This window comes from Fibrobacterota bacterium, assembly GCA_019509785.1.
Classification (GTDB): Bacteria; Fibrobacterota; Fibrobacteria; order UBA11236; family UBA11236; genus Chersky-265.
In genome coordinates this window covers 1-57,671 of record JAEKLQ010000043.1, presented here as the reverse complement: position 1 = coordinate 57,671, position 57,671 = coordinate 1, and the positions used below count along the sequence as shown (strand labels likewise).

At 61.7% G+C, this 57,671-nt stretch carries 47 protein-coding genes and 2 tRNA genes (1 of these 49 running past the window's edge); 25 read left to right on the top strand and 24 right to left on the bottom strand.

Annotated features, from left to right (window positions below; translation table 11 throughout):
- On the bottom strand, positions 1-473 hold the 5' portion of the coding sequence (queA, locus tag JF616_12825) for a tRNA preQ1(34) S-adenosylmethionine ribosyltransferase-isomerase QueA (GenBank protein MBW8888632.1). It extends 568 nt beyond the left edge of the window; the window shows 473 of its 1,041 coding nt (coding positions 1-473); its start codon is at positions 471-473; its stop codon lies off the left edge, out of view.
- A gap of 46 nt (positions 474-519) precedes the next feature.
- Here queA and JF616_12820 point away from each other — a divergent pair, with 46 nt between their 5' ends.
- Positions 520-1,197, top strand: a complete 678-nt coding sequence (locus JF616_12820; GenBank protein MBW8888631.1) for a methyltransferase domain-containing protein — start codon at positions 520-522, stop codon at positions 1,195-1,197.
- 24 nt (positions 1,198-1,221) lie between these two features.
- Here JF616_12820 and JF616_12815 read toward each other — a convergent pair whose 3' ends face one another.
- From JF616_12815 to JF616_12795, 5 genes are read right to left on the bottom strand one after another with little or no spacing between them, the layout of a single operon-like run.
- The gene (locus JF616_12815; protein MBW8888630.1) at positions 1,222-2,649 is read right to left on the bottom strand and encodes a HEAT repeat domain-containing protein; all 1,428 of its coding nucleotides are present in this window, start codon (positions 2,647-2,649) and stop codon (positions 1,222-1,224) included.
- A gap of 4 nt (positions 2,650-2,653) precedes the next feature.
- Positions 2,654-3,361 carry an rRNA pseudouridine synthase gene (locus JF616_12810; GenBank protein ID MBW8888629.1) on the bottom strand — a complete coding sequence of 236 codons (708 nt, stop codon included), beginning with the start codon at positions 3,359-3,361 and terminating at the stop codon, positions 2,654-2,656.
- A gap of 1 nt (position 3,362) precedes the next feature.
- The gene (locus JF616_12805; protein MBW8888628.1) at positions 3,363-4,250 is read right to left on the bottom strand and encodes a hypothetical protein; all 888 of its coding nucleotides are present in this window, start codon (positions 4,248-4,250) and stop codon (positions 3,363-3,365) included.
- The gene (locus JF616_12800; protein MBW8888627.1) at positions 4,247-4,627 is read right to left on the bottom strand and encodes a hypothetical protein; all 381 of its coding nucleotides are present in this window, start codon (positions 4,625-4,627) and stop codon (positions 4,247-4,249) included. The genes JF616_12805 and JF616_12800 overlap by 4 nt, the downstream gene beginning before the upstream one ends.
- Positions 4,624-7,308, bottom strand: a complete 2,685-nt coding sequence (locus JF616_12795) for a TIGR03960 family B12-binding radical SAM protein (protein ID MBW8888626.1) — start codon at positions 7,306-7,308, stop codon at positions 4,624-4,626. Before JF616_12795 ends, JF616_12800 begins: the two co-directional genes overlap by 4 nt.
- Before the next feature lie 135 nt (positions 7,309-7,443).
- Between JF616_12795 and JF616_12790 the strand changes: the two genes are divergently transcribed.
- Together JF616_12790 and JF616_12785 are read left to right on the top strand one after the other, a co-directional pair.
- A complete protein-coding gene (locus JF616_12790) occupies positions 7,444-7,680 on the top strand; it encodes a 4Fe-4S binding protein (protein ID MBW8888625.1) in 237 nt (78 codons plus the stop codon).
- Positions 7,681-7,690: 10 nt separating this feature from the next.
- Positions 7,691-8,896 (top strand): NAD(P)/FAD-dependent oxidoreductase, encoded by a 1,206-nt coding sequence (locus JF616_12785; GenBank protein MBW8888624.1) that lies wholly within the window; start codon positions 7,691-7,693, stop codon positions 8,894-8,896.
- A gap of 12 nt (positions 8,897-8,908) precedes the next feature.
- On the opposite strand, the gene JF616_12780 is transcribed toward JF616_12785, so the two are convergent.
- Together JF616_12780 and JF616_12775 are read right to left on the bottom strand one after the other, a co-directional pair.
- Entirely contained in the window at positions 8,909-9,979 is a 1,071-nt protein-coding gene (locus JF616_12780) for a glycosyltransferase family 4 protein (GenBank protein MBW8888623.1), read from the bottom strand.
- Entirely contained in the window at positions 9,976-11,163 is a 1,188-nt protein-coding gene (locus JF616_12775) for a response regulator (protein MBW8888622.1), read from the bottom strand. Before JF616_12775 ends, JF616_12780 begins: the two co-directional genes overlap by 4 nt.
- Before the next feature lie 233 nt (positions 11,164-11,396).
- Between JF616_12775 and JF616_12770 the strand changes: the two genes are divergently transcribed.
- Positions 11,397-11,660 (top strand): FHA domain-containing protein, encoded by a 264-nt coding sequence (locus tag JF616_12770; GenBank protein ID MBW8888621.1) that lies wholly within the window; start codon positions 11,397-11,399, stop codon positions 11,658-11,660.
- Positions 11,661-11,711: 51 nt separating this feature from the next.
- Here the strand turns inward: JF616_12770 and JF616_12765 are convergent, their stop codons facing one another.
- Positions 11,712-12,923, bottom strand: a complete 1,212-nt coding sequence (locus tag JF616_12765) for a hypothetical protein (GenBank protein MBW8888620.1) — start codon at positions 12,921-12,923, stop codon at positions 11,712-11,714.
- 127 nt (positions 12,924-13,050) lie between these two features.
- Here JF616_12765 and acpS point away from each other — a divergent pair, with 127 nt between their 5' ends.
- Positions 13,051-13,413, top strand: a complete 363-nt coding sequence (gene acpS, locus JF616_12760; GenBank protein ID MBW8888619.1) for a holo-ACP synthase — start codon at positions 13,051-13,053, stop codon at positions 13,411-13,413.
- Between the two features lie 177 nt (positions 13,414-13,590).
- Entirely contained in the window at positions 13,591-13,983 is a 393-nt protein-coding gene (locus tag JF616_12755; protein MBW8888618.1) for a hypothetical protein, read from the top strand.
- 101 nt (positions 13,984-14,084) lie between these two features.
- On the opposite strand, the gene JF616_12750 is transcribed toward JF616_12755, so the two are convergent.
- The 9 genes from JF616_12750 to JF616_12710 form a co-directional block, all read right to left on the bottom strand.
- On the bottom strand, positions 14,085-16,217 hold the full coding sequence (locus JF616_12750; GenBank protein MBW8888617.1) for an ABC transporter ATP-binding protein: 2,133 nt from the start codon (positions 16,215-16,217) through the stop codon (positions 14,085-14,087).
- 3 nt (positions 16,218-16,220) lie between these two features.
- A complete protein-coding gene (locus JF616_12745; GenBank protein MBW8888616.1) occupies positions 16,221-17,252 on the bottom strand; it encodes an ABC transporter permease in 1,032 nt (343 codons plus the stop codon).
- Positions 17,249-18,157: an ABC transporter permease gene (locus JF616_12740; GenBank protein MBW8888615.1), complete on the bottom strand. Its 909-nt coding sequence runs from the start codon at positions 18,155-18,157 to the stop codon at positions 17,249-17,251. The genes JF616_12745 and JF616_12740 overlap by 4 nt, the downstream gene beginning before the upstream one ends.
- 15 nt (positions 18,158-18,172) lie before the next feature.
- Complete coding sequence (locus tag JF616_12735; GenBank protein ID MBW8888614.1) at positions 18,173-18,511, bottom strand: hypothetical protein; 339 nt, start codon at positions 18,509-18,511, stop codon at positions 18,173-18,175.
- 141 nt (positions 18,512-18,652) lie between these two features.
- Entirely contained in the window at positions 18,653-20,269 is a 1,617-nt protein-coding gene (locus tag JF616_12730; GenBank protein ID MBW8888613.1) for a hypothetical protein, read from the bottom strand.
- 9 nt (positions 20,270-20,278) lie between these two features.
- Positions 20,279-21,502: a hypothetical protein gene (locus tag JF616_12725; protein MBW8888612.1), complete on the bottom strand. Its 1,224-nt coding sequence runs from the start codon at positions 21,500-21,502 to the stop codon at positions 20,279-20,281.
- A gap of 89 nt (positions 21,503-21,591) precedes the next feature.
- Positions 21,592-22,887: a PD40 domain-containing protein gene (locus JF616_12720; GenBank protein MBW8888611.1), complete on the bottom strand. Its 1,296-nt coding sequence runs from the start codon at positions 22,885-22,887 to the stop codon at positions 21,592-21,594.
- Between the two features lie 23 nt (positions 22,888-22,910).
- Positions 22,911-24,167 carry a tetratricopeptide repeat protein gene (locus JF616_12715; GenBank protein ID MBW8888610.1) on the bottom strand — a complete coding sequence of 419 codons (1,257 nt, stop codon included), beginning with the start codon at positions 24,165-24,167 and terminating at the stop codon, positions 22,911-22,913.
- Positions 24,168-24,215: 48 nt separating this feature from the next.
- Entirely contained in the window at positions 24,216-25,331 is a 1,116-nt protein-coding gene (locus JF616_12710; protein MBW8888609.1) for a hypothetical protein, read from the bottom strand.
- A 196-nt stretch (positions 25,332-25,527) separates the two neighbouring features.
- On the opposite strand from JF616_12710, the gene JF616_12705 reads away from it, so the two are divergent.
- Positions 25,528-25,602: transfer RNA gene (locus JF616_12705), tRNA-Cys, on the top strand.
- Positions 25,603-25,743: 141 nt separating this feature from the next.
- Here JF616_12705 and JF616_12700 read toward each other — a convergent pair.
- From JF616_12700 to JF616_12690, 3 genes are all read right to left on the bottom strand, one after another.
- Positions 25,744-26,301, bottom strand: coding sequence for a PEGA domain-containing protein (locus JF616_12700; GenBank protein ID MBW8888608.1), 558 nt, complete (start codon positions 26,299-26,301; stop codon positions 25,744-25,746).
- Positions 26,302-26,393: 92 nt separating this feature from the next.
- Positions 26,394-28,265, bottom strand: a complete 1,872-nt coding sequence (locus JF616_12695) for a BamA/TamA family outer membrane protein (GenBank protein ID MBW8888607.1) — start codon at positions 28,263-28,265, stop codon at positions 26,394-26,396.
- A gap of 5 nt (positions 28,266-28,270) precedes the next feature.
- Positions 28,271-32,266, bottom strand: a complete 3,996-nt coding sequence (locus JF616_12690) for a hypothetical protein (GenBank protein ID MBW8888606.1) — start codon at positions 32,264-32,266, stop codon at positions 28,271-28,273.
- 238 nt (positions 32,267-32,504) lie between these two features.
- Here JF616_12690 and JF616_12685 point away from each other — a divergent pair, with 238 nt between their 5' ends.
- From JF616_12685 to JF616_12660, 6 genes are all read left to right on the top strand, one after another.
- Positions 32,505-32,804, top strand: a complete 300-nt coding sequence (locus JF616_12685) for an EscU/YscU/HrcU family type III secretion system export apparatus switch protein (GenBank protein ID MBW8888605.1) — start codon at positions 32,505-32,507, stop codon at positions 32,802-32,804.
- A gap of 93 nt (positions 32,805-32,897) precedes the next feature.
- Positions 32,898-33,410, top strand: a complete 513-nt coding sequence (locus JF616_12680) for an ATP-binding protein (GenBank protein ID MBW8888604.1) — start codon at positions 32,898-32,900, stop codon at positions 33,408-33,410.
- The gene (locus JF616_12675) at positions 33,407-34,186 is read left to right on the top strand and encodes an ATP-binding protein (protein ID MBW8888603.1); all 780 of its coding nucleotides are present in this window, start codon (positions 33,407-33,409) and stop codon (positions 34,184-34,186) included. Before JF616_12680 ends, JF616_12675 begins: the two co-directional genes overlap by 4 nt.
- A gap of 2 nt (positions 34,187-34,188) precedes the next feature.
- Complete coding sequence (locus JF616_12670; GenBank protein MBW8888602.1) at positions 34,189-34,551, top strand: STAS domain-containing protein; 363 nt, start codon at positions 34,189-34,191, stop codon at positions 34,549-34,551.
- Between the two features lie 240 nt (positions 34,552-34,791).
- Entirely contained in the window at positions 34,792-37,365 is a 2,574-nt protein-coding gene (locus JF616_12665) for a peptidyl-prolyl cis-trans isomerase (protein MBW8888601.1), read from the top strand.
- Positions 37,366-37,527: 162 nt separating this feature from the next.
- On the top strand, positions 37,528-39,108 hold the full coding sequence (locus tag JF616_12660) for a DUF4301 family protein (GenBank protein MBW8888600.1): 1,581 nt from the start codon (positions 37,528-37,530) through the stop codon (positions 39,106-39,108).
- Positions 39,109-39,139: 31 nt separating this feature from the next.
- On the opposite strand, the gene galK is transcribed toward JF616_12660, so the two are convergent.
- Entirely contained in the window at positions 39,140-40,339 is a 1,200-nt protein-coding gene (gene galK / locus JF616_12655) for a galactokinase (protein MBW8888599.1), read from the bottom strand.
- A gap of 242 nt (positions 40,340-40,581) precedes the next feature.
- Here galK and JF616_12650 point away from each other — a divergent pair, with 242 nt between their 5' ends.
- The 10 genes from JF616_12650 to JF616_12605 all read left to right on the top strand — a co-directional run bounded on the left by JF616_12650 (position 40,582) and on the right by JF616_12605 (position 52,289).
- Positions 40,582-41,841: a family 1 glycosylhydrolase gene (locus JF616_12650; GenBank protein ID MBW8888598.1), complete on the top strand. Its 1,260-nt coding sequence runs from the start codon at positions 40,582-40,584 to the stop codon at positions 41,839-41,841.
- A gap of 16 nt (positions 41,842-41,857) precedes the next feature.
- Positions 41,858-42,088 (top strand): hypothetical protein, encoded by a 231-nt coding sequence (locus tag JF616_12645; protein ID MBW8888597.1) that lies wholly within the window; start codon positions 41,858-41,860, stop codon positions 42,086-42,088.
- 72 nt (positions 42,089-42,160) lie between these two features.
- On the top strand, positions 42,161-43,393 hold the full coding sequence (locus tag JF616_12640; protein MBW8888596.1) for a glycosyltransferase family 1 protein: 1,233 nt from the start codon (positions 42,161-42,163) through the stop codon (positions 43,391-43,393).
- A complete protein-coding gene (gene glf / locus JF616_12635) occupies positions 43,386-44,501 on the top strand; it encodes a UDP-galactopyranose mutase (GenBank protein ID MBW8888595.1) in 1,116 nt (371 codons plus the stop codon). Before JF616_12640 ends, glf begins: the two co-directional genes overlap by 8 nt.
- Positions 44,498-46,693: a sugar nucleotide-binding protein gene (locus JF616_12630; GenBank protein MBW8888594.1), complete on the top strand. Its 2,196-nt coding sequence runs from the start codon at positions 44,498-44,500 to the stop codon at positions 46,691-46,693. The genes glf and JF616_12630 overlap by 4 nt, the downstream gene beginning before the upstream one ends.
- A gap of 38 nt (positions 46,694-46,731) precedes the next feature.
- On the top strand, positions 46,732-47,526 hold the full coding sequence (locus tag JF616_12625) for a phytanoyl-CoA dioxygenase family protein (GenBank protein MBW8888593.1): 795 nt from the start codon (positions 46,732-46,734) through the stop codon (positions 47,524-47,526).
- Positions 47,507-48,535 carry a glycoside hydrolase family 43 protein gene (locus JF616_12620; protein MBW8888592.1) on the top strand — a complete coding sequence of 343 codons (1,029 nt, stop codon included), beginning with the start codon at positions 47,507-47,509 and terminating at the stop codon, positions 48,533-48,535. Before JF616_12625 ends, JF616_12620 begins: the two co-directional genes overlap by 20 nt.
- 67 nt (positions 48,536-48,602) lie before the next feature.
- Positions 48,603-49,016 carry a hypothetical protein gene (locus JF616_12615; protein MBW8888591.1) on the top strand — a complete coding sequence of 138 codons (414 nt, stop codon included), beginning with the start codon at positions 48,603-48,605 and terminating at the stop codon, positions 49,014-49,016.
- A gap of 17 nt (positions 49,017-49,033) precedes the next feature.
- Positions 49,034-50,170, top strand: a complete 1,137-nt coding sequence (locus tag JF616_12610) for a glycosyltransferase family 4 protein (protein ID MBW8888590.1) — start codon at positions 49,034-49,036, stop codon at positions 50,168-50,170.
- A complete protein-coding gene (locus JF616_12605) occupies positions 50,088-52,289 on the top strand; it encodes an amylo-alpha-1,6-glucosidase (GenBank protein ID MBW8888589.1) in 2,202 nt (733 codons plus the stop codon). The genes JF616_12610 and JF616_12605 overlap by 83 nt, the downstream gene beginning before the upstream one ends.
- A 138-nt stretch (positions 52,290-52,427) precedes the next feature.
- Here JF616_12605 and JF616_12600 read toward each other — a convergent pair whose 3' ends face one another.
- Entirely contained in the window at positions 52,428-53,771 is a 1,344-nt protein-coding gene (locus JF616_12600; GenBank protein MBW8888588.1) for an erythromycin esterase family protein, read from the bottom strand.
- Positions 53,772-53,931: 160 nt separating this feature from the next.
- Here JF616_12600 and JF616_12595 point away from each other — a divergent pair, with 160 nt between their 5' ends.
- Both JF616_12595 and JF616_12590 read left to right on the top strand, forming a co-directional pair.
- Positions 53,932-54,087 (top strand): hypothetical protein, encoded by a 156-nt coding sequence (locus JF616_12595; protein MBW8888587.1) that lies wholly within the window; start codon positions 53,932-53,934, stop codon positions 54,085-54,087.
- Positions 54,088-54,267: 180 nt separating this feature from the next.
- Positions 54,268-56,301, top strand: a complete 2,034-nt coding sequence (locus JF616_12590; GenBank protein MBW8888586.1) for an aconitate hydratase — start codon at positions 54,268-54,270, stop codon at positions 56,299-56,301.
- Positions 56,302-56,549: 248 nt separating this feature from the next.
- Here JF616_12590 and JF616_12585 read toward each other — a convergent pair.
- Positions 56,550-56,625, bottom strand: a tRNA-Gly gene (locus JF616_12585).
- Positions 56,626-57,671 lie beyond the last annotated feature (1,046 nt).

Below are 57,671 nucleotides of genomic sequence, written 5' to 3'. Positions count from 1 at the left end.
CTCCGCTTGATGTAAGGAGGCAAGGGAATGCGACCCACCGCTTCCAGCTCGCGATGGAATCCGGCCGGATCCAAGCCGAAGGCAAGCACGCGCGTCCCGTCTTCGCGCACCTCTTCCACGGTCGCCACGAGTCCGGGGGAAAACGCAATCCGTTCACCGGCCCGGAAACGCTTACCGGGTTTTACCATGGCCTCCCAACGCGTGGCAGGCCCCGCCAGCGGTTTCAAGAGCAAGGCCTCGACGCGGGCGCCCGATGGCAAGGTCGCTAGGAGACGCGCGCGGAGGACCCGGGTATCGTTGAGAACCAGGGCGTCGCCGGGGGACAGATAATCGATCAAGCAGCGGGTGAGCGTGGTAACGGGCCCGGCATCCCCGGTCTTTTCGACCACCAGCATGCGGGACTCCCCGCGCGGCAGAGGCTGGTAGGCGATCAATTCCTCGGGGAACGTAAAATCGAAGTCGGATGTTTTCATGGCATGATTGCCCGTCCGCGGCGGGAAGCGGATAATATAATCCGAAATGGAAAACAATCGGGCCCTATTCGCCCGCAGCTTCTGCATAGGCAATGGCATCGAAATCGGGGCTTTGCACCATCCTTTGCGCTTGCCGCCGGGATCGCGCGCCCGCTACGTGGACCGGATGACGCGCGCCCAGCTTTACGAGCAATACGCGGAACTCCGGAACGAAAACCTGGTCCAGGTGGACATCGTCGACGACGGGGAGACCCTGGCGACGCTCCCGGACGGGGGCGAGGATTTCCTGATCGCCTGCCAGTTCATCGAACATTGCCAGCATCCGGTGCGGGCCCTGGTGAACATGTTGCGGGTGGTAAAGGACGGCGGTTTCGTGTTGCTGACGGTGCCGGATAAATGGCAAACCTTCGATAAGGACCGGCAAATCACTTCCAACCAGCACCTGCTTGACGAATGCCTCCATGGCTGCGAGTCTACCGCGCGGGATCATTACCGCGAATACGCGCGAACGGTGGATGGGCGGACCGATCCCGGGGAGATCGAGGAAGTGGTGGATTATTACCAGCGTACGGGCATCAGCATCCATTGGCACATATGGGACCCTGAGGCGTTTCTCGGGTTCCTGATGTTCTTCAAGGATCGCTTCAAGCTGCCGTTCCGCATTTTCGCCACCTTGCTGAACGGGAACGAGTTGATGGTGGCCTTACAAAAGCGGCTCGGCTGAGCCGCTTACCTCGGAGCCTGCCGGCTATCTTGCGCGCTTGCGCGCCGGCGAGACCTTGGCCATGCCCTTCAATTGCTTATAGGCTTCCCCGGCCGCCAAGGCGACGGTCTCGTCGGGATCGGAGAGGAGGCGTTTGGCGTCCTGCAGGGCCGCGCGGCTGCCGAGTTTCACGAGAGCGGTCAGCGCCTCCCGGCGGATGCGGGGATCCGCGTCCGAGCAGAGGGCGCGCAGGGAGGCTTCGTAGGCGGTATCCTTGCTGAAGGCCATCACCAGCACGGCATGGACGCGCACGGGACCGGCGCCGGTATCGGCGGCGGCGCGCTTGACCACTTCCGCGCCTTCGGGCCCCAGGGCCACCACCTTGGCCATCAGATCGCGGATCTCCTTGGGATCGGTAAGGTCCGACTCACCCTTATCGGCCAGGGACTTGAGGTAGATGACGGCTTGCTGGGCCGGGGTCGGGGGCGCGACGGCGACGGGCGCGGGAGGGGCCGCCGGAACCACGGTATCGGGCGCGGACTCGGCCCGATCTTCGAGGTTGGCCACTCTGCGCTTGAGCAGTTCCATCTCCTCCACTTGCTTCGCCAACTCCGCGTTCTTCACTTCCAGGATGGCGACGCGTTCGGGCAAGGTGCGCTTGTCGCGATGCGGGATCCATCCCAGGAATTGCAAAGAGACCGAGACGCCCGGCGAATTGTATCCGTTGGGATTGTTCTGGGAGGGCGTGAGGAAAAAGCCCCACTCGCCGTCTTGGCGGATCCAGGATTGGAATTCGGTCATGGAAACGGAGAAGCCCACCAGGTTGCGCCAGCGCCATTGCAAGGTCAGGTCCTGGTGGAAATCCGAAAAGCGTTCGAAGACCTCGTAGCCCAGCCAGGCCCCGGCCCCGAGGTCCTGCTCCAGCCCCAGGTTGAGGCTGGCCAGGCCCTTGTTGGCATGCGTGAGCACGGAAAAGCCCGCATGCGTACGCGTGCGGCTGGCGAAGCTTTTGGCCAGGGTCATGAAGCTCTCGGATTGCAGGTTCTTCAGATCCTTGGAATCGGAAACCCCGTAGACGCCGGCTTCCTGGCTGGCGAAAAGGTTGCGGGCGCCGAACACGATGTCCGGCCAGAAGAGATCCTCGCGCCATACCAAAGCCTTGATGGATAAGGAAAGGGCGCTGCCGTACTGGATGCCCACCTCGGCGCGGTTTTCGATCCCGAAGGCCAGCTCCGAGGTGTAATTCATGTTCTGCGTTTGCTGGGCCGAGCCCGCGGCGGCGGTATCCCCGAAGGCGGTATCGACGGCCCCCGGCTGGGAACTGGTGAAATACTGGAAGCGCCCCTGCAATCGGTACTGGCCGTGCTGGAGCAGGTTGGCGTCGGGTATCGCGAGCAGGACGGACTGATGCGGTTGCGCGGGAAAAGGGATGGTGACGGCGGAGGCGACGGCCGGCACGGCCATCAGCAGCAATAGCTCAATCCTTGTCTTTCTTTTTCCCATGCAGGTCGGCGATCTCGTTGGCGGTCAGGCGCCGCCACTTGCCTTCGGGCAGGTCTCCCAGCCCCAAGGCACCGAAACGGGTCCTCTGCAAGTCTACCACGCGGTAGCCCACCACTTCCAGCATGCGCCTGATCTCGCGGTTCTTGCCTTCTTGCAGTACGATCTCGAGATGATCTTCAAGTTGGCGTACCGAGGCCGCGGTGGCGGGATGCTCGAAGCCGATGTCGACCCCTGCCAGCAGGGCCGCGGCGTCCTTTTCCGCCATCGGCTTGCGGGTCTTGATCGCGTAGGTGCGCGGCACTTCGCGGCTGGGATGCAAAAGCGAATGGGTCAATGCTCCATCGTTGGTGAGCAGGATCAGCCCGCGGCTATTGTAATCCAGGCGGCCGACATAATGGAGCGTCTTGAATTCGGCGGGCAGAAGCCGGTAGATGGTGGGCCGATCGAAGGGATCGCCCACGGAGCAGAGATAGCCTTTGGGTTTATTGAGGATAACGTAGTCATAGGACCGCGGGGGACGGGCGGGCTTGCCCTTCACGGCGACCTTCTCCGCCTCGCCGATCTGGCGGCCGAGATCATAGATCACTTCGCCGCCCACGGTGACCGCGCCGCCGCGGATCAAATCCTCCACGGCGCGCCGGCTCCCGAAGCCGCACAAGGCGAGATAACGATTGATGCGCATGCTAGGGTACGGCCGCGCGACGCTTGCGTAGCCAATCGACCAAAAGGCCGTAACGGATGCCGCGATCGGAAATGAGCACCTTCTCCTGGCCCGTCTGCAGCAGGAACGCTTCCAGAATGCACAGGCCCGGCATCACGATGTCCGCGCGGCCCTGTCCCAATCCGGGGATCGCCAACAGTTCCGCCGCCTTCATGGAAGCCAATTGATCGATCCGCTCGGTCACCCGCGCGCGCGACGCTTCCAGGCCCTCGATGGCTTCCGAATCGTATTTCTCAAGCCCAAGCTCCAGCATGGCGAAGGCGGTCGCGGTACCGCCCACGGCGGCCCAGCGTAGCGCGCCCCAATCGGGGAATCCCGCGAAGGCCTCCTTGGCCTTGGCCCGGCAAGCCGCCGCATCCGGACCGCAGGCTTCGAGCAACAGCACCGCCCCGATGGGCGTCGAGATGCCTTCCCGCTTGCGGGTGGCTTCGGTGCTGCCTCCGCCGATGTCCAGCACGGCCAGGTCGGCGGAAGGGTGGCGGTTGGCCACCGCCAACCAACCCAGGCGGGCCTCTTCGGGGCCGGCGATGGTACTGGCCTCGCAGCCCAGCACCGCCGCGACCTTCTCCAAGAGCTCCTCGCCGTTAGCCGCCATGCGGAAGGCCTGGGTGGCGATGGCGCCAACCAATACGGCCCCCTGGTCGCGCACGTCCTGGGCATACGATCGCAGCACCAGTTCCAGGGCCGCGAAGGCCTCGTCGGAAATGCGGCCCGTAACGGACACGTTACGGCCGATGCGGGTCGCCTCGGCCCGCTGGAATACGGGTTGCAGGATCCCGTCCCGCGCCTCCCCGATCAGGAGCTTGGCGGTATTGGTGCCGATGTCCACGCTGGCGTAACGGGCGTTCATGCCTGGCCTTCCAGGCCCAGGCGTTGCCCTAAGGACTTCCGCAGCTCTTCCGGCTTGATCAGGAATTCGCGGGCCACCCGGGTGGCGGCGTCCACCGTATCCTGGCCGTAGTCGTGCATCCAACCGGCGACCAGTTCGGTGGTCTCGGAGCCGATGGGTTTGCCTTCGCGCATTTCCTGGGCCAACCCCAAGGCCAGGCGGATGCCGAGCCCGGCGCGCAGGCGCTCCTCGTCCGTCTCGGCGGCGATCAAGGCGTCCAGGCGCTCCATCTGGACCTTGGGATCCGGAGGCCCCGGCTTCCCGGCCTTACGTTCGCCAGCCGGCTCCCGGGTTTCGCCCCCGTTCCCATCCGAAGCGCTTTCCGCATCCGCGTTCACGCGTCCTCCCCTTCGAGGTAGTCCGGCCTTTCGGCCCGCTCGGAGGCGACCAGCATGGCCTTGCGGCTATGGGTTACGGAAGCATTTTGCCCGGCCGAAACCGCGGCGGATTGGGGCGCTTCCAACACGAAATCGGACTTGGCGATGGATTCGCTGCGCAGGGAATTCGGTTCCACCGCCAGCAGGGCGGCATAGGCCAGGTAGGGGCTGATGACGGCTCCGCTGGGTTGGGCCTTCGCCCGGAGGCACAGCTCGCCGGTCTCCATCCATACGGCTTCGATCTCCGCGCCAAGGTCGATATCCTTGCCCCGGTTGGCAGCGATGCGGGCATAGCTGCCGTCCGCGAAGCGTCCGGCCGCGGCTTCGAGAGCGGCTTCTCCGCCGGAATAGTCGCGCAGGCGGAAGGTGACGGATTCCATGCGCGGCATGCGCGCGCGCGCGACGGGATTGAGCGCGAGCACTTCCATCCCCAACGGGAGCATATCCGAAAGCTTGCGGCACCACTCGTCCCTATCGCCCGGCACCCGTTCCCGGAATTCGATCACCAGCAATTCCTTGCGGGACTCGAGACCTAAGGGCAGTGCGCCGGTGTTCTTGATGATCGGGCGGGGGTTGAAACCCTCGGAGTAATTGAGGGGCAGCCGCAAACGGCGGAAGGCCCGTTCGAAAATATCCAAGGTGTTCTGATGCGCGATATAGCGCGACATCCCGGCCTTGCGGTAGATGAGATGGTAGGGGAAGGCGCCACCGCGCTTTTGCTTGCGCGCCTCCGCCAAGGCGCGGATCTCTTCAGGCGTCCGGCTGGGCGCTACGTGTTTTTCGGGCATGGGCGATAGGCGGGTATCCGCGCCGTTACCGGGGATGCCGCACTTCTGGCAATCGCCCCATTTGCAATCGGGCACCGGGGCGCTGTCCTCGATGAGCATCTTCTTGTACTCGTTCTTGAGGAAGCCCTTGTTGGCGCCCGCGTGGATGAAGTCCCACGGGAAGACCTCGTCCAAGGCCCGCTCGCGGAATATGCGATCCTGCGGGTATCCGTGCTCCGCCCACATGGCCTTCCAGCCGTCGTAGCTGAAGTGCTCGCCGAAGGATTCGAAAACCCGGCCCTGTTTATAGGCCTGGTAAATCATGGAGGAAATCTTGCGATCGCCGCGGGAATAGAAGCTCTCCACGTGGGCCAAACCGTATTCGCTCCAGCTGATGCGAACGCTTTTCACGTACTTGAAGGCTTCCCGCACGAAGCGGATATGTTCCTTGACCTTCTCCTCTTCCATGAAAGGCACCCATTGCATGGGCGTGAAGGGCTTGGGCACCAGGATGCCGATGCTGGCATGCACGGTATTGCGACGGTTATGCTTCTGCCCGATACGGTTCAGGTTCGCGATCAGATCGCAGAAGGCGCGCATGTCGTCGAGGTTCTCGGTCGGCAGGCCCACCATGGTGTACAGCTTGACATTGTGGAAGCCGTTGCCGAACACGCTTTCGGCGGCTTCGTACATATCCTTGTCGCTGATGGTCTTGTTGATCATCTTGCGCAAGCGCTCGGAACCGGTCTCCGGGGCGAAGGTGGCGCTCTTGCCTCCGTTGAGGGCCGCGGCCTTGCGGGCCAGGCCCTGCCCGAAGCTGTTGGCGCGCAGCGACGGCAGGGACAAGCTGATGTCCTCGAAATCGTCCTGATCGATAAGCGCGTCCATCACCTTTTCCACGGGGCCGTAATCGGCGGTGGAGAGGGACAACAAGCCCAGCTCGGTCTCCCCCGTCGCGGCCAAGCCGGCGCGGGCGATTTCCACCACCGCATCGGCGTTGAGTTCGCGGTTGGGGCGGTACCAATAACCCGCCTGGCAAAAGCGGCAGCCTTGGGTGCAACCGCGCATCACCTCCACCGAGAAACGATCATGCACGAGCTTCACGTGGGGAACCAGGTTCTTGACGGGATAATCGTCCTTGTTGAGCACTTCCACCCAAGCGCGCTGGATGGTCTTGGCCCGCAGGTAGGGGCCCTGGGATCCGTCCACGACCGGGACGGTTTCCCCGAGCGGGCTTTCGGCCACGTCCAGGAAGCGGGGCACGTAGATGCCCTTGAGCGAGGCCAAATCGCGCAGGATCTGCTCGCGGGTCCAGGCGGCCTTGCGCCCCTGGCCGATCCGCCGCAGGACTTCCGCGGCGAGGATTTCGCCATCGCCGATGACGAAGAGATCGAAGAAATCGGCTACGGGTTCGGGGTTCGCCATGCAAGGACCGCCGCCGATGACGAAGGGATCCTTTTCCGCGCGTTCCTTGGCCCAAGCCTTGATGCCGCCCAGCTCCAACACGTAAGGCACGTTGGTGTAATTGAGCTCCGTCTGCAGCGAGATGCCGACCGCTTCGAAAGCGGAAATGGGGCGGTACGATTCCAGGGCGTAGAGCGGAATCCCGCTCTCGCGCATTTTTTCGGCCATATCCGGCATGGGCGCGAAGGCGCGCTCGGCGGCCAAATCCGGTTCCCGATTGAGGAGGTGGTAGAGCACCTTGGTCCCGTTATGGGACATGCCCAGTTCGTAAGCGTCCGGGAACACCAGCGCCATGGAGGCCAAAAGCATGGCCGGATCTTTTACGATCTGGTTGTTCTCGCCGCCGATATAGCGGCCAGGATTCTTGACGAAAGGGAGTATGCGCTCCAATTCGCCCGCAAAGGGATTCATCGATTCCGTCCGTTCGGGAATGCCGCGCGTCCGGGCGCGACTGGGTAAGCGGGGTAAATATAGCTAAAAGCCATTATCCACCCTCGCGCGTCGTATCCGGCATCGGCCAATTTTGTACTATTTGCTGATCGCCCCATGTCCTCCGGACCGAAAAAACCCAATAAGACCTTAGTGCTCGATCGCGCCACGTGCATCTCCTGCGCGGGCTGCGTAGGCACCTGCCCGGATCTCGCCCTCGACATGTTCGGCCTCGATTTGCAGGTCTTCCAAGACAAGTGCACCTATTGCACCATCTGCGTGCGCTTTTGCCCGGTAGGGGCTCTCTCCATCATCAAGGGAATGCCTTCCCAAACCGCCTCCGCGGCCGCCTAGGTCCCCTACCTTGCCTAACGCATCCATATACGATGTCGTCGTGATCGGCGCCGGCCCTTCGGGTTCCCTGTGCGCCCGCAACCTGGCCGCGCGCGGTTACCAGGTCCTGTTGGCCGAGAAGCGCCCGGTGGTAGGCATCCCCGTCCGCTGCGGCGAGGCCACCGGCCGCCGCGCCCGCCTATCCCAGTTCATGAAGGTCAACGAAGAGTACATCGAGACCGATCTGAGCGGAGTCATCTTGAACGGCCCGGGCGGCATCTCGGTGCGCTACGATCACGACGATATCGGCCTGATGCTGGATCGCGGGCTCTTCGATCAGGACGTGGCGAGGCAAGCGCAAGCGGCCGGCGCCGAACTGCGCGTGGATACGCGCATCGAAGGCATCTCGCCGGTGAAGGACGGGATGCGCGAGTTGATCGTCGTGCACGAGCCTACGAAAGCGCGCTCGGTGATCAAGGCCAGGATGGTGGTGGGAGCCGACGGGGCCGAGGCCCTGAGCGGACGTTGGGTGGGCCTGAAGACGCGGCATTTGCCGCCCCAGGTTTGTTCGGCCATCGAGCTGCGCGTGGCGGCCATGGACCCGAATCCCCATCATCTTACCTTTTGGCAGGGGCACGACTCCATCAACAAAGGCTACGTATGGGTGTTCCCCAAGATGAAGTCCGGGGTGGTGAACCTGGGCTCGGGAGCGCTTACGCCCAAGCTGGGCGAGAAGAACATGTACGACCTGAGCATGGAGTATAAGAACCGCCTGTTCCCGGATGCCGACCTGGTCGAGGTGCACGGGGGCGCGGTGCCCGTGAGCGGGAACCTGGCGGAATACGTGGCCGATCGCTTCGCCCTTTGCGGCGACGCGGCGCATCATACCAATCCCCTCACCGGGGGCGGCATCATGAGCGGCATCCTGGGCGGCGAACTGTGTTCGCGCTGGATCGATGCGGGCTTCCGCGCGGGCGATTTATCCCGTTCCTTCCTGGCGCAATATCAGGTGGATTGCTGGGAGAAATTCGGGAAGAACCATCGCTACCAGATGCGCATTCGCGATTTCGTGGTGGAGCTGCCGCGCGAGGCCCAGATCGCGTTCTACGCCATCTTCAAGGGAATGGTGGATGGCGATCTTTCCCTGCCCGCAAAGATCGCGGGCTATGCGCGCATGCTCGGACTGGCCGGGAAGAATTGGACCGCGACCAAGAAGGTATTCTTCGCGCGCGGTTGATCCTCGATTCCGCTAGGGGCTCTTCAGCCGCAGGCTTACGAATTCTCCGCCCAGCACCGCGCGTAATCCCCGCGCCCACTCGGGGAACTCCGATTCAACGTCCGCCACTTCGCATACGCCGCTGCCGGTACGGCAAATGACCTCGCAGCCGCATAGCAAGGCTTCCATGGGCGCGCGCCCGAAGGGTTCCGGCTCCAGGGTGCAATGCAAGAGGAGATGCGTCTCTTCCAAGGCCGTCTGTACCTGCCCGGCATCGAGCTTGCCGAGGAAACGCACGCGGTCCCCAAGGCCCAACTGCACGGCCGAATCCCGCACCGCCTGTCGGTAGCGCTCATACTCCGGAGCCGGATAGAGGACGTCGCCGATTAGGCGGAACTCCGCGTCCACCCCCGCGTCAAGGAGGGCGCGGGCGCAGCGGAGGAAAAGTTCTTGTCCTTTGTATGGCGCGTAATACGCCAGATGGGTCAGGATCCGCCGGCCGCCGTGAGTTCGTCGATCGACAGCCGGACGCGCCAGGGTTACGCGCGGGTAGCGGACTTCCGCGCCGGGATATCCAGCGGCCACGGCATGGCTATTGGCCACTACCCGGCAACCGAAGCGCGCGGCCGCGAAGGCGATGGAGCGGCGCAGGATGCGGGCGCGCAGGAAATCCCGCACGTCGAACAGGAGCCGCCCGCGCAGCCAAGGCGAAAGCATAAGGCACGCGGCGTGGCTCTTGACCCCGCTGGACCAGACTAGTCCGGACCCGCGCACGGCGAACGCCAGGCGGAGCAGATACGGAATCAGCCCGGGCAGGCGGAACAACGATCGCCAACGGGTCTGGGTCAGGCCCGCATATCCTCGCGGCCAGGGAAGCAACCGCGCCTCCCAACCTCGGGCCGCGATGGCGCGGGACAAGGGTCCTTCCGCCGGGATCAGGAATATCGGAGCGCTGCCGGGAGCCGACGCGGCCAGCGCGGCGATCTCGGCTTGCAAGCTCGCCTCTGCCCCGCCGATGTCCGGATTGGAAACATGGACAACCAAACGCGAAGGCGAAGGGAGTCCCATCGCAGGCCGGCCCGGAGCCGGGTCCGGCGGATTCACGTGATATCCCGAGAGGGTCCCGATCCGCAGCCGTGCTTCCAGATGTAGTTGATGCGCATCAACCATTCCCGCTCTTCCTCGCTGATTTCTTCGTAGCGGGCGTCGGCGTACATCTCCTCGACCTTCTTCATGATGTCGCGCCCGACCACGGTGCGGTTCAATTGCATGTTCAGGACGATGCAGAAGAAATAAGTCCGCACCAGCACCCGGCGCGGCGTCTCCTTGTTCTTGAGCTGGTTCTCGAAACTCATCAGGGCTTCGCGGAAATATTTCTCGGAATTGGAATAATTGAGCGCGCCTTGCAGGGTGGTGTAGACCCCGCCCTGGCCGTAAGCGCCCACCTTTCCCGCCAGGATGAGACCGTTGCAGCACTTCTCCGCCAGGATCAAGGAAGCCACCACGGTGTCGCGATCGCGGTGCGGATGATCGAAGCGCGGGTCGATGTCCAAGGCTTCGGGAACCAGCCGTTTGCGGATGGAGATGGAGCGGGTCAGAATCTTCTTCGATTCCTCGCTGTAGGGATACGGGGAATCCTTGCTTTCGGCGAAATCGGCAGGATCGGAAGATGCGAAGAAACAGTAAGGGCAGACCATCACCATGGTCTTCAGATGGTCCCAATCCTCATAGCCGGGCTTGCTCGTGTAACGGGGGAACACCCCGCGGTTCCAATCCTCGCTGAAGCCTTCCTTGACGGGGAGGAACACCTGGACCCTATCGTAACCGCAGATGTAACAACAGCGTTTGGCGACGCGGAAAGGGTATTTCTTGCCCGTGGCCTTGTTGACCGTGGCTTCCTCGATGGTTCCGGCGGTTGAACGGGAAATGGCCTGCTGGAGCATGTCGGCCAATACCCCGTAATCGAGGGGCTTGGAAAGGATGGCTTCCACGCCGAACTCGCGGGCTTCGCCTTCAACGGCCGAACGGGGCTTGGCGGTGGCGATTACGACGGGAACCGCCCGTCCCTGCCTATGCATCTCCCGCAGCACTTCGAAACCGTCGACCTTGGGTAGGACCAGGTCCAGCACCATGGCCGCGTAGCGGGTCGACGCGAGGAGCCGGATGGCTTCTTCGCCGTCATGCGCCACGTCCACTCGGAAAAAAGGCGCCATGCGCTGCTCGATGACCTTGGACAGGACGCGCGAGTCCTCCACCACCAATAGCATGGGCTTTTCCGAATAATTCATAACTGAGCGAAACCCGTTCCGATCGATCGCCGGGAAGGCTGATCCGGTCGCCTGATTCTATGATACGGAGGGTAGCCGCGTCAAAGCGCCGGGCCCGGCTTTTACTAGTTTTCGCCTCGACCTGCCGCCGGCAGAAGGAATACGCGCGGCGGACCCCGCTTTCCGATCGGAGTTGTGGTAAATCGTCCCCCCGAAGACTAGAATGGACGCATAACCCAGCCACTATGCCCTTTTTGCTATCCAACAATGCACGGTATGCGCTGAAAATCGGGATGAACCTGGTGGGGCGCGATCAGGCTTGCGACGTATTCGTGCCGGATCCCCACATTTCCCGCAAGCACTTGTCCATCGACGTCGTCGGGGACGGCACCATCACCGTCATCGATCTGGGGTCCACCAACGGCATGGTCATCAATGGCGAGCGCGTTCCCAGCGCGATCCTGCATCCCGGCGAAAGCTTTACGGTCGGCCAGACCACGTTCACCCTCGAAGACTGACCGGGCCTCAACCTGGTCCCGGTCGCAGCCCGCCCCAAGGCGCCCGGCTCTTCAATCCCCTTCCGGCCCTTCGCCTACCGCTCCGCCTTCCATGCGATGGGCCCAGAACGCCGTCTTCCGATCCAGCACGCGGGTGAAGAAAAGCGTTCCCTGGTTGGGTCCGGCCAAGCGTAATCCGGCGCGGAACTCCTCCGGGATCACGTTCACCCCGCGCTTCTTGATCTCCAGCCGCCCCACCTCCGCTTGCCTGAGGAAAGCCTTGATGGCCTTGGGGTCGAACGGCAATTCGCGCTCGATGCGGTAGGCCTTTAGCAGCGGGTCGCGTATCGCATCGTTCCCCGTGAGGTAGGCGATGCGCGCATCAAGAGGCCATAATCGATGGCGCGCCGCGAGCACCCCGAAGAGATGCGCCCGCACGACCGACTTGACCGGTTCGTAAAGATAGGCGCCGGCGGGCCCCGGATCCCCGAAGGAGTCCGGCACGTCCGCCCTCAGCGCTTCCACCCAGGTCCCGCCGGGCAACTCCACGGCGCGCACCATTCCCGGCCGCCCCAACGATCCCGTCCAGACCACGGCTTCCAGGCATTCGTCGCGCAGACCGAGGTATTCCCATTCGTACGGTTCCAGGAAATCCGGGAAGGGGGTCCCGGGCCCCAATTTCACCGCCAGATTTCCGTAACGCGCGATCAGCCGCTCGAGCCCGTCCCAGCCGGGAGACATGTCCTCTCCTTGCCAACGACCGCTCTGGCCCGCGGCCCGCCGCGCGGGATCGATGCACCCCGCTTCGGCGCGCAGCGGCGATGCCATCACGTCCGCCTCCACGGCGCCGGCCGGGCGGAGCAAGGCGACGTTGTGCCGATACGCTAGCAAGGTTCCCCGGGAGCGATCCAGCCCGCATACGCGCATGCGGCCGGGCAGGGAAAAAGAATCGCCGCCTAGGCCGCAGCAAAGATCCGCGAAGGTGGAAAGCGATGGCGGCAGGCGCGAAGCCTTGTAGGCCGCGAGATCCGCATGCGTCATCTGCTCCAGGCCCAGCGCGGTGAAAATCATACCCAGGGCTTCCGGACGCTTGCGCACCGCTTTCAAACGCAACTTGCGTTGCTCCAGCAAGGCCGTGCGTTGCGCCGCCGGAAAGCCGCGCAAGGCGGGCGACGAGGCCAAAGCCAAGTCGTCCCGAGAGTCGGCGCAGAGCCCGCGCAGTAGCTCCAGCGATTCCGGCCGGAGCAAAAAAGCTATCTTCGCCTGAAGCTCAGCCTCGGACATGACCATCCTTCCAATGCCCATCCGGACGCGGCCGGGCCGGTCTCTGGGGTTCTTGGAGGGATTTTGGAATGGTCAAATCCGCGTCCGGGCAGGCGATATGCCATCCAGATCCGATCCGGGGGATATAATGGTTAAAGGAATCGGAACCGATATCTGCCATATCGAAAGGATAAAAAAACTAGCACCCGAGGCCGTCGCTCGCATCCTAACTCCTTCCGAAGCCGAGTATTGCGGACGTTACACCTCTCCTCATGAACGCATCGCCGGCCGCTTCGCGGCCAAAGAAGCGATCCTCAAGGCGTTGGGCACCGGCTGGAGCGGTGGATTAGGTTGGGGGCAGATGGAGATCCTTCCCGATACCTCCGGCGCGCCGTTGGTTACCTTAACGGGAGCAGCCCACGCGAAGCTCCGTGAGTTAGGCGCAACCCGTTGTCTCGTCTCGATATCGCATCAAGCGGAGTATGCCGTCGCCTTCGCGATCATCGAGTGATTTCTATGGTGATCTGGCTGCGGGCCCGGCTGTATGCGGTCGCCAGGGCATCCGGGCAACGCGAATTCGCCCCGGATCCCCGCCCAATTCCACTTGACACGCTACGGGCTAAGCAATAGACTTAATAACAAGAGGCCCTGGAACTTTGTATTTTCACAATAGGAGTCAGGAGCGAATATGAAACCCCTCTACGTGAAATGCCCCCATTGCAAAGAGGTTAGCGAGCTCTTCCTGGGCTCCGAGGCGTACATGATCGTCCTCAACTGTCCTTCTTGCAATTCCGCCCTGATGTACTATTACGGCAAGACCTTCGAGATCGACGAAAGCGAGATCGAGAAGATCCAGGGCAATCTCCAGATGACGACGGTCCAGGGAATCCTGAAGAACATCAATGCCCGCGAAAACAGCAAGGGCCACACTTCCTTGATCGTGAAGCCGGCCGAGGCGCGGGCCACCCATAAGGCGGGCTCCCCCGTCCGGGAAAGCCACTTCATGACCGATGATATCACGAACCTGAAGATCGACCTCAATCGCTTCAAGGACGTGAACGACTTCATCGAACATATGTGAGGACGGAGGGTCCATGGGGACCCGAGCCGGCAACGAATCTCATTCAAGGCGCCGCTCCCGCGGCGCCTTTTCTATTGTCCCGCGTTAGCCATCAGTCCGGGTTAGCCTTCCGATCCCACCGGGAAATGGCAGGCCACGCGGGAACCGGGCGCGACCTCGGCGAGCGGCGGCATGACGGTTTCGCATCGGGAAGAGCGCTTGGACAAATAAACGGGGCAGCGGTTGCGGAAGGGGCAGCCCGCTTCCAGGCGAGCCGGCTCGACGTCCGGATACTGCGCCAGAACTTCCCGGATGGCCGGATCGAGCGTGGGCGAAGATGCGAGCAGCAAGCGCGTGTAGGGATGCTTCGCGCCGGCCACGGTGAATCGTTCCACCGTCGCCTCTTCCACCAAATACCCCATGTACATGACCCCGATGCGGTAAGCCAGGATTTTCACCAGGGTCAGGTTGTGGGAGATGAAAAGGTAGGTGAGCCCTAAGTGCCGCTGGAACTCCTTGAGCAGGGACATGACCTGGCTTTGGATGGCGAGGTCCAGGCTGGCCACCGGCTCATCGCAGACCAGGAAGGCGGGCCGCGTGATGAGCGCGCGCGCGATGGTGGCGCGTTGCTTTTCCCCCGAACTCAGGTTGGCCGGATAGCGGTTGCCATGGGACGGATCGAGCCGCACCTGCTCCAGGGCCTCGGCTACGCGCCGATCGCGCTCCTGCTTACCCAAACCCTTTTCGCGCTCCAGCCCTTCGGCCAGTATGTCCGCGATGGTCATGCCTCCGTTGAGCACGCCTTCGGGATGCTGGAAGAGCATGCGGATTTCCTTGCGCAGTTCCCGCATGCGCGCGTGGCCCGCATTCCGCAAGTCTTCGCCTTTGTACTTCACGCTACCGGCATCGGCCTCCTGCAAGGCCATCAGGGACAAGCCGAGGGTGGACTTGCCCGAGCCGCTTTCCCCCACCAAGCCGTAGGTACGGCCCTTGGGGATGTCCAAGGAAATGTCGTTCAGGGCCAGGAAGGAGCGACGGCCTTGGGTGTAGCGTTTCCGCAGATCGCGAACCTCGACGAGGTTTTCTTCCTTCCCGTCCCTCCCCATCAGAAAGTCCAGATTGACATAGGAAGGCACGCTGGGCCCATGGGACTTGTCGAGATCCCGGTAATGGCATTTGGCCCAATCACCCACCGCGGCCCGCAGAGCCGGGCTTTCCACCTTGTCCGCCTCCGCCTTCGCCGCCGGCTTTTCGGCCTCGCAGAGGGCCCGTTGCTCCGCCGTCAAAAGGCCCCGATAGGCCGCGCACATATCCCGATAGGCGCAGCCTTTCCCGGCATCCGGGTCGACGGGCGGGGCCGGCAGCTTCTCGCCGAAACGGGAGAACGAGGCCAAAAGGCTCGCCGTGTAGGGATGCTTGGGCGCCATCAGCACGTGGGCGGAAGCGCCTTGCTCCACCACCGCGCCGCGATGCATGACGTAGATGCGCGCGCTGATTTCCTGGATGACCCCGATGTCATGGGAAATGATGAGGATGGATAGCCCGTGCTTGTCCCGCAAATGCAGGAACAGTTGCAACAACTTGGCTTGGGTGGTCACGTCCAATGAGGTGGAAGGCTCGTCGGCGATCAGCAGCTTGGGCTTGGCGCATAGGGCCATGGAGATCATGACGCGTTGGGCCATGCCCCCGCTGATCTCATGGGGATGCAGGCCCCACAGGTTCTCCGCGTCCACCAGTCCCACGTCCTTCAGCAGGCCTACGGCGATATCCTTGAGGCCGGCCCGGCCCGCCGCGCCATGGCGATCGAGATTGCGTTCCAAGGCCTCGATCATATGTTCGCCCACGGTATAGAACGGATCGAGGGAGGCCTTGGGTTCCTGGAAGATGGTGGCGATCTCCCGTCCCAGCACGCCCTGCAACTGCGCGCGATGCGCCCTCTGGCAGGCGACGTAGCGTTTGTCCACCTGATCGCCCTTGCGGATGATGAAGCGCGGCAGGTCCGGCAAAAGGCTTTTGCCATCCAACCGGGCTTCCCCTTCCCATACGCCCGGATACCCTTTGATCAAGCCCAGGAGCCCCATGGCCAAGGTCGTCTTCCCGCTGCCCGACTGCCCGATCAATCCGACGATCTCGCCGCGGCCCAATTCCAGGCTGGCGCGATTCACCGCCTTCAGGTAGCGGCCGCCGCCGCCGAACCAGATGGAAAGGTCGCGTACGGTGAGTAAAGGCCCCGGTCCCGTTGCCGTCACGGACATCGCTTAGCGTCCTTCCCGGAAGGCCAGGCGCGCGTTCAGGCCGTCGCCCAAATAGAAGAAGCCCAGGATGGCCAGGATGATGGCCATGGCCGGGAAAAAGGTGATCCAGTAGATGCCGCCGAAAAAGGACATCTGGCTGCCCTCGATGATATTGCCCCAGGAGACCTCGGGAGGCTTGGTGCCGAATTGCAGGTAGCTCAGGGTGGTTTCCGTCAGGATGGATTCAGCCATGATCAGGGAGAACTGGATGAAGAATACGGCCCGGTTCTGGTACCAAAAAAGATGGCGGTACAGGATCTTGAAGTCGGAGAGCGCCGCTTCCTTCGCCGCCAGGATGAATCCCATGTTGGAGAGGATGCGGACGCGCGTGGCGATCAGTCCCGATACGCGCGGGATGAGGGTCGCTCCGAGCACGCCCATGGTGTAATACACGTTGGGCTCCAAGGCGCAAATCACCACCAGGATCAGCACCAGGCGCGGCATGGAAAGGATGGTGCTGTTGAAGGTGCCGACGATCTTGCGCACGCGCCCGCCGTAATAGCCCGAGAGCAGGCCCAGGGGGACGCCCAGCCCCAACGCGATGGCGCAGGCGACCAAGCCGGGCAGAAAGCAATTGCGGGCCCCGGCCACCAGTAAGGCCAACATGTCCCGCCCATTGCGATCGGTCCCGAGCCAATGGCGCTTACCCAATGGCACTTGCGGCGCCGCCGCTTTCGGCGGGACCGCCTCCCCCCCGCCCTTCAAGTAACCCAGGTCTTCCTCATCGGTACCGGGAGAGGCTACCGGCGCGCGATTGCTGCCGCCCGACTCCCGTTCTTGCGCCTTCAAGGCCGCATCGGTGGCCATCAGGCGTTTCAGCCAATGTACGGAAGGCGGCGCCAATTGATGGTCAATATCCATTTCCCCGGCGGAATAGGGCGTCCAGGCCGATCCGGTCAGGGTCGCCAGCGCCAATAAGAATACCAGGATGCCGCCGGCGAGGATGCGCCAGCCCCCGGGCTGTTTCAGGAATATTCGGAAAGGCCCGCGCTTCATTCCCGCATCCTGGGATCGAGCCAAACCGCCAAGAGATCGTTGGCGAGCATGAAAAGCCGTATGAGAAAGGCCATGACCAGGGTAATCCCCATGATCACGGGGAAGTCCCGCTTCAAGGTGGCTTCCCAGCTCAGCCATCCCAGGCCGTGGAAATTGAAGATCCGTTCCACCACCACGATGCCGCCCAGCAGCACGGCCATATTGGCGACCACGATGTTGAAGATGGGCAAGACCATGGAGCGGAAGAAATGCCGCCAGAGCCGGCTGCCGCGGGCGCGCGCGGCCTTGATGTACATGGCCCCGTTGACGCTCTGCACCTCGAGGGAAATGAAGCGCACGAATTCCCCGATGGTGCCGTTGCCCACCGCCAGCACGGCGATGGGAAGCGAGTAATAGCCGAACCAGGGCCAGAACCGGAAGGGGCCGTCGGGAGGCGCCGTGACGTAAAAGCGGAAGAAGCCGAATACGATGGCGAGAACGATATACCCGAGCACGAATACCGGCACGGAGGACAGGGTATAGACCGCCAAGCTGATGAACTTGCCGAGAGGACTCACCGGACGCAGGCCGCGGTAAACCCCGAGCGGAATGGATATGAGGAGCGAAAGGAACAGCGATCCGAAAGTGAGCATCAGGGTGGGCACTGCGTATTCGGCGATCAGGGAGGAAACGGGGGTCCCGTTCACCATCGAGATCCCGAAGTCCAATCCCAGGCATCCGCGGGCCCAAAGGAGGTACTGCAATGCCAAGGGCCGATCCAGATACAGGGAGTGGGCCGTGGCGGCGGAAAGGTTATGGATTTCGGCTATATCGCCCGGGGTGAGATGGACGATGGCGAAGATGAGAAGGGAAACCAGCGCCAGCGAGCCGGCGAAGTACCCGACGATTTTGGCGATGGCGCGCATTTCCGGCAACGCCGGTCAAGGACTCGATTTCAGGATTTTCTCGCCCAGGCCCGTGGTGTTGCCCTCGTTCGGGCCGCCTTCCATCACGGCATCCTTGCCGTCGATCTCGCGCGAGAGGCGGACGACGATGTTCTTATTCGCGCCCTTCTTGGGCTTGAAGGAGCGCACGTATCCCATGTTGCCGTCCTTGTCCTCGGCGATCAAGGTGTACTCGCTCTCGTCGATCACGTTCTTGGAGATCTTGAATTCGCCGTCGTTGTCCGCGCGCACCGATTCCGTACGGGGGCTGGTGTATACCACCACGTCCGGTTGGGTGAGCTTGGATCCGTCGGGCTTCACAACCACCCCGCTCATGCTTGTCGCGCAACCGGCCGCCAGGAATGGCAGCAACGCGAGACCGAGTCCCCGGAGGCTAAAGGCCCGGGCGGAAAGTTTGAACGAGCCCTTGCTCCTAGGTGCGGGTTTCCGTGCCGTCATGCTTGCAACCATGGCCGATCAATCCCTTTCGTCTTCCGGAATGAACCAATCGTTGATGAAAGTGAAGAACCGATAGGGGTGGACCACCGCCTTCTTGACCTTATTCTCGATGGCCGCGTTTTTCTCCAGGGTCCAGAGGAAGGTGTAGGGGCATTCCTCGGCCAGGATCTCGTGCAGTTCGTAATTGATGCGGCGGCGCACTTCGTGGTTGATGGTGGTCGAGAATTTCTGGAGCAGGCTGTCCACCTTGGGATTCTTATAGGAGATGAAATTGTCGCCGGTGGGGGGCTGGTTCTTGGAGGAGTGGAACAGGGAGGAAATGTCGGAGGAGTTGTCGAACAGCCATTCGGCGAACACGATGTCGAAATCGTGCTTGGCCTTCACTTCTTCCTTCCACTTCTCGTATTCCCGATGTTGCAATTCGACCTGGACGCCCAGCGCCTTCATGTAGTTCTGGAAGCGGAGGCAGACCGAGAGGCCGCCTTCGTTGCCGCTATAGATGGGGATCTTCAGCTTGAACTTGAGGGGCATGCCCTTGTACTCGCGGATGCCGTCCCCATCGGTGTCCTTGATGCCGACCTTGTCGAGCAGGGCCTTGGCGCGGGCCGGATCATAGGGCCAAGGGGCCACGTCGGGATTATAGCCCCAGGAGGCCGGGGAGAAAGGGCCCGAGATGACTTCGCCCTTGCCGAAGTAGATATCCTCCAGCATCTTGTTGCGATCCATCCCGAGGGTGAACGCCTGGCGCACTTCCTTGATCCTCAAGATCGGGTTGTTGTTGTTGTACCCGAAGAACGCGAAAGCCAGCGAGTTGTACGGGATGATCATGAATTTGCCCGTGTTGGCGATCTCCGCGATCTTGCCCGGGGGCACTTCCACCACCAGATCGATGGCGTTCAAAAGCAGGCTCTGCACCAGCAGCGACATCTCCGGCTGGTACACCATCTTGATTTCGCCGATGTTGGGCGGGCCGCCGTAATGGTCGGTGAAGGCGGCCAGGATCACGTCATGATTCTTGGTCTCGCGATCGAACTTGTAATAGCCCGTTCCGATCGGGTTCTTCGAGAACTTGCTGAACTTGGACAATACCGGCTTCCCGCCGAACAAATGCTCGGGGACGATCTTGAAAAGGAAGCGACGCTCGGGTTCGGCTACGCTCGTATTGAAATCGAACTTCACCACGTAATCGCCCAGCACCGATACGCTTTTGATGACCTCCAACGCCTGGCGGCTCTCCGGGCGGACGTCGGAAAGGGGATTCATGATGGCGTCGTAGGTGAACTTCACGTCGTTGGCCGTGAAGGGCGTCCCGTCATGCCATTTCACGTCCTTGCGCAGATAGAAGGTGATCCGCTGATTGCCGTTGAAGACGTTCCACTTCTCGGCGAGGCGACCCTTTACCTCCCCGCGGTAATCGATATAGACCAGGGACTCGAACATCAATTCGGACAGGCGCAGCGAAGTCTCGTTATCCGAGGTGGTGATGGGATCGTAGGTATCGGGCAGGATGGGCTCGGCATAGATCAGCCGGCCGCCCTTCAGGTTTTCCCCTTTGCCCGCCGCGGAAGCCAAAGCGGTAGTTCCGACAACCAGGGCCGCCGCCAAGCAAATAAGACTCGTGATTTCAGACTTCATTCGCATCCCTTATCCGCCCTTCCGGAAAATCCGCTGGGATTCGTAGCTTCTGGCCAGCCCCGCCGAAATCCCCTGCATGCAGTAATGCATCTGCCGGCAAGCGGGGAATTCCTTTTGGAGATGGTACAGGGTCTCCACGATCTCCTCGTACCTGAGTTTATTGGTCTTGAAGATGCCGAAAGCGTAATCGGACATGTATTCCGGATCGATTTGGTCGATGCGATTCCGGTACTCGATCTTGTACCCCTTGGCGTATTGCTGCATGGCAGTTTCGGTTTGGCCGGTGGCAAATAGCAAATTCGCGTATGTCCGATAATAATTCGGACCGTTCTTATCCTTCACGGCGAGGCCGGCCAGCTTCAATCCCTTCTCGAGATCGAGACCCAAAAGATAGTAACAGTCCGCGATATCCCTGCGGTCCGAGGCGTTCTTCGTGCCGTTCGCGAGCGATTCCAAAAGCGACTTGGCCTGGTCCACCTTTCCCGTCTTGGCGAAGACCTCCGCCCGCAGCAGTTGGGTTTCGATGTCGGGGGAATCCTTCGGCAGATATCCGGCCGCTTCCCGGTATTGCCCTAGACGGATGCACGACTCGGCCAGGGACTGATCGGTATTGAACTTCGCCGCGAGGTCGGGGAACCGGGATTCATCCTGCTTGATTCGCAGATTGGTCAACTTGCTCAAAGTGTAGTACGAGTCCGACAACGTTTGCATCAGGAAGGGATCGTAGAAATTGATCTGGGTATTCTTCCCCTCATCCAGGTAGGTCTCCGGCTGCTGGGCGTCGTTGAGGACGGCCTTGAGGCTGGTCTCGATTTCACTGGCGTCCGGATTGGCCGAACGGATGAGCAGGCTGAGGCGGCTACGCCGACCCCGCTGCGATGTGCCGGCAGGACCTTTGGAGGCGTCCCCCCCATTGAGCTCGAGGGCCTGCCATTGGGCCCCGACGTCCTTGACGGCCGGGACTTCGCCCGGATTCTCCCCTAAACGCTTGCGGGTAGAATGAAGAAACACCTCGTTCAGATCCTGAATGGCCGCGGGCCCGCCGCCCAGCTTGCGCGCCTTTTCGAAGGAGGTTTTGGCCTCGGCGTACTTGCCCGCCTGGTATTGGATCTGACCCATGTAGGTGTAATGGATGGCATTGGCGCCGGTCTCGATAAGATCCGCGTAATACTCGGACATGATGGCGTTGGCGAATCCCGAATAGGTGCCATACAGGCTGCGCGATCGCCTCATCGTAGCGATGGCGGCGGAGCAACTCCACGGGATCCTCCTTCGCTTCGATCCGCGCCAGGGCGGAAACGATTACGAGGAGGGCGAGGAATCTAGTTCTTGAAAAGATCATACTTGGCCAAATCCACCTTCTCCGCGCCCAGCCTCAGATCGGAGCCGATCAGGACCGAGGCGAAAATCTGGAAATCCAGGCCCGATTGTCCGGCGAATACGATGATGGGGTGGTTGGGCAGGCAATCCACATCGCGGTGTATGCTGGATTGCGTGGTGATGGTCGCGCGGGTGTAATTCTGATCGTAAAGCCATTTCTCCAGGTTCACGACTTCCAAGGGGTTCAAGCGGTTGGATTCGCGCTTGGCATACACGATGGCCCGCGATCCCGGTAGCCAGGTTGGACCGGTGTACGAGCTCGGATAGACGTTCTCGGCGATTTTCGGGGTCTTGCCGTGCAGGTCGGCCACTTCCACCAAATGCCCTTGCGGATCGATCTTCAACTGCATCACGCCGATATCCACCACCCGATCGTTCAGATCGTTGGAGATCTGGTAGGCCACGAAGTGCCCGTCGAAGGACCAGGAAGGATGGCTCTTATTGTTGGTGATCTGGTTGTTGAAGATCTTGATCTTCCGATCATCCTTGAAGTCCATCAAGGCGATGGTATAGAGCCCGCGCTTCTTATTGCCGCTAGTGCGGGTGGTATAAGCCAGGAACCGGCCATCCGGGGAATACGACGGGAACATCTCTTCGCCGGGATTGGTGGTCAAGCGTTCGAAGGCGCCCTTGGACTCGCGCTTGATTTCCTTTCCCAGGTACTTGGTGACGTCCGGGACCAGGTATAAATCGCCGTCGCCGGTGCGGGCCGATACGAACACCATGCTCTTGCCGTCCGGCGACCAACGCGGGGTGCCGTCCACTTCCGGGTCGAAGGTAAGGCGGGTATGCACCTTGGATCCGATGGCGCTGATGTAAACATCGTGGTTGTTCACGCCGCCGGCGCTGACGTAGGCGAAGTATTGCACCCCGTCATGCAGGACCGGGCACCATTCGAGTTCGTCCTCATAGCCCTTGAAAATGCTCTGGTCGGTATCCTCGTCGATGTTGACGTCCTCGATCTTGCTCGTGGTCGCCTTCGGGGAAATCTGGGTCAGCTCCTTGGTCTTGGAATCGTACAGCCAGATCTGCCGGTTGTCCCGGATCTGCCTCACGAAGGCCACGTAGTTGACCAGGTTGGGGCAGATTTTCGGGTGGAACAATTGCCCGGAAATCTTGGGGTTGTCGCTGGAGACCACCACCACGGTCTTGCTGGCGTCCGTGGCCTCCGGGGCCGCCAAGGCGGACCCGGCCGATGCGGCCAGGAGCCAGGCGCAATTGAGGATCCTCATATTCATGGAAACCTTTTTCTCCCTCCGCCTCAGAGGCTGCTCAGGCTCTTGAGGTAGTTCTCCGCCTTCAAGTTCTCGCTCTTGTACTTGTCGTTGTTGGAAAACCAAACTTCGTAGTCCTTCCACTTCAACACGGCCTGCTGGCGGTAGAAGTTTTGCTTATCGGGATTGGTTGCGTTCTTATAAAGGCGGGTCCAGGCCAGGGCCCAGAAATACTTGGTCCGTTGCATGACATCGTCGAAGACGGCCGGTTCGATGAAGCTTTGATCCCGTACGACGGCCTCGAAAGCCTGATGGGCCTTGGCGTACTGCTTGAGTTCGACGTAGCAGATCCCCAGATTCATGTTGGCGAGGGGATAATATTTCTCGTACTCCAGGACGTTCTGGAATGCGGTGACGGCTTCGCTCAGATGCCCGACCTTCAAGAGGGAGAGGCCCTTCAGGAAATTGGCTTGCACGTATTCATCCCGGTCCTCGGCCCCGCGCTTCTTGGAGGCGGGCCTGGGAACGGCGGAAAAGGAGCGGATGGCGTTGACGAAATCCTGCTGCCGGTAGGCCGTCATCCCCAGCTTGAAATTGCTGGAGGCATTGGGGGATTCCGCCGGGGCAGCGGCCGGGGCCGCCGGGACCACGGCGGCGCTCTTCGCCTCCTCGGTGGCTTCCGCGTTCTCGGGGATGGGGAGATCTTCGGGAGCGAACGCCTTGGCGGGGGCCGTAGGGGCCGGGGCGGGCGCAGGCTTGGTCGTGGGCGGGGCGGGCTCGGGCTTGCGCATCGCGACAACCGTGGGCTCCGGGGCGGGAACCGCGGCCGGTTTCGGCTCGGGCTTCGGCTTGGGGAGCGCATGCGGCTTTTCCTTGGGAACGGCCGCGACCGGCGCGTCCGGTTCCCGGGGAAGCTCAGTGGCCTTTACGATTTCCTTGTGGGGCTTGGCCGGTTTAACGGCCGGCGCGGCGGCGATGGGCTTCGCGGGTTCGGCTTTGGGCGGTTGAACCGCGACAGGAGGCGGTTCGGGGGTACGCTGCGTATCCTGGACGCTGATGCTGCTCGTTTCGGGGGCAGGTACGGCGGCCGGGGCGGTGGCTTCGGGCTCTTTGAATCCCGGCTCCACCTGGCTGTTGAGGGCGTTCTTGATCCGTTCCGCATTGCGGCTTTTCTGCAGCTCGATCCATCCCCATACGATCACGCCCATGAGGACGATGGCGATGATGATCAGGACGGAAATGAACTGGTTCCGCTTCTTGCGCTTCGCGGATACTTCCATGTAGCTGAAATTCGTATCGCTCATAATGGGTCCCTAAAATATATTGAAACCGGGAAAGATCCCATTCCGCCCCTACTGGGTTTCGGAGGGTGGATTAGGGGGCGGAGGAATCGTGCCCGTGCCCGTCCCGCTGGTCCCTGGCCTGTTGTCTTCCTTGTGAAGGTTCTCCACCCAGTAAGCCGCCACTCCCCCGCCGATTCCGAGCACCCCAAGGGATATCCAAAGCGCCTTGTTGGATTTGCTTCCGTCCTTGACCGCTGCGGTGGCCGGCGAGTCTTTTTCCTTATTGAACAGAGTATTGAAAAAAACCTTTTCGTAGTCCAGTAGTTTAATCAGATCCTCGGAGGGTTGCGGAGGCAACTCGAGGACCAGGGACTTGGCGGCGACATCGTACATGGCCAGACGGTAAACGTAGCTGCGGCCATCCCGGTAAAGGCGTGAATACAGGAGGCTGGACACTCCCAACTTCTGCCCCAACCCGATCATGTTCTCGAGGGACGGCGTCACCGAATACTTATTGATCTCCAGCGCCGATAGCAACTCCGCGAGCTCGGTGGGGCTCATGAGATCGTACGCCGGATTGCCGTAAATGCGGGTGCAGACCCGTTCGAAGAAAGCGCGCGACTGGGGGGAGTTCTCGCTCAGATCGAAGACGGCCAGGGATTTCCCGTGCTTGCCCTTTTCCGTGTCGGGTTTGAGTTTGGCGATCTCGGCGGCGCAGGCGGCGAACGCCTTCTCCAGCGAGCGTTGGCGATCCGCGTCCGTCGTCCCATCCGCTTCCAGCACCTTGGTCCAAACGATCCGGGCCGTGGGAATGTGCAGCAGCTTAAGGGAGACCGCTTCCACCGAAGCCAAGGGGGTGGCCGTCCCGTAGACCACGTACTCGGCCTGCACCACGTTCCCGATATCGAAACCGCATTGGGGATTATTGCAGCCTTGGCGGGGATTGATATTGAATTCGCCGAGGCGTTTGGAAACGGAGTCCCTCTGGAGAACGGCCCAGGTACCGCCCGCCGAAAGAGCGGCCCTCAAGGCATCCGAGAACTCGGGCTTCTGGGTATTGTCCGTCAAATCCACCAGATCCAAGACGGCGATGCGGCCGAGGCCGCGGAGAGAATCGGAAGGGGAAGTTGAGGCCCATGGCATGCTGCCGCACATAGCTAACGCCAGGAGCAGGATGCGCTTCATCAAGCCGCGGCCCATCCGCATGCGCCAGGTCGTGCACGCGCCATCAATCGGGTTTTCAGCTTGTATGCCATTTCCCCTTAAAATAGACAATGCCCGGGAAAAGAGGTCCGGTAATTGAAAAAAGTACCGACGCTTGGACTCTTGGATAGCGTGATTTAATTGATTTTCCGCTAGCTTTTTTTAACTTCAGGCTCGCGGCGACATACCCAAGTGGTAAGGGAGAGCTCTGCAAAAGCTTTATTCAGCGGTTCGAATCCGCTTGTCGCCTCCACTTTTCCCCAACTGAAATCCAAGGCAATTATTCAAGGCGATTGCGCCCTGCCCGGTGCACCTGGAAAAAAAGCCCGCCCGCATGGCGCGGAGGGGCTTTTTAGAACGTCGCCTGGGATTCTCCCGACTTGAGAGTCGGCTCCTACTTAAGATCCACGTTCAAATCGACGGTCTCTTCGGGAAGAACGTTCACGGACATTTCTTTGCGCCTTTTCCCGTGGGTGATCTTGAAGACGCGCGTGCCGGCTTCGAGCCGGTTGATGGTCAGGACCCCGCCCTTGGTGGTTCCCACCTGTTCGCCATCCACGTAGACGATGGCGTTGATCTTCAAGGGATTGGTTTTCACGGCCACGCTACCGTAAGGCATTTTCAAGGGGCCTTCCCAGGTGGTCTTCTCGCCGGCGCAAACGTTGATGCGCTCCTTCACCAGTTCTTCGCCATTGAGCATGATGATGAGGCTGTAGCGTCCGGTGGGATATGCGGTGTCGACGGGAGTGATCCCGAGCCTCTCCCCGTTGAGGGAGACAACGGCCTTTTCCGGGGTGGTAATGACGCTAACGGATCCCATCTGACCGCGGGCCGGGGGGTTATCCGCGTCTTGGCTGCAGCTCCCCTTCACCTCTCCGCGCGAGAGGCCCGGTAGGGCCAGCGCCAGGATCAAGGCGGCGCCGAATAGGTGCAATTTCTTGGCAAGGGCCATGCTTCCTCCAAAGGGTGATGATCGGGACAAATCGTGTATTAATATACTCAGAATGGAAGAAAAATCGACTGATCCGGGGGCGGAAGCAGCCGCTAGAAGGCCTGGGCCAAATCGAGAATCCATTGGGAATGCGTTCTTTGCCAGTTATCGGCCGCGTAATCTATCCTGAAGTTGAAGATGGACAGCAGGGAATAGCGTAATCCCAGGCCAAAAGCCAGTCCCTTCCCCGTCTCCGTGACTTTCCTTCCCACTTCCCATACCTCTCCGTAATCGGTGAAAGGGACCACTTGCAGTCCATACAACCAGGCCCATCGCCCCTCCGGGTTGATGAAGGCTGGAGTGAAAGGATTGGCGCGGATCTCGAACGAACCCAGGTAATAGGCTGGCTCGACGCCGGACGTCCGGCAAACCCCGTTACTGTCCTTCTCCGGGCAGATTTGCCGCCATCCATAGCTGCGCACCGAACGGGGGCCGCCCAGGAAAAAGCGCTCGGAGTTCTGCTCGCCCGCCCCGAAGAAGCGTCCGCCGTCCAACCGGAACGCCAGCTTGACGTGTTCGGATGCCGGAAGGAAGTAGGCGCTCTCGATTTCCAGCCAATTGTGTCGATCGGAAAGGGGGACATCGATGCTGCCGCCTTTGACGAAGGTTCCGCCATTGCCCCAGGTGAGGGCCCAACGCGCGCCTTTACCAGGATTGGCGGGGGCATCGAGGAAAGTGAAAAAGGCCGTGTTGATGAAGTTGAGGTTGAAAGAGCGATTGACGTGGGAGGAATCCTCGCGCTGGCTTTCCCCGGCCAACTCGGTATTGCTTAAGCCCCGGGACCAAGAGGAGAAGACCCGCGAAAGCTTGCTGGAATTGGTGATGTCGAAATCGCCTTTATAGGGCCCGACGCCGTTTTGCAGATGGCTGTCCTGGTACCAGTTGGCGACCAAGTCGTCATCAAAGCGAAGCAGGGTGCCGAAGAAGAGGGGCGAAGCGTAACCCAGATAGACGCTTTGCTTACGCTGCGCGACCGATCCCCCCAACTTCCCCTCATGTAGATTTCCCAGCATGTTGCCGTGGCCCCAATTGAGCGCCACCCCCGCGCCGTATTGGGTTTCCAGGAAAACGGATCCGTCGGCCTCGCCGGGTACCCTTTCCTCGCTGGTGAGGATCAGCGCGCTGCCGCCGCCGGGAAGCAGGCTGTCGTGGACGCGCGCGTAGTTGAAGGCGCGTGAGGCCTTGAGCTTGCGTTCATAGGCGGAAATCGCCGCCAGGCTAGCGGTGTCCCCCCGATGCAAGCCCAACAAGGTCCGCAGCAATCGGGTACTGGTGATACCGGCTTTGCCGGTGGAATCGTCTTCGCGACGATTGCGGAAGATCAAGGTGTCGAGAACGACCGCGGGTCCCGGGTCGATTTCGTATTCCAGATTCACCGCCTTGGCGGAAGTATCCGGGGTCAATCTCTCGGTGGAACGCGCATGCAGGAATCCGCGGTCGCCGTACGCGTTCAGGAGCTTGCTGCGATCGCGGAATACCAATTCCTTCTCGAAGGGCCGGCCCGGGCGGGATTGCAAGCGTTCGGGATCGATCACGTGCGGGGAGCCTGCGGGCGCGGCCACCGTCACGGAGCCGAAATGGTATCGTCCGCCTTCGCGGATCCCGATGCGGATGCGATCGTCCTGGGGCCTTACGCCCGCGCTGTCGGCGGCGATCCGTTCGATCTTCACCGCGGCGTCCAGGTACCCCATGTCCCCGTACAGATCCGTTATGGAAAGGGCGGCATCGTCGACCCAATCCTCCCAGTCCTCTTGGGAAAGCGCGGAAGGCCGGTCGGGAACGGTCAAGGCCGATTCGATCTTCCTGCGGGACACGTTATCGTTACCGCTCAATAAGACGGGTGCGCCATAGGCGGCATGGACCCAAAGCGACAGGACCGCGATACGGAATAGGAGGCGCGCGGGAACGGATCGGTTCGGGTGCAAACGGCTTACCAGAGTTTCCAGAATTTATAACGGTAGCGCAGCCCAACTTGCATGCGCGCATCCTTATTCTCGTTCGTGACTTTTTCTTCCGGCCGCGTTTCGGCGGAGGCTTCCAGGGTCACGCGATCCCGGACGCGCCGCTTCCATTCCGAATTCCCGGAGGCTTTTTCCAAAGGCGGGCGCCATTGCACGGCCACCTTGCTCTCCCAGGTGGTATTGTCTTCGCGCTTTTCGGGGTGATATCCCGCGCTGGCCTTGACGCTTACGCCCCATTTCTCCTTCGTCTCGACCCCCAGGGCCAAGGGCTCGTTCCCCGTGGTATCGCGCGCCACGGTTGATCCGATTCCCGTCACGGAGGTGCGCTTGATCCAGCCGCCGGTGAATTTCTCCCCTACGCTGGTGAGCTTTTCGTTGAGGGTGGGTTCAAGCAAGGCGACGACCGCCTCGCGGTAATTGCCATTGCCCGCGCCGGCCACGTCTTCGTCGGACCAGCATCCGCGGTTGACCGAGTTGATGAGCGCGGTGGGCTCCAAGGTTTCCCCGCTGTTGGCCCCGCAATCCGTATCGTAGGTGAAGGCCATCTCGTCCAGGCGGCCGGCGAGCTTAACGTACACGTTGCAGGTGCGTTCCGTTTCGGGCTTGCAATTGATGCGAAGCTTCTTCCGGCCTTCCACGCTCACCTTGCCTTCCTCCACCGTGGCGTTCTGCCACTTGAGGTCGAAGTCGGTGATGTCGTACGACTGGCTGGTCTGGCCCAACTCCCCTTTCAGGGAGGAGAATTCGCCGCTAAGCAGGGTGTAGGGGTAGACCCCGCGGACCGCCAGATCGCCCGCGAAGGCCATGCGCAGCACGTCGGTCTCGATACGGTTGTTGGCCCCCGCGGTTTCCAGGTTGAGCTGGAGGTCGATCGGTTTCGCCCGCCGTTTACGCTTGTCCACCTTGACCTTGCCGATGGATTTCTGGAGCTCGCGGAATCCGATCTTGTGCTTGAAAAGGAAGTTCTGGAGGCGGGCCTTTACATGGAGCTCGGGACCGGGCGCGGGCGCCTTATCCCCCTTCTCGCCCTTCGGCGCGGGCGGCTGGAGATATGCGATCTGCATGGCTTCCAGGTTGCCGCGGATGGTGATGGGCGCCCGGGAGGCGGCGAATTCGGCGCGATCCACGCTCGCCTCCGCGGCCAAGCCAGCGGAATCGATCCGGATGGAAGCCTGCGCGCCGCGCAGTACGATCTTCTGGACGCCCGGCCAGGACAGGGCGAGGTCGTCGCCACGTAACCGGGCCGTTACCCGCAGGGGGCCGGCGAGATCGCACTCCCCCTCCCCGGCCAAGGTCGGCCCGCGCCTATCGTTAGCATGCAGATCCTGGATCAGCAAGCGGCCTCCCCGCAACGAGAGCGTGCCGCCGAAAGATTGGGTATCGAGCCCGGGTATGGCATAGCGTCCCGCGAAGGAGCCGGAGTCCAGCGTCATTCCCCTCAGCACGCCGCCGCTAAAGGGGCTGGAAACATGCCCGCCCAGGCGCAGATCGCGAATCTCCCCCGCCCCTCCCGGCAAGGTTGCCTTTCCGGAAACCGCGAGAGACCCGTCCATGCTTCGCAATCCGTCGGCGCGGCCCCGGAACCGTACGGTAAGGCCGTCTTCCGAAACGCCATCTACCTTAATGGCCGGCGCGCCCCCCAGTATGTCGGCGACTTCGGCGCGCAGGCTATCATTGAGCCAAGGATAGGCGGGGGAAACCGTGCGGACGGTCAGGACCACGCTCGCGCCCCGGCCTTCGAGAACCACCTGCGGAAGGGCCGCCCGTTTTCGGAGCGGGATCAAATCCAAATCGTCGATCCGGTAGCTTCCGCCGAACCCTTCCGAATCCGAGTAGGAAAAGCGCCCGTCCAGGATCCCGCGTGCCACCGGCCAGGACGGGCCCGCGAAGGGCGCGAGCCGCGCGGCGTCGAAGCGATGGGCTTCCATCGAAAGGGAACGGATGTCGCCGGGGCGCAGTTTTCCCGCCTGCCAGAATTGCCGCCCGCCCATGCGCGCGGCGCCCTGGAGCCGGACGGTGGATCCCGCCAAGGTGACGTCCAAACCGTTTAGCGTCAGCAGCGCCGCGTCCCAGCGCGATTTCGCGCGCACCTGCAGATCCTGGCCGGCAAAGGCCAAGGCCGCATCCGCGTCCACCTGGCCCGTGCGCGCATGGATATCCCAAGCGAAGCTCCCGGTGACCACGGGGGCCAGGGCCATCAGGCGGGGAAGGCGCGCGTACGGCAGCTTCTGGGCCGAAAGATTGTCCACGCGCACGCGCAAATCGCCTCTGCTAGGCATGGCGAATTCCGCCGCACCGTAACGTGCATGTTGCGTACGGAATACCAACGACACCTGATGATGGTGCCGGACGCCCGGCACCGCATTGCCGCCCGGCAGCGTAGCTCCGATTGGGGCCGCGGCGCCTGGCGGCACCGGGGCTCCGACCGGTCCCGGAGCGACCACGCGCTTCCAGAGCACCTGCCCCTCCACGGGCCATACGGCCTCCTTTCCGTAAATGCGTGATGCGAGCAGATAGTAGCCGGATTTGTCGACGGCCTGGGAGGCGTACACGGAATCGGCGATGCACCCATAGGCCCGGACCTGATTGACCCATGCCTCCACGTGCAATCCCTCGCGCCCGGCTTCGCCTTTTACCCGTGCCGAACGATAGGCGAGATTGGTGTCCGTCCACCGCAGGGCCCAGGCTTCCCGGGGCGAGGGTTTCCCCTCGAAGGAAACGGCCCAGGATGAATCAGGTCGGCGGAAGAGCCGGCCCTCCGCGACCGTGCTGTCGCGGGTACGGACTTGCGCCTCCAGGGTGGGCCCTGGCAATAGGCGCAGTTTCCGGATCTCCGCGTCGCCAGGCAAGATGAAACGGCCGATGCGGAAGCGGACGTTGCGGCTGTATCCGGCGAATTCCCCGCTCAGGCGGGGCAACAACGCTGCCAAGCCGCCGCTATCCGACATGGGAGCGCGGAAGCGGCCTTGTAAGTACACGACTTCTCCCGATGGTCCATGGGTCGCCAACGTCATGCGTCCCAAGGAATCGGCCATTTCCAATTTCAATTCCGCGCGCTGGCGCGCGATGACCCAGACGGGCGGCGTTGTGAATATCACTTTGGCCTTAAGGGTGCGATGCTCACCGCTCCCGATCGAGCCGTTCACGTAAAGATCGCGGAAGCCAGGCGGACCGCGCCGGAACCAAGGCGCGAGGATCCGCAATCCCCCCAAGCGGGCTTCCAGGGAGTCGCGGCCATCGCGCAGATCGGACTTGCGACGCTCGCCTTCCCAACGCGCGAAATCCCCCAGGCTGTCCTCCAACTGGGCTTGGTATCGCACGCGGTTTCCGAACCAACGGGCAGAAGCGTGCCCGGGCGCGGCGTATCCGATCCGAGTCGCCGCGGGGGAACGGGTCGTGTCCGGAGGCGACGCCGGGGGCGGCGCCAGGGGCGGGGGGAATTCGAGGCCGGACCATTCGCAACCGATTCCCTTCGGCCCTTGCGAGAACATGGCGGGCTCCAGTACTGCCGCCAATTCCCGTCCCGCGATGCGGAGATCGAGGCGGCGGGCCGAAACGCGAAACTCGAAAGGGAGGCGTAGGTTCGGGAAAATCGGTGGCGCTTTCGGATTGCGCTTTCGCGAAGGCGCATCGGGATTGCGGGCCGCCAATCCCACCTGCACGGTGTCGGTCCCGATCTTGATGCTCGGCTTGATGCTGGCGATGGAATTCCAGATGCGGACCGCCGCGGTCACTGGTCCCGTCCCCACCCGCACGCCGGGTGAAGCGAGATCGATGGAGTCGGCGGAGAAATCCAAGCTCCAGTCCAGGGCCGGGTTTACCATTCGCAGACGGTATTCCCCGAAGGCGATCTCCCGCTGCAGATGATGGTTCAGCCATGCCCGGGCCAGAACATACCCCGCGGACAGGAGAACTACGGGGGCCAGCGCCAAACCCCAAAGCCAGAGACGGCGGGAGCGAGTCACCGTTCGGCCCCGCAAAGTCGCAACCGGTTGAACCAAACGGCTTTAAGAGTCCCCATCTACGCCTTGTCCGATAAAGGTCCGGTCCAGCCGCTCCGACCGGGGATGGGCGGCGAATCGGACTCAAATTACTAATAAGGCCGTGCCTCCGGCCTCCCTGATCCCGCAGGTCTTCCCACCGGCCCTCGCCTCGCCTAATGGCCCTGATTTCCCTGCGCGGCCCGATGGTATAATCGGGACGATGCCCGCTGCCGATCCCGGATTCCACCAGAAGCTGAAACTCGCCGTGGCCTTGAAGTACAGGCAGGATGAGGACGTATCCCCGCTGGTGGTCGCATCCGGAAAAGGCGCGTTGGCCCAGGCTCTCGTCAAGAAGGCGATCGATCTGGGCGTCCCCATCCATCCCGACGGAGAGCTCGCGGAACTTTTGTCGGACGTGGAAGTGGGCCAAAGCATTCCCGAAGAGTTGTACGAAGTGGTGGCCCAGATCATGGCGATGGTCTATCGCATGGACGCCGAGCTGGGGCGGAAGAAGGCCTAATGCGGTTCGTTCGAGAAATCGGATCCCGGAATTCCGGTTTGCAATCAACCCGCGGGGTATTACTTTATACCCCGGCATCGAGAGGGGTCATGTTTGGATAGCCACGCACAGCCTGGACAGCCCAAGGGCGAAACGGCGATCGAATACTCGGTCCGGTTCCCATGCGACCTCGAATACATCCCTCCGCTGCGCCAATTCGTCGCCGAAATGGCCCGCGTAGAAGGCTTCTCCAAGAAATTCTGCTTCCGCACCGAGATCATCGTGGACGAACTGGCCACCAACGGGATCCTGCACGGCTCCCAGGACGTGCATAGCTCGCTCACCTTAAGGGCGAAGTTCGAGGAAGCGGCCATGAGCCTTTCCGTGCAGGACCAGGGCGGATCGCGCCAGAACCTGGAGAACCTGAAGCGCGCGGTCTACAGCCCCAAGCCTTCCACGGGCGATAAGAAGAAAGGCCGCGGCCTGGTCATCGTCCAGATGCTCTCCAACGAAATCAAGATCGACGTAGGCGAGGACGGGCGGACCCAGGTGCACGTGGTGAAGACGAAGGATCCGGAAGATTCCCGCTCCCCGCGCGAAAAGCTCCTCTACGAGAGCGACGTATGAGGATTACCCAGCAGATCAGCTCCCATGACGATCGCATCGTACTCCTGCATTTCGAAGGCGATCTGAACGCCAGCGACTGCGAAGCGACCAGCAAGATCTTCCAGGAGATCATCGACTCCAAGAAATTCTTCATCATCGCCTTGATGGAGAACGTCACTTTCGTCTCCTCCCCTTTCCTGGGGGAGTTGATGGGATGCAAGCTCCGCTTGGTCGAGCAGGGCGGCAACATGGTGATCGTCGGCCTGAACTACGATTTGCGCGAGCGACTCATCCAGATGGGCGCCGACAAGATCTTCCAGTTCTATCCGGACACGCACACGGCGTACAACCATTACCATTGGGAGTACACCCAGACGGCCCAAGTGGTTTCCATCACCTTGCCTCCCAAGCTGCAGGCGGTGCCTGCCGTGCGCCGTTTCATCGCCGGCATCGCCCGGCAAAAAGGCTACACCTCGCGGGATTCCTTCCGCATCGAAACCATCGTAGACGAGATCGCCAACAATGCCATCGAGCATGGCGACGCTTCCCAATCCGGCATTTCCGTGGAACTGCGCATCGATCGTCGCAAATTCGAGCTGCTCGTTCGCAACCAGACATTGATGGACAAGGCCACCCAGTTGAAGTACGCCGTGGAGGCGAACCAAGAGGCTTCCAAGGGCGGGGAAACCCGGGGACGCGGCCTGGCGCTCGTGAAGCTGATCAGCAACTCCATCAACGTGTCCATCGACAATGCGGGTACGGAAGTGAAAATAATGAAAATGCGAGAGGATAGCTAACCATGGACACCCAAATCGAACTCCAGATCTCGGACCTGGAAAACGTCCCGCATGGAAAACTGATCAAGTGCATGGGAGACCTGGACGCCACCAACGTGGAGTCGACCCTGGACCAAGTGACCAAGCTGATCCGGGACGGTTACGTGCAGATCGTCGCCGACTTCCGCAACCTCCGCTACGTGAACAGCACGGGCCTGGGCATCCTCCTCCATTTCAGCAAGACCGCAAAGGAAAAGAACGGTTGCTTCAAGATCGCCAACGTGAACGATAACGTGTACGAGATCATCGAGATCATCGGGGCGAACACGCTGTTGGATATTTACGAAAGCGTGGAAGAGGCTATCGCCTCCCTGTCGAAGCGTTGAGTCCCAATTACGGAGAAGGGTAAAGGGTACAGGGTTAAGGGTATAGGGGGGCGTTAGGCCCCCTTATTCGTTCTTCCTTTTAATTTTCTAAACCCTTAACCCTGTACCCTTTACCCTTTACCCTGCCTTCGCCCCCCTCCCTTCGCGGGTTTTGAACTTCCCTTTTTACTAACTTATCGCCCGTTCCGGGGTCTCCCCGGGGTTTTCGGGATTTCCCTTTTCACAGCACAAAGGACGATTATGAAGCGTATCCTGTGTATTCTCCCCCTATTAGCGCTAGTGGCCTGCGAAGGCAAACGGGAGGACCGCAGCAAAGTCCTGGCGAAGATCGGCGGGACGAGCTATACCGAGAACGATTTCGACTTCATGCTCAAGACCATGCCCCCGGACCGGCAAGCCGAATTGAAGAAGGACCCGGAAGCGCGCCGCAAGCAGTTCGAGACCATGCTCAACCAGAAGCTGCAGTCGATGGCCGCCCTGAAGTCCCGCTACGGGAAGGATCCGGATCTCAACGCCCGCCAGGCGCTGATCGACGAACGCATCGTGACCCAGACCTATACCCAGACCTTCCTGGGCGAGAACGATGGCTTCACGGAAGACGAACTGAGGTCCTTTTACCAGGCGCATCCCAAGATGTTCACCGGCGATTCCGGCAAAGTTCTCCCCTTCGAGGCCGAGCGTCCCCGGGTGGGCGATTCCATGGCGATCGCGAAAGCGCCCTTGGATTCCTTCTACCAGGCCAATACCAAGCGTTATGAGCAAAAGGCGTTCTGCGATCTCTCCCTGATACAAGCCAAGGACCGTAAGACCGCCGAAGAAGCGGCCAAGGCCGTGGCGGGAGGCATGGATTTCGGCGCCGCCGCCGCCAAGTGGTCGGTGCACCAGGCCAGCAAGGCGAACAAAGGCAAGGTGGGCCGCCAGGTCAAAGGCGACGTGCTGTGGGATATCGGGCAGATCAATGCGGATAGCCTGTTCTTCAACGATGAGACCAAGCTGAAAGTCGGAGCCGTCTCCAAGCCCATCAAGAAGGATAGCACCTGGATGCTCCTCAAGGCGGATAGCTGCGTCGCCGCCCATGTCCCCCCGCTGGAAACGATCCGCAAGCAGGTCGGGGACGACTATCTGGTCCTGTATAAATCCAAGCTGACGGAAGGCCTTCTGCCCCGCCTCAAGGCCAAATACGGCGTGGTCCTGCGTAGCCAGCGCGACACGGCCACCCTGGCCGAACTCCAGAAGTACTACGAGGAGCATAAGGACGGATACATCTCCCCTGAGACGTATGAGGTGTACCACATCGAATCGAAGAACAAGGATTTGCTGAACAAGCGCGCCAAGGACATCAAGGATTTGGAGGCATTCAAGAAACTGGCCGCCCAAATCGACGAGAACTCCTGGACCAAGCCGACCCAGGGCTACATCGGCATAATCAAGCGCGACCATTGCCTGCCGGACGGGATCGGCGTAATGCCGAACTTGTGGACGGTTCTCGATACCCTCAAGCAAGGGTTGCTCCGTGAGCCCATCCAGAATCCCGACACCAAGAAGTGGCATCTGTTCTGGTTGACCAAGAAGCTCCCCAAGCAGCAGAAGCCTTTCGATCGCGTCCGGGTCCTGGTAAAGCTGGATTGGAATTCGGAGCGGACCACGACCATCAAGCCCGAGGATACCTTGGCGACCTGGAAGGGCGGCAATATCCGCGAAAAGGACATCCTGTTCCTACGTCAGGAGATCCCGCCTTCCATGCAAGAGCGGTATACCCGCGACGCCCTGTTGGATTACCTGCTCACCTGGCACCTCGCTTCGATGGAAGCCAAATCCGTGGGCCTGAACGATGACATCAAAGTCATGGCCCAGCGCGAGGAGAACAAGATCAACTACTGGGCCCAGATCTACCAGGATTCCATCCTGGCCCGCAACGGCGGGCTGGATTCGGCCACCCTCAAGCGGACCTTCGAAGCCAATCGCGACTACTTCACCAAGGATTCGACCGAGAAGGATTTCCACAAGTACACCAAGGATATCGCCGCGTTCCTCACCTTGGATCCCAAGGATTTCGACATCGAGTACAAGACCAATCCGGAGCGTTATCGCCGCGATACCATTCCGTTGAGTTTCGAAGAGTCCAAGTACGAGGTATTCCAGAACCTGAAGAACGAGGCCTACGCCAAGTCCGCGCAGAAGCAGACCGAAAAGCTGATGCGCGAATTCCAGGTCGTGATATTGGATCCCACCCTGCTCCCCGCGAAGATCAAGAATTCGCAGGAGTCCTACAAGCAGGCCCAGAACCTCCATTATGATCGGAAGCTGGACCAAGCGATAGATCTTTACCAACGCCTGAGGACGGAATTCCCGAAGGACGAGGCGCTGCAGGATTCCATCTGCTTCGGGTTGGCCCAGATCTACATCGAGCAGGAGAAGTACCAGCAGGCCATGAGCGAATACCGCCGCTTGTCGTACCTCTACCCCAAGAGCCCGAACAATTACAAGGCGATGTTCATGGTGGGATTCATCCACGCCGAACATCTGAAGAACGATTCGGCGGCCGTGCGCGACTTCGAGAAGATGCTGTCGCAATACCCCTCCAGCGACCTTTCCGACGATGCGGATTGGATGATCCGAAACATCCGCAGCGGCGGGAAATTGATGCCCGTGCTGGAAGGCGATAGCGGCTACGTGGCCCCGGATTCCGGCAAGGGCAAATCCTCCCCGGGCAAGCAACCTAAAGCGGATTCCAAGCCGGCAGCGACGGGAAGCGCGCCCAAACCCGATGCGGCCAAGCCTTCGGCGGCAAAGCCGGACTCGACCAAGAAATAGTCCGGAAGCGAATCGGAAGAGACGCGCTTGGCGCGGTGAAGGAGGCCCATCTGGCCTCCTTTTTTTTGCCCCCTGTTTAGGGACGGGCCGGTGTCGCCTTCTCCCATGCGACTGGCGCGGCGGGACCGGGGAAATTATTTTCGCTGGGATCCCGGAGGAAAAATGGAACCCTTCACGCCCAGCGACCGCGATCACTTGCGGCGCCTCGGCATGGACGAGGCCAAGGCCCTTGCCGACATGGAAGCCTTCCGCCGCGGCCAACAATTCTCCGAGCTCGATCGCGCCTGCTCCCCCGGCGATGGCATCGTCTCGCAGGATGCCGGCCAACTGCATGACCTGAACCGGGAATATGACCAAGCCGCCGCCACCGGACGCGCCATGCAATTCGTACCGGCGAGCGGCGCGGCCACCCGGATGTTCAAGGCCTTGCAGGTCGTTCGGCAAAGGCCGGACAGGCCGGATCTGGCGGCCTTGGCCAGGGAATCCCTCGACGGGAATCCCACCGCCATCGAATTCCTGGCCTGGTTCCAAGGCCTCGACGTATCGCCCTTCGCGGGAGACTTACGCGAAGCCTTGCGCAAACGTGGCCACGATCTTGATCATCTCGCCCAAACCGGCGATTACCATGAAATCCTGGCAGCCTTGCTTGATCCCGAGGGACTAGGTTTTGCGGATCGTCCCAAAGCCTTGATCCCGTTCCATATGGGCCCGGATGGTTCGCGCACCGCATTCTCCGAGCATCTCTCCGAAGCGGTCGACTTGGTGCGCGATGGTCGCGGCGTATGCCGACTGCATTTCACCATCGCGACGGACAAGCGCCCGGCCTTCGCCGCCGAACTGGAACGCTCATGCCGCGCCCTCGCTGGCAAAGCCCATTTCGAGGTCGGATTTTCCTTTCAGGACCCCTCCACCGACACCCTGGCTGCCGACGAAAACGGCGAACCCTTCCGGGATGAACGAGGCCGATTGGTCTCGCGGCCGGGAGGCCATGGCGCTTTGCTCGACAACCTGGCCCGCTGCGGCGGGGACCTGGTATTCATCAAGAACATCGACAATATCGTTCCCGATGCGCTACGCGGTCCCCATACTTCTTTCCGCCGGGCCATGGGCGGGATGTTGGTACGCCTGCAAAGGGAGGTTCGCCATCAATTGGAAGCCCTAAGATCCGGTCCGGATGCGGAAAGCATCCGCGCCGCCGGCCGCCTCTGCCGGAAGCTGGGTACCGTCCTGCCGCACGCATTGCGGGACGAGAACGGCGACGCCCGCGCGGAGGCGCGGGATCGTCTGACGGCGCTTTTGGATAGGCCCATGCGCGTCTGCGCCATGGTCGAGAACCGCGGCGAACCGGGAGGCGGGCCGTTTTGGGTCCGCGGCCACGACGGCTCCCTAACCTTGCAGATCGTGGAAACGCCCCAGGTCGATTCCCGTTCCCTCTCCCAGAGATCCATCGCCTCGCAGGCGGGCTTCTTCAATCCCACCGATCTCGTCTGCTCCTTGCTGGATCCGCGCGGGAAGCCCTACGACCTCCGACGTTTCCGGGATCCGAAAGCCGGATTTATCACTACGAAGTCGAAAGACGGCAGGGCTTTGCGGGCCTTGGAATTGCCGGGGCTGTGGAACGGGTCCATGGCGCATTGGAATACGGTGTTCATGGAAGCGCCCGTGGATATCTTCAATCCCGTCAAATCGGTGGTGGACTTGCTCCGCCCGGCCCATCTGGCCGCGAATAAGATCCCGGTTTAAAGCCACGGCAAAAGGCCCGGCCGCGGACGCGCTAGGCGATCCGCGCCGGTTCGTTTTCCAGCTCCACCCGTGCCCCATCCGAGGGGGCGCACTCCATGATTTCCGGATCCATCCCGAAGGCTTTGCCGTAGGCCTCCTTAAGCCTGACCGCGGCCGCATGGGCCGAAGCTTCTGCCGCCAGGACGATGATGTTGCCTCCGAATCCGCCTCCGGTCATGCGGGCGCCGCGCACGCCGTCGCAAGCCAGCGCGGTCGCGACCAAGAAGTCCTGCTCCGGAGAAGACACCTCGAAATCCCCCGCCAGGGAAGCGTGGGAAGCGGAAAGCAAAGTACCGAGAGCGGCCGGATCGCCCGACCTGAGCGCGGCCTCGGCGGCCAGCACCCGGGCGTTCTCCTCGATTTGGTGGCGCACGCGCCGATAGCGGATCCCTCCTAAGGCAGAGCGGCTCCGTTCCAAAAGCCCTCGGGTGCAGCCTCGGAGATCCGGCAATTCCGGCTCAAGCCTCCGCAGAATTCCGAGGGCCTCTTCGCATTCGCGACGCCGATCATTGTAAGCGCTGGAGGACAACTCATGCTTCACCATGGAATTGCAGAGCAGGAAACGGTGGCCCGCCGGAGCGATCGTGACATGGCGCCATTCCAGCGTACGGCAATCGAGGAGGATCCCGCGCCCGCTCCGGCAAAGCAGAACCGCGTACTGGTCCATGATGCCGCAACGGACCCCGGCGTACCGGTGCTCGGTTGCCTGGGCCATAAGCGCAATGGTCTCGCGCGACAGGCCCGTTCCGGCCAGGCGATCCAAAGCCAGGCCCATCGCCGTGGCCAAGGCCGCCGAGCTGGAAAGGCCTCCTCCCGCGGGGATGTCCCCCGCGAAGGCGAATTCCGCGGCTGGCACGGGAAAACCGGCCGCGCGGAATTCGGCCAGCATCCCTACCAAGTAATCGGACCAATGGCCGCGGCGGGGAGAGGGAAGATCGTCCGGGGCGAACCGCGCGGATTCGCCGCGATCGACGGCGATCAAGCCGATCTGACCGGCGGAATGGGCCGCCGCGACGACGATATGGCGGTCGATCGCGAAGGGGAGCACCCAGCCGCCGTTGTAATCGGTATGTTCCCCGATGAGGTTCACGCGACCGGGCGATTCAACCAATATTCCTGGTTCATGCCCGGTGGCCTCCGCGAACCCGCGCAGTACGGCTTCCCGCGCGTTCCGGGGTCCATCCTGAATCATAGGACCGCCCTTCCCGGGATAGGCGCGGCTAAAAGGCCGCTGATCAGAAAATACTCGCATGGGCCGCCGAGGGACAGCGGGCGGCGGTTTGGACGCGGCCGGGATAAATCCGCACCCCATTCCGGGGGAGTTTATTTTGAACGATGAGGCTTCCCCGCGAAGCCGCACCGGGGAAAAAGCCGACCATGGAACCAATCGCCCGACGTAATCGCCCCCAACACCATCCCGGGTCCAGGCCCTTTATGTTCGCCACCGGAATTGAGAATAGTTATCCGACGATCCGAGCGAAGGATGGCAAAAAAGCCCGCGTGGATGAAATGGAAAAAACCGGGCACTATCTCCGCTTTAAGGAGGATTTCGCCCTTGTGCGGGAACTGGGCTTGGAATACCTCCGTTGGGGCCCGCCCTATCATTTGGCCCATCTCGGCCCCGGCCGTTACGATTGGGGATTCACCGATGCCGCCATCGAGGAAATAAGGCGACTGGGGATCGTTCCCATCGTGGACCTCTGCCATTTCGGCGTGCCGGACTGGGTAGGCGATTTCCAAAACCCGGATTGGCCCCGGCTCTTCTCGGAATACGCCGCCGCCTTCGCGTCCCGGTATCCATGGGTCCGTTTCTATACCCCCGTCAACGAAATCTTCATCACCGCCACATTCTCCGCGCAATGGGGATGGTGGAACGAATGCCTCACTTCCGACCGGGCCTTCGTCACCGCCCTCAAGCACTTGGCCCAGGCCAACCTTTTGGCCGAAGCCGATATCATCCGCCGGCAGCCCGAGGTAATCTTCATCCAGAGCGAATCCACCGAGTACTTCCATCCAGAACGGCCCTCGGCTTTCGATCGCGCGGAGCATTTCAACCAGAAGCGCTTCCTCTCGCTGGATCTCTGCTATGGCTTCGACGTGGCCGCCTACATGTACGAATACTTGCTGGACAACGGCATGACCAGGCCCGAGTACCATTGGTTCCACCACATGGGCAACGGCCTCAAGCCCCGCTGCATCATGGGGAACGATTATTACGTCACCAACGAACACCTGGTGACCGAGAACGGGCCGGTAGGGGCCTCGGGCGAAATCTTCGGTTATTACGTCATCACCCGCCAATACTTCGAACGCTACCATCTCCCCGTCATGCATACCGAGACGAATTTCATGGATTCGGAACGCGCGGCGGCCTGGCTCTGGAAGGAATGGGTCAACATGATCCGCCTCAAGCAGGATGGGGTGCCCATCGTGGGTTTCACCTGGTACAGCCTGGTGGATCAGATCGATTGGGATACGGCGCTGCGGGAAGAGAATAATCGCGTGAACCCTTTGGGGCTATTCGATCTCGACCGCAAAATCCGTCCCGTCGGGAAGGCCTATAGCGATTTGGTGCTGCAATGGAAACACATACTGCCCATGGAAAGCCTGTGCCTGGACATGCATCCGACCCTGACACCGGGGGAGGAGGCGTTCCTGCAACAGGTCGTGCCCGGTTCGCCGAGGGCATTCTGAAATATCGGAGCCTAACATGACCAAACCTGAAATTTCACCGAAGATCGAAGGGGCGCGCGGGCCGGTCCTGACGGAGGTGGCCGAGGCCCCCCATTCCTGGGATCCCGCCGGCAGGAACGTCCCCGCTACCAAACTCGACTGGACGGAATGCCTGCCCTTCGCGCAGGTCCGCGGCTTAGAGGTGGCGCCGGATCGCCCGGATCGCGCGCTTCCGGGCCCCGGGGATTCCGAAGACAATCCGGAATAGCCGCCTACGACGCTTTATCCCAAAAGCAACCGCCCGGGCAGGCGATGCCCGGAGCCGCACCTAGGAGCAGACATGATTCTGGAAGACAATGGAAAGCCCGATTGGAAAGCCATCCTTGAACCCGGCCATGGGACCACGGGCCAGGGTGGAAGCGCGGTCGAGGGACGAAGGCGCGACGTCGTTTGTTTCTCCCATCTGCGCTGGGATTTCGTTTTCCAGCGGCCCCAGCACCTGTTAACCCGCTTCGCGCGCAAGGGCCGCGTCTTCTACTTCGAAGAGCCGGTACGGGACAAGGCCTGCGCCGAACCCCGTCTGCAAATGGCCGCGCGCGAAGCCGGCGTAATGCTGCTGACCCCGCATCTGCCGGCCGACTACTCCGAGGCCAAAACCTTCGCGGCCCTGGGAGAGCTGGTGGACGGCATGCTCTCGCGCTGGTCCATCCGCGACTTCGTGGCGTGGTATTACACCCCCATGGCGCTGCCTTTCACCTCCCACCTGAAACCCGCGCTGGTCGTCTACGATTGCATGGACGAACTCTCCGCCTTCAAGGGGGCGCCGCCGTCGATGGCCGAAATGGAGCATCGCCTAATGGCCCGATCCGAATTGGTATTCACGGGAGGCGCCAGCATCTACGCGGCCAAGAAACATATGCATAAGAGCATCCACCTTTTCCCAAGCAGTATCGATAAGGCGCATTTCCGGAAGGCGCGGGAAGGGGGCCCCGATCCGGATGATCAGAAATCCATCGGCAGGCCCCGCATCGGATTCTACGGCGTGCTGGACGAGCGGTTGGATCGCGACCTGGTGGGGGCGCTTGCGGAATCCAGACCGCATTGGCATTGGATCCTATTGGGGCCGGTATGCAAGATCGATCCCTCTTCCCTGCCCCGGCGCCCTAACCTGCATTACCTCGGCCGTAAGGATTACGCCAATCTCCCACGCTATCTGGCGGGCTGGGACGCGGCCATGATGCCTTTCGCCCATAACGATTCCACCCGCTTCATAAGTCCTACCAAGACTCCGGAGTTCCTGGCGGCGGGTAAACCCGTGGTGTCCACCTCCATCCGCGACGTGGTGGATCCGTACGGCAAGGAAGGCCTGGTCCACATCGCCGACGCTCCGGAGGCCTTCGTAGCGGCCTGCGAGAAGGCCTTGGCGCAACGAAACAACCGGTCTTGGTTGGCCAAGGCGGATCGATTCCTGTCTAAGCATTCCTGGGACGCCACCTGGTCGGAAATGGACGGCCTTATGGCCGCCGCCCTGGGCGCGCGCGCCCAGGGCAAAGGAAGGGCCGCCCATGTATGACTATCTCATAATCGGGTCGGGCTTCGCGGGCAGCGTATTGGCCGAGCGCCTGGCGGCGGGCTCCGATCAGAAGGTGCTCTTGGTCGATAAGCGTCCCCACATCGGCGGGAACGCGTACGACTCCTATAACGACTCCGGGATCCTGATCCACGATTACGGGCCGCATATTTTCCACACCAATAGCAAAGAGGTTTTCGATTACCTTTCGCGCTTCACCGCTTGGCGTACCTATGAGCATAGGGTCCTGGCCCGGGTGGACGGCCAATTGGTCCCCATCCCTATCAACCTGGACACGGTGAACCGGCTCTATAACATGAACCTGAGGCCGTCCGAAGTGGAGGCCTTCTTCGCATCCGTGGCCGAGCATCGCGACCCCGTCCGAACCTCCGAGGACGTGGTGGTAAGCAAGGTGGGCCGGGAGTTGTACGAGAAGTTCTTCCGCGGCTATACCCGCAAGCAATGGGACCTCGACCCCTCCGAGCTGGACGCATCCGTGACGGCGCGCGTGCCAGTGCGCACCAACCGCGACGATCGCTACTTCACCGATACCTATCAAGCCATGCCCTTGCATGGGTACACCCGCATGTTCCAGCGCATGCTGGCGCATCCGCGCATCCACGTCATGCTGAATACCGATTACCGCTCCATGGTCGGGAGCATCCCTTTCCGCAAAATGATCTACACCGGCCCCATCGACGCCTTCTTCGATTTCCGTTTCGGGAAATTGCCCTATCGCTCGCTGGAGTTCCGGCATGAGACCTTGGACCAGGAGGTTTTCCAACCGGTGGGCACGGTGAATTATCCCAACGAGCATTCTTATACGCGCATCACCGAGTTCAAGTACCTCACCGGACAACGGCATCCGAAAACGGGCATCGTTTACGAATTCCCCCGGGCGGAAGGGGATCCTTATTATCCGGTCCCACGCAAAGAGAATAATGAGCTTTACCATCGCTACCAATCCCTGGCTGCCGCCATGCCGGAAGTGATGTTCGTCGGCCGGTTGGCGACCTACAAGTATTACAACATGGACCAGGTGGTGGCCCAGGCCCTGGCGAGCTATCGAAAACTGGCCAGGGAAGAGCAAACCGCGCCCATCCTGGTATGACTCAATCGCAGGCGGGCGCCGATGCTGCCGGCCGCCCGGAATTATGGGGCGGGATCGAATGCACCTTGAACCGCGTCGGCGATCTCTACCTCGATCAATTCCGCTTGCAAGGCCACGATCGACGGCCGGAAGACCTGGATAGGATCGCAGGCTTGGGCATCCGGACCCTCCGCTATCCGGTGCATTGGGAGCGGGTGGAGCCCGGCGCCCAGGGGCAGGATAATTGGTCCTTTCCGGACGAACGCCTGGGACGCATCCGCGCCTTGGGGATGACCCCCATCGTGGGGCTACTGCACCATGGCAGCGGGCCCCGTTGGACGGGCCTGCTGGATCCGGAGTTCCCCGAGCGCGCGGCCCGCTTCGCCTTACGGGTGGCCCGGCGCTATCCCTGGGTCGAAGCTTACACCCCGGTAAACGAACCGCTCACGACCGCCCGGTTCTCGGGGCTCTACGGGCACTGGCATCCCCATGGCCGCGACGATCGCAGCTTCGTGCGGGCCTTGCTGAACCAATGCGCCGCCATCGCGCTCTGCATGCGCGCCATCAGGACGATAACCCCCGCCGCACGCCTGGTGCAAACCGAGGATTTGGGCATGGTGCACGCCGCCGCGGGATTAGGTTACCAGGCCGATTTCGAAAACCAACGACGATGGCTCTCCTATGATCTGCTCTGCGGGCGAGTCTCCCGCGGGCACCCGCTTTGGGATTATTTGCTGGGCTCGGGCGCAGGAGAGGCGGAGCTTCTGGCCATTTCGGATGCGCCATGCATTCCCGACATCTTCGGGTTCAACTATTACGTAACCAGCGAACGTTGGCTCGATCCGCGATTGGGGAAGTATCCCGGCCTCGCCCCGGGCGGCAACGGCCGCCAAGCTTACGTGGATGCGGAGGCCGTCCGCGTCCATGGAGCCGCCATGCTGGGGCCGACAGGGTTGTTGCGCGAAGCCTGGAACCGCTACCGGAAGCCCATGGCCGTCACCGAGGCCCACCTCGGCTGTTCCCGCGAGGATCAATTGCGGTGGCTGCGCGAGATCTGGGAAGCCGCATGCGCGGTCCGCCGCGAAGGCGTCGATCTACGCGCGGTCACCCAATGGTCTTTGTTCGGCTCCTGCGATTGGGACTGCCTCGTGACGCGGGAGCGCGGTCATTACGAACCCGGAGCCTTCGACGTGCGGGGACCCGCGCCGCGCCCCACCGCTCTGGCGACGTTAGCCGCGAGCTTGGCGAATGGCCGCCAGCCGGATGATCCGGTATCGGATGGGCCCGGGTGGTGGCACCGACCCGGGCGTTTCCTCGGTGAAGGGGAAAGCGCGGACGCGTCCTTAGGGGCCGGGGGTACGTCGAGGCCATTGCTTATCGCCGGCGCCGGGGGTACCTTGGGACGGGCCGTGGCGCATCTCTGCGGCCGTCGCGGGATCGCTTGCGTGTCGTTGGACCGATCCGGACTGGACGTCGCCAATCCCGCTTCGGTGCGGGCGGCCCTCCGGGAAGTACGGCCGTGGGGCGTGATCAATGCCGCCGGCTTCGTGCGGGTGGACGATGCCGAAGCGGAGGCCGCGCGTTGCCGGCGCGAAAATACGCTGGGCGCGGCATTGCTGGCGGATGCCTGCGCCGCGCGCGGCATCCGCTTCGCGACCTTTTCCTCCGATCTCGTTTTCGACGGCCGCGCCGCCCGCCCATACCTGGAATCCGATCCGGTGGCGCCCCTCGGCGTCTACGGCCGCAGCAAGGCCGAAGCCGAACGCCTGGTCGCCGCGAAGCATCCCGAAGCCTTGGTCATCCGCACCAGCGCGTTCTTCGGGCCTTGGGATAGGTACAACTTCTTGTGGGATTTCCGGAACCGGCTCATGCGGGGCGAAACCGTGAGAGCATCGCGGGATACCCTGGTCTCCCCCACCTGCATCCCGGAAATGATCGATGCGGCCCTGGACCTTTTCCTCGACGGCGAAAAGGGAATCTGGCATGTGGCGAACTCGGGGGCCGCGAGCTGGGCGGATCTCGCGCGCGCGGTCGCCAGCCTGATCGGGGCGGGAGCGGAAAAAGTGTTGGCTACGCCAACGGATGAGATGGGCTGGAAAGCGCCCCGGCCCCGCATGAGCGCCTTGGCCAGCGAGCGCGGATGCATCTTGGGCCCTTGGCAGCCCGCCTTGGAGCGTTGCCTGCGTCAATTGGCCGGCAGCGAGCGGCCATGAGCGGCTTGGTAGTTTGATACGGATCGCGGAGGGAAGACATGCATACGCGCGATATCCCTGAATCCGAACTCGATTCCCTGGCCGCCGATTTGGAACGCGACGGCATTTGCATCCTGAAGGGGCTTTTCGATCGCAACGGAATCCGGGAATGGGCCGAAGCCTTCGATGCGCTACTGGATCGCCGGCGCGGCATCCCGGGAGCCCTGGCTCCGCGCGGGCCCGGGCGTTTCTACGTCACCTTGCCCTGGGTGGCCCCCTTCGCCGATGCGGCGGTCTTCGCCGCGCCCCCGTTGCTACGCCTGCTCGACAAGGTCTTCGCCCAGGAATACGCCCTGGTGCAACTGGCGGTGGACACGCCGGTGCTAGGATCGGATTTCCAGGAATTGCATCGCGATCATCGCCCTCTTTTCAGGGAGGATTTCCACACGCCGCCCTATGCCTTGGCCGCCAATTTCCCGTTATGCGCGGTTACCGAAGAGAACGGGCCCCTGCAAATGGTGCGCGGTTCCCATCGCTTGCCCAAGGAGGAAGCCTTCGCGAGGCTCAAGCGCGGCGATCTGAAAATCGAGTCCTTCCTCATGGAAGCAGGCGATCTGTGCCTGCGCTGGCCCTACGCCTTGCACCGGGGCAGCCCCAACCGCACCGAACGGCAAAGGCCCATGGTGGTGATGGGTTACGTCATGCATTGGCTGCGGACCCTGAAAGTGGATTTGGACGTCCCCCGTAACCTGTACGATACCTGGGATCCGGAAATCCGGGCCTTGCTGCGCTGCCGCGTCGTCGAGGCCCTTCCCGGGGAAAAGGCGGAAGCCTATGTGGAGTTCGAATACTGAAGGCTTACCGCAAACCTACCGCAATCCCGTATACCCCGGCTATTTCGCCGATCCTTTCGTATGGAAGCATGAAGGGATCTACTACGCGGTCGGGACCGGCCGGGAAGAAGCCGAAGGCGGGACGGGCGAAGCCAAACAGGGCATCTTCCCTTTGCTCGTCTCCCGAGATTTGATCCATTGGGAAGAGAAGGGCCACGCCATGGCCAAGCCGGAATTCGGCGCCGCCTTCGGCGAAACCTTTTGGGCCCCCGAAGTGGCTTGCGCCGAGGGACGATTTTACCTGTACTACTCGGTGGGGCGCGGGGATCAGGGCCACCACTTGCGCGTCGCCGTCGCGGATCTCCCGACCGGACCGTACCATGATACCGGAATCCCCTTGACCACTGCCTCGGACTGGCTCTTTTCCATCGATCCGCATCCTTTCCGGGATGATGACGGGCGCTGGTACCTTTTCTTCGCGGCGGATTTCCTCGACGCCGGGCCTCCGGGGCCGGGCTCGAAACGCGCCGGCACCGCCTTGGTGGCCCAAGCCCTCCGGGGCATGACCAGCCTGGCCGGCGAGAGCCGGGTAGTCCTTAGGGCCCGCCACGATTGGCAACGTTTCCAAGCCGATCGATTTATGTATGGAAATCGTTACGACTGGCACACGTTGGAAGGCCCGTGCGTCGTCAAGCGGGAGGGCCGCTATTTTTGCCTTTATAGCGGCGGACGTTGGGAGACCGAAGGCTATGGCGTCGATTTCGCGGTAGCGGACAAGCCGTTAGGGCCCTATGTCGATACCAGCGACGGAATCGGCCCGCGCGTGCTACGGACCGCGCCGGGCCGCATGTTAGGCCCCGGGCACAACTCCCTAGTCGAAGGCCCGGACGGAGAAACGCTTTTTATCGCCTATCATGCCTGGGATCCCGGTCTCACGGCCCGGCGCTTATGCATTGATCCTCTGCTCTGGACCCCCCAAGGCCCCCGCAGCCCTGGTCCGAGCTGGACGCCCCGACCCATCCGGCCCTAAAGCACCGCTCAAAATCTTTTTTAAGGATAGGGGTCGGCGGCGCCGATCCATTCCGAAGGAGGAGCCCATGAAGTTGCTATCCCCTAAGATCCACGGCATTCTGGACATCCTGGTGACCATCATGCTTTTCATCGCTCCGTCCATATTCCATTTCCGCCGCGAAGCCTCGGCCGCCAGTTACGTTCTCGGAGCCGTGTATGTCGTCCTGATCCTCGCCACGGCCTATCAATACGGTTTGGTGAAGTTCATGCCGTTCACCGTACATGGAACACTAGAGCTGATCCTGAGCCCCTTCCTGGTCGCCATGCCCTGGATCGCCGGTTTCGGCTATGACATGGCCGGGCGGGATTTCTTCATCGTGGCAGGCATCGCCCTGTTCATAGTTTGGTTCCTGACCGATTATAAGGCAGCCGATATCGCCTACGGCAAGAAAGGCATAGACCTGTTGGAGGACCGCAAAGGCCGGGTGCGGACCACCTGATTGCGATGGAATGCGCCATGCGTATCGCGCAGGTTTCACCGCTTTACGAAAGCGTTCCCCCTAGGCTCTACGGAGGCACCGAGCGCATCGTCCATTACCTGACAGAAGCCTTGGTGGCCATGGGGCATGAGGTCACCTTGTTCGCCAGCGGCGACTCGCGAACCTCCGCCCGCTTGGTCGCTTGCTGCGGCGAAGCCCTCCGGCTTGGGGGTTGCCAGGATCCCATCGCCCCCCAACTGGCCATGGCCGAGGAAGTGATGAGGCATGCGGATGATTTCGATATCCTACATTCCCATATCGACTACCTCGCCTTCCCTGCCGCCCGGCGTAGGCCCGACGCTCCCCTGATCACGACCTTGCATGGCCGTACGGATCACCCGGAGAATTCCCTTATCCACCGCGAGTTCGCGGGCATGCGTTTGATTTCGATATCCCGGGAACAGCGCCGGTTCCTGCCCGATGCCACGTGGCTTGGCACGGTCCAGCACGGCTTGCCGGCGGACCTTTACCCCTTCCAGGGCAAAGCGGGGAAGTACCTCGCTTTCCTGGGAAGGATTTCGCCGGAGAAGCGCCCGGACTTGGCCATCGAGATCGCGCGCAAGACGGGAATCCCCCTGAAGATCGCCGCCAAGGTCTCCCGCCATGAGGAGGACTACTTCGAAGATGTCATCAAACCGTTGCTGGCGCCTCCGGAGATCGAATTCGTGGGCGAGATCGGGGAAGCGGAAAAGGCGGGATTCCTGGGAGGGGCCATGGCGCTCCTTTTCCCGGTGGATTGGCCGGAGCCGTTCGGCTTGGTGATGATCGAGGCCATGGCTTGCGGCACCCCAGTGATCGCATTCCGCCGCGGCTCCGTCCCTGAAGTGATCGATGAGGGGGTTTCCGGCTTCATCGTGGAGAATACGGAGGCCGCCGCGGGGGCGGTGGCGAAGGCTTCCGGATTGGATCGCGCGCGAGTGCGCGCCGCCTTTGAGCAGCGCTTCACGACAGAACGAATGGCCGCCGGCTACCTGCGCTTGTATAAGCGGTTGCTCGCCTCGCGACCGGAACCGGTTCCGCAAGGGGGTCCTTATGCAAGAGAACATGACCGCTCCGGACGATTATTCCATTCTGGTCGAGGCATCCCAGGCCGAGAAGCAGAACCGGGTCCTTAAGCACGGGGAAACCTTCGCGGTCTTCGATAGGCAGGGCTCCTTCCTGCCGGGGGGCCGCGGGGACCATGGCCTCTACCATGAAGGCACGCGATTCCTATCGCGCTTCCAATTGCGCCTCGCGGGCCGCAAGCCCTTGGTCCTGAGTTCGGCCGTACGCGAAGACAATGACATGCTGGAAGTGGACTCGGCCAATCCTGATCTCGAGATCGGAGGCCGCGTCATCAAAGGCGACCGCATCCACATCTATCAGACCTGCTTCCTGTGGAACGGATGCCTCTACATGAGGCTGCGCTTCACGAACTACGCGCTGGAGCCCATTGATCTCCCGTTCACCCTCGAGTTCGCTTCGGACTTCGCGGACATCTTCGAAGTGCGGGGAATGCATCGCCCCGCCCGGGGCCGGCAGTTGGCTCCGCAATTGGGCCGGGACGTTGTGGTCATCGGATACCTGGGGCTCGACGGGCTGGATCGTAACGCGCAGTTGCGATTCGACCCGGCTCCCGCGGAGCTCGGGCCCGCGTACGCCCTTTATTCCTTAAGCCTCCCGTCCCATGGCCGGAAGGAATTCTATTTCACCGCGACATGCGAGTCCGGGCCGCGCGCCCCCCGAACCTTGGCCTACCAGGAAGCCTTCACGGGCCTGGGCGAGGCGTTCCGTTGCCTGCGCGGCTCGACCAGCCTCCTGGAATCCTCCCATCCCCAATTCGATAGTTGGATTAACCGATCGACGGTGGACCTGTTCATGATGACGACGGAAACCAGGGAAGGCGGATACCCGTACGCGGGCATCCCCTGGTTCAGCACCGTCTTCGGCCGCGATGGCATCCTGACAGCCTACCAGCTTTCTTGGGCCTGTCCGGGCCTGGCGGCCGGCGTGCTGCGGTTCCTGGCCGCGCGCCAAGCCCGGGAATCCGATCCGTCCCGGGATGCGGAACCGGGGAAGATCCTGCACGAAACCCGGAACGGGGAGATGGCCAATCTGGGCGAGATCCCCTTCGGCCGCTACTATGGCGGCATCGACACCACTCCCTTGTTCCTGATGTTGGCCGCGCGCTATCACGCCCGTACGGGAGATTTGCCCCTCCTCCGGGAACTGTGGCCCCACTTCGAGGCAGCGCTGGATTGGATCGACCGCTATGGGGACGCCGATAGGGATGGATTCGTGGAATACCAGCGGGCGGGCAAGGCCGGATTATTGCAGCAAGGCTGGAAGGATTCGGAAGATTCGGTATTCCACTACGATGGGAGCCTGGCCCCCCAACCCATCGCCTTGTGCGAAGTGCAGGGTTATGTCTATGCGGCCAAACGGGGCATGGCCCGCTTAGCGCGGGCCCTCGGTAAGCCGGGCCTGGCCGATCGACTCGACGTCGAGGCTTCCGATCTAAAGACGCGCTTTCGCGCGGCTTTCTGGCTCCCGGATTTGGGCACTTATGCCTTGGCTTTGGACGGGAACAAGCGCCCATGCCAGGTGCGCAGCTCCAATGCCGGGCATTGCCTGTTCGCGGGCATCGCCGACGAAGCGGATGCGCCGGCTTTGGTGAACGGGCTCCTTTCTCCCGCGATGTTTTCGGGTTGGGGAATCCGCACCCTGGCCGAGGGCGAAGCCCGGTATAATCCCATGTCCTACCACAATGGGTCCGTATGGCCCCACGACAATGCCCTCATCGCATGGGGAATGGGACGCTACGGCTTCCGGGCCGCGGCTTGCCAGGTCTTGGAAGGATTGTTCCAAGCCAGCCTCCATTTCGATCTGCATCGCCTTCCGGAATTGTTTTGCGGATTCGTGAAACGGCCGGGAGCGGGCCCCACGCTTTATCCGGTGGCATGCAATCCCCAATCCTGGGCATCGGCCTCGGTTTATTTCCTTTTGGAAGCCTGCCTGGGCCTGGAAATCGACGCCGTCGCGGGCCAAGTCCGGCTGACCCAGCCGCGTCTTCCCGCCTTTCTCGATGAGATACGGATACGCGAACTTAAGGTCGGAGATGCCATCTTGGATCTGACGGTCCGTAGGCATGGGAATGACATAACGGTCGAGATGCCTCGCCGCGTAGGAAAGATCGAAGTCGTTGAATCCTTGGGAGCGCCGCTTTATGAAGCCGCTCGCCAAGATGGATTATGAGCGGCTTTTATTTGCTGGCGACGCGTTTGCCGACGCTGGTTCCGGCTTTCTTCGCCTGAACATCGCCCTTGCCGTCCTTATCGCCTTTTCCGCCGGCTGTAACGTTCACGTCGATCTTGGAAACCTTGGCGGCGCCCCTCATACCGCGTCGGGATAGGTTTCCGGCGGCTCGCGGTCAGGGCCATCCCGAGGGGGGCCCAAGGTATCCACGGCGTGCGTTTCGTCGAAATGGATAACGGCGTCGAACTGGGCCGGTAGGCGGGCTTCGAAGTAGTGGTTGCTCCGTTCGTTCTCGGGCCGGTACACCACGCCGATGGCGCGTTCCAGGCGCGGCTCGCCCAAATCCCGGATGGCCGTATGCTCCAAGCGCAGGTCCAGGAAAAATTTCTCCATGCCCGTCCCATGCAAGAGCGCTTCATAGCTGCCGGGCAATCCTGGCCGGACGCGTTTTTCGGATCCCGGTTCGCCCCAATCCGCGGCCGCCCGCACGGTGCCGGAGAAAGTCGTGAACCCCACCAGGTAGGCCTGGGAGCCGTAGCGTTCGCGGGCGAGCTGGCCCACGTTGAGCTCCCCATGGCGGCGGAACTGGGTGGCGCGCGCATCGCCGAGATGGGAGTTATGCTCCCAGACCGCGATCTTGGACGGAATGCCCGTGCGGGATTCGAGGTGGAAAGCCAAGGCATCCAGGGTATCGGCCATATGCTTGTCGCGCAGGTTCCAGGAGGCAACGTGGCCTTGGAGCATGGTGCGGTAATATTGTTCCGCATTCACGATCAAGCGCGCGTTCTGCTCCGCCTGGAAGAGTTCGTCTCCGTCGGGAGCGGAAGCGGCCAGGGCTTCGCCCCGGCGCCGAAGCTCAAGCAATTGATCGATCACCTCGGTTTCGCAAGAGGGCGACAGTCCGAGGGCCGCGTTCATTCCATAGGCCTCGATGCGGTTGGCATCTATCCCCAGGCAGGCATACCGCTCCCTCGCGCGGGCGGCCGCCTCCGGATCGATGCGATCCAGGTAGGCAAGTACGGCTTCCATGGAAGCATACAGGCTGTAGAGATCCAAGCCGTAAAAACCGGTTTTGGGCCGGCCCGGTCCGAGCGAATCGTTCCATTGCCGCAGCCAGAGGATGAAATCCAGGACCTCGGAATTGCGCCACATCCATTCCGGGAAACGCCGGAATCCTTCCAAGGGATCGGCGCCTGACAGGGGATCGCCTTCGCCCCGGACGAACCGGTTCACGCGGAACGCATCGGGCCAATCGGCCTCGACGGCCACGGCGGTGAAACCTTTCTCCCGGATCAGGCGCTTGGTGATCGCGGCCCGCTGACTATAGAATTCGCGCGTGCCATGCGAGGCTTCGCCGAGAAGGACGAAGCGGGCTTCGCCGATGGACTCGATCAGCGGATCATAATCGGACGGACGGCCCTCAATGGGCGCGCTAATTAAGGCTAAAGCGTCTTGTAGTGCATGGGAGACGGACGCGGGCATGGCCAAGTCCTCGCTCTTATGAATCAAAATAGGTTTCGACGAGAATCGATGCGCGATTCGGCCCCGCCGATTTCCGAGCCCATGACGCGAGGAAATCCGCTTACATCCGCTCGCGTAAAAGGGCAGTTTTGAATAAGGGGGCGGAAATCAGGAGAGTAGCATGATTCGAAAACTCCGAGGGGGCGGATACCGTCTCTATTCGAGGAAAATCAATCCCAAGACGGGAAAGCGCCGCAACCTAGGCACATTCAAGACCCGCATCGCGGCGGAAAGGCATGAGAAGGCCATACAATTCTTCAAACGAAGTCATGCCTAGCCATGACGCACTCGATTCCTACGTGCCACGTAGTTTGCGTCCACGTAGATGCAAGCCTACTTTATCTTATAGACAGACCTATCACTGCCAAGGGGCATGACGCCTGCCAATAATCGGTGTCATGCACCCGGGGAAACGATAGGTGGGACCCGGCGCAAGCCGGGTCCTGTATTGGTTTCCATGGCCTCTTCGTTTAACCTGACCCAACGACTTATTCGGGACCATATCGCGGCCTGGGAAGGCGCCAAGGTTGATGGCGCCCATCTGCCGGAGTCCAGGCTTACGCCAGGCTCGGAGATAGGGATCCGCATCGATCAGACCTTGACCCAGGATGCGACCGGTACCTTGGTGATGCTGGAACTGGAGGCCATGGGGCTGGAACGCGTTAAGACCGCGCTGTCGGTCCAATACGTGGACCACAACCTGCTCCAGACCGATCATAAGAATGCCGATGATCATGTCTTTCTCCTCTCCGCGTGCAAACGGTTCGGGATCTGGTATAGCCGGCCCGGCAACGGCGTGAGCCATCCCGTGCACATGGAGCGGTTCGGGGTTCCGGGAGCGAGCCTGGCGGGCTCGGACAGCCATACCCCTGCGGCGGGCGCATTGGGAATGCTCGCTTTCGGATCGGGCGGCATGGACGTGGCCTTCGCCATGGCCGGCGAGCCCTTATTCCTGGCCATGCCGCGGGTGCTCGGGGTGGAGGTTGTCGGGAAACTTCCGCCTTGGGTCAGCGCGAAGGACGCCATCTTGGAGTTGCTTCGGCGGCATGGCGTGGAAGGGTGCAAAGGATGGGTGGTGGAATATTCCGGTCCCGGGCTGGCCGGCCTCTCGACCATGGATCGCCACGTCATGGCCAATATGGGGACCGAGATGGGAGCGACCACTTCGGTATTCCCATCGGACCAGGAAACATGGCGGTTCCTTAAGGCACAAGGACGCGAAGAAGCGTGGCGGCCCCTGGCGGCGGATCCGGGCGCCGCCTACGATGCGCGCGAGATATTGGATCTCTCGGCGCTCGAGCCCCTTATCGCATTTCCGGGAAGCCCGGGCGACGTACATCCCGTCCGGGAGGCGGCCGGGCTTCCCATCTACCAGTCTTACATCGGATCATCGGCCAATCCGGGCCTGCGCGATTTCTGGGTCGCGGCCGAAATCGTATCGGGACGGATGGCCCATCCCGAGGTTTCCCTGGACATCAATCCCTCTTCGCGGCAAACCCTGGAGAATCTCATCGCAAACGGATCACTGGAAAAACTGGTGAGGGCGGGGGCGCGCATCCATCAGGCGGGATGCAACGGGTGCATCGGCATGGGCCAAGCCCCGGCTTCGGGGCGCGCCAGCCTGCGCACCGTGCCCCGTAATTTCCCCGGCCGCTCGGGAAGCGTTGATGATCGGGTCTACCTATGCAGCCCGGAAACGGCCGCCGCCTCGGCCCTGACCGGGGAGATAACCGATCCCCGCGATCTGGAGGCGCTCGGCCTTGCCTATCCCCGCTACCAGGCGCCCGGGAAAGAGATTATCAATACCGCCATGCTGCTGCCGCCCGATCCGGAAACCGTGGGCACGGCGACTCTGATCAAAGGACCCAATATCAAAGCCTTGCCCGATCTGGGTCCCTTGCCCGATGCGTTCCGCGTCCCCGTCCTCCTCAAGTTGGGCGACGATATCTCCACCGATGAAATCCTGCGCGCGGGCGCGGAAGCCTTGCCCTACCGCAGCAATATCCCCGAAATCGCTCGCTTCACCTACGGCGTCATCGACCCCGGCTTCCCCGACCGGGCTATCGAAGCCGGGCGCGCATTCGGAGGGCACGTCGTGGTGGCGGGCCGGAACTATGCCCAAGGGTCGAGCCGCGAGCACGCCGCGCTCGCGCCCAGGTACCTGGGACAGATCGCGGTGCTCGCCAAGGGCTTCGCCCGCATCGGCCGACAGAACCTGGTCAATTTCGGGATCCTTCCCTTGGAGTTCCGGAACCCGGACGACTACCAAACCATACGTTCCGGCGATTTGCTTTCCGCGAAAGATCTTCGGAGCCAGCTGATGGCCGGCGGTCCGATCCGGATCCTAAATGAAACTCGCGGCCTCGAATATCCCATGGCGATTAGCCTAAGCGAGCGACAGATGCAGGCGGTTCTGGCCGGAGGCGTGATCAGCTACTTCCGCATCCATACCGGCGGGGCGGCGGAAGAAAATGTTCCGTCGAGTCGATAGGCCGATGCCTTACTTGATTTCGTTCGACAATTCCGCCGCGAGCTATCGCCTCGGCATCGACGCTTTCGCCTTCGACTCCGGCGCCATGGGCAGGGAAATGCTCTTCCATCTGACCCGCCCTTAGACAGCCGTTTTTCCCGGGCGGGGAGTGGTCGATTTGGACGGCCGGGTGGAAAGGAAGTAGAAACGAAAAAGCCCCTCCGGCATTGACCAATTCCTAGTGGAATCAGGCAAGCCGAAGGGGCTTATGGAGCGGATTGCGGGACTCGAACCCGCGACCCTTTGCTTGGGAAGCAAAAGCTCTACCAACTGAGCTAAATCCGCACGTGCCCCGGATCTTCGGCGGCTCGGATAATATAGACTGCCCAAGTGGATTTGGAAACGTCCTCGGGCCTTCCTTCCATCTAAGTGGCGGACAAAAGCCGACCTAGATAGGCTGTTATCCCTGACGATTTGCCCTCCCTGGTCCTAGTCTCCCCTGTCGGCACCCCTCCATAGACAAAACCAAAGCGTAGCACCTAGGCCCATGCTGGCCCACTATGGACCTAGGGGCAAAGATAATAAGTACCGAAAAAGTGCCGTTCTAATGCCCGCATATTGTGCAATCCGCCCTTTAGCAAATGCAATTCTAGGTCTGGTACCAGCCGTGAGTCTGTACCATGGGAAGCCATGCCCTATCCGGCGGAAGACCCGATGATGGGGGCCTTCTTGGGCCCTTTCGGAATGGGTCCAGGTATTTCATGTACCGGATTTGGTCCCGCATGGCATCATGCACAGGAAGCCCCGGATTTTCGGTTCGATGATCATGGTGGGAAAACTTTATCCCCTGTGTTTTATCCGCGTCCCCTTCTGCCTGGGGTGCAGCTAAAACGTTGTCGCTAATAGATATAAGTGTGGGATATAGGTTGGCGCTGAAAGAATATTTAACAATTGGACAGACGCATATCACAAAGAGCATAAGCCATCTCTAAGGCTTTGGCACTATGCGAGATAGAATCTAGTGTGCAAAGTGTCGCGCGATCTCGGACGATCTAGTTGTAGGCCCCATCCGAAATTGGTATTCTTTGAACGGGAATCGGACAGTAATAAAAAAGCCCCATAGCGCTAACTATGGGGCCAAACTGTCCGGGACCGCTTCCGGTTGAAGGAACCGGCCCAGGGGTTTGCACGACGCAACCAGTATACTGGAATCCGATAAATCCTTCAAGTGCCCGGGAGAGCATTTCGCTCAACACTGGAGGTCGCCTCATGGCTGACCGTTTTCAAATCACTTGTATCGACAAATCGGACCGTTTGAACCCCCATGAAGCCATCGCGAACGTGGGAGGTGGAAGCGGGGCTAACCGATGGAAGATTAGCCAGCAACGGGC

What these genes read in the sequence shown, in the direction of transcription:
- JF616_12755 (MBW8888618.1), top strand. Translation starts at nt 13,591, where the DNA reads ATGAAACCCCTCTACGTGAAATGCCCCCATTGCAAAGAGGTTAGCGAG.
- JF616_12775 (MBW8888622.1), bottom strand. Translation starts at nt 11,163, where the DNA reads ATGAATTATTCGGAAAAGCCCATGCTATTGGTGGTGGAGGACTCGCGC.
- acpS (MBW8888619.1), top strand. Translation starts at nt 13,051, where the DNA reads ATGGTTAAAGGAATCGGAACCGATATCTGCCATATCGAAAGGATAAAA.
- JF616_12600 (MBW8888588.1), bottom strand. Translation starts at nt 53,771, where the DNA reads ATGCCCGCGTCCGTCTCCCATGCACTACAAGACGCTTTAGCCTTAATT.
- JF616_12730 (MBW8888613.1), bottom strand. Translation starts at nt 20,269, where the DNA reads ATGAAGTCTGAAATCACGAGTCTTATTTGCTTGGCGGCGGCCCTGGTT.
- JF616_12590 (MBW8888586.1), top strand. Translation starts at nt 54,268, where the DNA reads ATGGCCTCTTCGTTTAACCTGACCCAACGACTTATTCGGGACCATATC.
- JF616_12710 (MBW8888609.1), bottom strand. Translation starts at nt 25,331, where the DNA reads ATGAAGCGCATCCTGCTCCTGGCGTTAGCTATGTGCGGCAGCATGCCA.
- JF616_12640 (MBW8888596.1), top strand. Translation starts at nt 42,161, where the DNA reads ATGATTCTGGAAGACAATGGAAAGCCCGATTGGAAAGCCATCCTTGAA.
- JF616_12810 (MBW8888629.1), bottom strand. Translation starts at nt 3,361, where the DNA reads ATGCGCATCAATCGTTATCTCGCCTTGTGCGGCTTCGGGAGCCGGCGC.
- JF616_12765 (MBW8888620.1), bottom strand. Translation starts at nt 12,923, where the DNA reads ATGTCCGAGGCTGAGCTTCAGGCGAAGATAGCTTTTTTGCTCCGGCCG.
- JF616_12630 (MBW8888594.1), top strand. Translation starts at nt 44,498, where the DNA reads ATGACTCAATCGCAGGCGGGCGCCGATGCTGCCGGCCGCCCGGAATTA.
- JF616_12700 (MBW8888608.1), bottom strand. Translation starts at nt 26,301, where the DNA reads ATGGCCCTTGCCAAGAAATTGCACCTATTCGGCGCCGCCTTGATCCTG.
- JF616_12675 (MBW8888603.1), top strand. Translation starts at nt 33,407, where the DNA reads ATGAGGATTACCCAGCAGATCAGCTCCCATGACGATCGCATCGTACTC.
- JF616_12605 (MBW8888589.1), top strand. Translation starts at nt 50,088, where the DNA reads ATGCAAGAGAACATGACCGCTCCGGACGATTATTCCATTCTGGTCGAG.
- JF616_12645 (MBW8888597.1), top strand. Translation starts at nt 41,858, where the DNA reads ATGACCAAACCTGAAATTTCACCGAAGATCGAAGGGGCGCGCGGGCCG.
- JF616_12735 (MBW8888614.1), bottom strand. Translation starts at nt 18,511, where the DNA reads ATGAGCGGGGTGGTTGTGAAGCCCGACGGATCCAAGCTCACCCAACCG.
- JF616_12745 (MBW8888616.1), bottom strand. Translation starts at nt 17,252, where the DNA reads ATGAAGCGCGGGCCTTTCCGAATATTCCTGAAACAGCCCGGGGGCTGG.
- JF616_12615 (MBW8888591.1), top strand. Translation starts at nt 48,603, where the DNA reads ATGAAGTTGCTATCCCCTAAGATCCACGGCATTCTGGACATCCTGGTG.
- JF616_12725 (MBW8888612.1), bottom strand. Translation starts at nt 21,502, where the DNA reads ATGAGGCGATCGCGCAGCCTGTATGGCACCTATTCGGGATTCGCCAAC.
- galK (MBW8888599.1), bottom strand. Translation starts at nt 40,339, where the DNA reads ATGATTCAGGATGGACCCCGGAACGCGCGGGAAGCCGTACTGCGCGGG.
- JF616_12795 (MBW8888626.1), bottom strand. Translation starts at nt 7,308, where the DNA reads ATGAATCCCTTTGCGGGCGAATTGGAGCGCATACTCCCTTTCGTCAAG.
- JF616_12665 (MBW8888601.1), top strand. Translation starts at nt 34,792, where the DNA reads ATGAAGCGTATCCTGTGTATTCTCCCCCTATTAGCGCTAGTGGCCTGC.
- JF616_12595 (MBW8888587.1), top strand. Translation starts at nt 53,932, where the DNA reads ATGATTCGAAAACTCCGAGGGGGCGGATACCGTCTCTATTCGAGGAAA.
- JF616_12790 (MBW8888625.1), top strand. Translation starts at nt 7,444, where the DNA reads ATGTCCTCCGGACCGAAAAAACCCAATAAGACCTTAGTGCTCGATCGC.
- JF616_12625 (MBW8888593.1), top strand. Translation starts at nt 46,732, where the DNA reads ATGCATACGCGCGATATCCCTGAATCCGAACTCGATTCCCTGGCCGCC.
- JF616_12720 (MBW8888611.1), bottom strand. Translation starts at nt 22,887, where the DNA reads ATGAATATGAGGATCCTCAATTGCGCCTGGCTCCTGGCCGCATCGGCC.
- JF616_12805 (MBW8888628.1), bottom strand. Translation starts at nt 4,250, where the DNA reads ATGAACGCCCGTTACGCCAGCGTGGACATCGGCACCAATACCGCCAAG.
- JF616_12650 (MBW8888598.1), top strand. Translation starts at nt 40,582, where the DNA reads ATGTTCGCCACCGGAATTGAGAATAGTTATCCGACGATCCGAGCGAAG.
- JF616_12670 (MBW8888602.1), top strand. Translation starts at nt 34,189, where the DNA reads ATGGACACCCAAATCGAACTCCAGATCTCGGACCTGGAAAACGTCCCG.
- JF616_12715 (MBW8888610.1), bottom strand. Translation starts at nt 24,167, where the DNA reads ATGAGCGATACGAATTTCAGCTACATGGAAGTATCCGCGAAGCGCAAG.
- JF616_12620 (MBW8888592.1), top strand. Translation starts at nt 47,507, where the DNA reads ATGTGGAGTTCGAATACTGAAGGCTTACCGCAAACCTACCGCAATCCC.
- JF616_12610 (MBW8888590.1), top strand. Translation starts at nt 49,034, where the DNA reads ATGCGTATCGCGCAGGTTTCACCGCTTTACGAAAGCGTTCCCCCTAGG.
- JF616_12685 (MBW8888605.1), top strand. Translation starts at nt 32,505, where the DNA reads ATGCCCGCTGCCGATCCCGGATTCCACCAGAAGCTGAAACTCGCCGTG.
- JF616_12820 (MBW8888631.1), top strand. Translation starts at nt 520, where the DNA reads ATGGAAAACAATCGGGCCCTATTCGCCCGCAGCTTCTGCATAGGCAAT.
- JF616_12740 (MBW8888615.1), bottom strand. Translation starts at nt 18,157, where the DNA reads ATGCGCGCCATCGCCAAAATCGTCGGGTACTTCGCCGGCTCGCTGGCG.
- JF616_12660 (MBW8888600.1), top strand. Translation starts at nt 37,528, where the DNA reads ATGGAACCCTTCACGCCCAGCGACCGCGATCACTTGCGGCGCCTCGGC.
- JF616_12750 (MBW8888617.1), bottom strand. Translation starts at nt 16,217, where the DNA reads ATGTCCGTGACGGCAACGGGACCGGGGCCTTTACTCACCGTACGCGAC.
- glf (MBW8888595.1), top strand. Translation starts at nt 43,386, where the DNA reads ATGTATGACTATCTCATAATCGGGTCGGGCTTCGCGGGCAGCGTATTG.